42 protein-coding genes and 1 pseudogene (1 of these 43 cut by a window edge) are annotated in these 45,065 nt (G+C 67.3%); 21 read left to right on the plus strand and 22 right to left on the minus strand.

Annotated features, from left to right (window positions below):
* On the plus strand, positions 1-195 hold the end of the coding sequence (gene ltrA, locus ACFQ4H_RS09825; protein ID WP_377569423.1) for a group II intron reverse transcriptase/maturase. Its footprint begins 1,068 nt before the window's first position; the window shows 195 of its 1,263 coding nt (coding positions 1,069-1,263); the start codon falls outside the window, past its left edge; its stop codon occupies positions 193-195.
* A 33-nt stretch (positions 196-228) separates the two neighbouring features.
* Here the strand turns inward: ltrA (ACFQ4H_RS09825) and ACFQ4H_RS09830 are convergent.
* The 6 genes and pseudogenes from ACFQ4H_RS09830 to ACFQ4H_RS09855 form a co-directional block, all read right to left on the minus strand.
* Positions 229-940: pseudogene (locus tag ACFQ4H_RS09830) on the minus strand (transposase); the annotation flags it as partial.
* A gap of 140 nt (positions 941-1,080) precedes the next feature.
* Positions 1,081-2,253: an IS701 family transposase gene (locus tag ACFQ4H_RS09835; protein ID WP_377569487.1), complete on the minus strand. Its 1,173-nt coding sequence runs from the start codon at positions 2,251-2,253 to the stop codon at positions 1,081-1,083.
* Between the two features lie 286 nt (positions 2,254-2,539).
* On the minus strand, positions 2,540-3,319 hold the full coding sequence (locus ACFQ4H_RS09840) for a hypothetical protein (protein ID WP_377569424.1): 780 nt from the start codon (positions 3,317-3,319) through the stop codon (positions 2,540-2,542).
* Between the two features lie 319 nt (positions 3,320-3,638).
* A complete protein-coding gene (locus tag ACFQ4H_RS09845; protein WP_377569425.1) occupies positions 3,639-3,899 on the minus strand; it encodes a cadmium resistance transporter in 261 nt (86 codons plus the stop codon).
* 717 nt (positions 3,900-4,616) lie between these two features.
* The gene (locus ACFQ4H_RS09850; RefSeq protein WP_377569427.1) at positions 4,617-4,895 is read right to left on the minus strand and encodes a hypothetical protein; all 279 of its coding nucleotides are present in this window, start codon (positions 4,893-4,895) and stop codon (positions 4,617-4,619) included.
* A gap of 160 nt (positions 4,896-5,055) precedes the next feature.
* Positions 5,056-5,631 carry a hypothetical protein gene (locus ACFQ4H_RS09855; protein WP_377569428.1) on the minus strand — a complete coding sequence of 192 codons (576 nt, stop codon included), beginning with the start codon at positions 5,629-5,631 and terminating at the stop codon, positions 5,056-5,058.
* Between the two features lie 328 nt (positions 5,632-5,959).
* On the opposite strand from ACFQ4H_RS09855, the gene ACFQ4H_RS09860 reads away from it, so the two are divergent.
* Positions 5,960-6,484, plus strand: coding sequence for a barstar family protein (locus ACFQ4H_RS09860; protein ID WP_377569430.1), 525 nt, complete (start codon positions 5,960-5,962; stop codon positions 6,482-6,484).
* A 113-nt stretch (positions 6,485-6,597) separates the two neighbouring features.
* On the opposite strand, the gene ACFQ4H_RS09865 is transcribed toward ACFQ4H_RS09860, so the two are convergent.
* On the minus strand, positions 6,598-7,254 hold the full coding sequence (locus ACFQ4H_RS09865; RefSeq protein WP_377569431.1) for a hypothetical protein: 657 nt from the start codon (positions 7,252-7,254) through the stop codon (positions 6,598-6,600).
* Positions 7,255-7,680: 426 nt separating this feature from the next.
* Between ACFQ4H_RS09865 and ACFQ4H_RS09870 the strand changes: the two genes are divergently transcribed.
* Together ACFQ4H_RS09870 and ltrA (ACFQ4H_RS09875) are read left to right on the plus strand one after the other, a co-directional pair.
* A complete protein-coding gene (locus ACFQ4H_RS09870; RefSeq protein ID WP_377569433.1) occupies positions 7,681-8,049 on the plus strand; it encodes a hypothetical protein in 369 nt (122 codons plus the stop codon).
* Between the two features lie 878 nt (positions 8,050-8,927).
* Positions 8,928-10,190, plus strand: a complete 1,263-nt coding sequence (gene ltrA, locus ACFQ4H_RS09875; RefSeq protein WP_377569423.1) for a group II intron reverse transcriptase/maturase — start codon at positions 8,928-8,930, stop codon at positions 10,188-10,190.
* A 33-nt stretch (positions 10,191-10,223) separates the two neighbouring features.
* Here the strand turns inward: ltrA (ACFQ4H_RS09875) and ACFQ4H_RS09880 are convergent, their stop codons facing one another.
* The 3 genes from ACFQ4H_RS09880 to ACFQ4H_RS09890 form a co-directional block, all read right to left on the minus strand.
* On the minus strand, positions 10,224-11,810 hold the full coding sequence (locus ACFQ4H_RS09880) for an ISL3 family transposase (protein WP_377569434.1): 1,587 nt from the start codon (positions 11,808-11,810) through the stop codon (positions 10,224-10,226).
* Between the two features lie 49 nt (positions 11,811-11,859).
* On the minus strand, positions 11,860-12,069 hold the full coding sequence (locus ACFQ4H_RS09885) for a DUF7669 domain-containing protein (protein ID WP_377569435.1): 210 nt from the start codon (positions 12,067-12,069) through the stop codon (positions 11,860-11,862).
* A 402-nt stretch (positions 12,070-12,471) separates the two neighbouring features.
* Positions 12,472-12,696, minus strand: a complete 225-nt coding sequence (locus ACFQ4H_RS09890) for a recombinase (protein WP_377569437.1) — start codon at positions 12,694-12,696, stop codon at positions 12,472-12,474.
* 242 nt (positions 12,697-12,938) lie between these two features.
* Here ACFQ4H_RS09890 and ACFQ4H_RS09895 point away from each other — a divergent pair, with 242 nt between their 5' ends.
* Entirely contained in the window at positions 12,939-14,132 is a 1,194-nt protein-coding gene (locus ACFQ4H_RS09895; RefSeq protein WP_377569439.1) for a tyrosine-type recombinase/integrase, read from the plus strand.
* Positions 14,129-16,531 carry a tyrosine-type recombinase/integrase gene (locus ACFQ4H_RS09900; protein ID WP_377569441.1) on the plus strand — a complete coding sequence of 801 codons (2,403 nt, stop codon included), beginning with the start codon at positions 14,129-14,131 and terminating at the stop codon, positions 16,529-16,531. The genes ACFQ4H_RS09895 and ACFQ4H_RS09900 overlap by 4 nt, the downstream gene beginning before the upstream one ends.
* On the opposite strand, the gene ACFQ4H_RS09905 is transcribed toward ACFQ4H_RS09900, so the two are convergent.
* The 3 genes from ACFQ4H_RS09905 to ACFQ4H_RS09915 all read right to left on the minus strand — a co-directional run bounded on the left by ACFQ4H_RS09905 (position 16,508) and on the right by ACFQ4H_RS09915 (position 19,180).
* Positions 16,508-17,368, minus strand: a complete 861-nt coding sequence (locus ACFQ4H_RS09905) for an abortive infection family protein (RefSeq protein ID WP_377569443.1) — start codon at positions 17,366-17,368, stop codon at positions 16,508-16,510. The genes ACFQ4H_RS09900 and ACFQ4H_RS09905 overlap by 24 nt on opposite strands.
* A gap of 359 nt (positions 17,369-17,727) precedes the next feature.
* Complete coding sequence (locus ACFQ4H_RS09910; RefSeq protein WP_377569445.1) at positions 17,728-18,717, minus strand: tyrosine-type recombinase/integrase; 990 nt, start codon at positions 18,715-18,717, stop codon at positions 17,728-17,730.
* A gap of 193 nt (positions 18,718-18,910) precedes the next feature.
* Positions 18,911-19,180: a DNA cytosine methyltransferase gene (locus tag ACFQ4H_RS09915; protein WP_377569447.1), complete on the minus strand. Its 270-nt coding sequence runs from the start codon at positions 19,178-19,180 to the stop codon at positions 18,911-18,913.
* Between the two features lie 437 nt (positions 19,181-19,617).
* On the opposite strand from ACFQ4H_RS09915, the gene ACFQ4H_RS09920 reads away from it, so the two are divergent.
* Together ACFQ4H_RS09920 and ACFQ4H_RS09925 are read left to right on the plus strand one after the other, a co-directional pair.
* Positions 19,618-20,280, plus strand: a complete 663-nt coding sequence (locus tag ACFQ4H_RS09920) for an isochorismatase family protein (RefSeq protein WP_377569449.1) — start codon at positions 19,618-19,620, stop codon at positions 20,278-20,280.
* Positions 20,281-20,856: 576 nt separating this feature from the next.
* Positions 20,857-21,261, plus strand: a complete 405-nt coding sequence (locus ACFQ4H_RS09925) for an NUDIX domain-containing protein (RefSeq protein ID WP_377569450.1) — start codon at positions 20,857-20,859, stop codon at positions 21,259-21,261.
* A gap of 91 nt (positions 21,262-21,352) precedes the next feature.
* Here the strand turns inward: ACFQ4H_RS09925 and ACFQ4H_RS09930 are convergent, their stop codons facing one another.
* From ACFQ4H_RS09930 to ACFQ4H_RS09945, 4 genes are all read right to left on the minus strand, one after another.
* A complete protein-coding gene (locus ACFQ4H_RS09930; RefSeq protein ID WP_377569452.1) occupies positions 21,353-21,769 on the minus strand; it encodes a hypothetical protein in 417 nt (138 codons plus the stop codon).
* Between the two features lie 156 nt (positions 21,770-21,925).
* Entirely contained in the window at positions 21,926-22,345 is a 420-nt protein-coding gene (locus tag ACFQ4H_RS09935) for a hypothetical protein (RefSeq protein ID WP_377569454.1), read from the minus strand.
* Positions 22,342-24,492: a hypothetical protein gene (locus ACFQ4H_RS09940; protein WP_377569456.1), complete on the minus strand. Its 2,151-nt coding sequence runs from the start codon at positions 24,490-24,492 to the stop codon at positions 22,342-22,344. Before ACFQ4H_RS09940 ends, ACFQ4H_RS09935 begins: the two co-directional genes overlap by 4 nt.
* Complete coding sequence (locus ACFQ4H_RS09945) at positions 24,489-25,436, minus strand: hypothetical protein (RefSeq protein WP_377569457.1); 948 nt, start codon at positions 25,434-25,436, stop codon at positions 24,489-24,491. The genes ACFQ4H_RS09940 and ACFQ4H_RS09945 overlap by 4 nt, the downstream gene beginning before the upstream one ends.
* A 76-nt stretch (positions 25,437-25,512) precedes the next feature.
* Between ACFQ4H_RS09945 and ACFQ4H_RS09950 the strand changes: the two genes are divergently transcribed.
* A complete protein-coding gene (locus ACFQ4H_RS09950; RefSeq protein WP_377569459.1) occupies positions 25,513-26,745 on the plus strand; it encodes an IS4 family transposase in 1,233 nt (410 codons plus the stop codon).
* A 185-nt stretch (positions 26,746-26,930) separates the two neighbouring features.
* Here ACFQ4H_RS09950 and ACFQ4H_RS09955 read toward each other — a convergent pair whose 3' ends face one another.
* From ACFQ4H_RS09955 to ACFQ4H_RS09965, 3 genes are all read right to left on the minus strand, one after another.
* Positions 26,931-27,848, minus strand: coding sequence for a hypothetical protein (locus ACFQ4H_RS09955; protein WP_377569461.1), 918 nt, complete (start codon positions 27,846-27,848; stop codon positions 26,931-26,933).
* Positions 27,845-29,263, minus strand: coding sequence for a hypothetical protein (locus tag ACFQ4H_RS09960; protein WP_377569462.1), 1,419 nt, complete (start codon positions 29,261-29,263; stop codon positions 27,845-27,847). The genes ACFQ4H_RS09955 and ACFQ4H_RS09960 overlap by 4 nt, the downstream gene beginning before the upstream one ends.
* Before the next feature lie 199 nt (positions 29,264-29,462).
* A complete protein-coding gene (locus ACFQ4H_RS09965) occupies positions 29,463-30,413 on the minus strand; it encodes a TRM11 family SAM-dependent methyltransferase (protein WP_377569463.1) in 951 nt (316 codons plus the stop codon).
* Between the two features lie 151 nt (positions 30,414-30,564).
* Here ACFQ4H_RS09965 and ACFQ4H_RS09970 point away from each other — a divergent pair, with 151 nt between their 5' ends.
* The 8 genes from ACFQ4H_RS09970 (at position 30,565) to ACFQ4H_RS10005 (ending at position 38,699) form a co-directional block, all read left to right on the plus strand.
* Entirely contained in the window at positions 30,565-31,614 is a 1,050-nt protein-coding gene (locus ACFQ4H_RS09970; RefSeq protein ID WP_377569464.1) for a tyrosine-type recombinase/integrase, read from the plus strand.
* Positions 31,615-31,745: 131 nt separating this feature from the next.
* The gene (locus ACFQ4H_RS09975) at positions 31,746-32,861 is read left to right on the plus strand and encodes a tyrosine-type recombinase/integrase (protein WP_449289018.1); all 1,116 of its coding nucleotides are present in this window, start codon (positions 31,746-31,748) and stop codon (positions 32,859-32,861) included.
* Positions 32,862-33,194 carry a helix-turn-helix domain-containing protein gene (locus ACFQ4H_RS09980; RefSeq protein WP_377569465.1) on the plus strand — a complete coding sequence of 111 codons (333 nt, stop codon included), beginning with the start codon at positions 32,862-32,864 and terminating at the stop codon, positions 33,192-33,194. It begins immediately after the preceding gene.
* 5 nt (positions 33,195-33,199) lie between these two features.
* Entirely contained in the window at positions 33,200-35,662 is a 2,463-nt protein-coding gene (locus ACFQ4H_RS09985) for a hypothetical protein (protein WP_377569466.1), read from the plus strand.
* Between the two features lie 66 nt (positions 35,663-35,728).
* Positions 35,729-36,526 carry an aminotransferase class IV gene (locus tag ACFQ4H_RS09990; RefSeq protein WP_377569467.1) on the plus strand — a complete coding sequence of 266 codons (798 nt, stop codon included), beginning with the start codon at positions 35,729-35,731 and terminating at the stop codon, positions 36,524-36,526.
* 193 nt (positions 36,527-36,719) lie between these two features.
* Positions 36,720-37,046 (plus strand): helix-turn-helix domain-containing protein, encoded by a 327-nt coding sequence (locus ACFQ4H_RS09995; protein ID WP_377569468.1) that lies wholly within the window; start codon positions 36,720-36,722, stop codon positions 37,044-37,046.
* Between the two features lie 9 nt (positions 37,047-37,055).
* Positions 37,056-37,481, plus strand: a complete 426-nt coding sequence (locus tag ACFQ4H_RS10000; protein WP_377569469.1) for a hypothetical protein — start codon at positions 37,056-37,058, stop codon at positions 37,479-37,481.
* Positions 37,482-37,622: 141 nt separating this feature from the next.
* Positions 37,623-38,699: a hypothetical protein gene (locus ACFQ4H_RS10005; RefSeq protein WP_377569470.1), complete on the plus strand. Its 1,077-nt coding sequence runs from the start codon at positions 37,623-37,625 to the stop codon at positions 38,697-38,699.
* On the opposite strand, the gene ACFQ4H_RS10010 is transcribed toward ACFQ4H_RS10005, so the two are convergent.
* Positions 38,672-39,619, minus strand: a complete 948-nt coding sequence (locus ACFQ4H_RS10010) for a hypothetical protein (RefSeq protein WP_377569471.1) — start codon at positions 39,617-39,619, stop codon at positions 38,672-38,674. The genes ACFQ4H_RS10005 and ACFQ4H_RS10010 overlap by 28 nt on opposite strands.
* A gap of 923 nt (positions 39,620-40,542) precedes the next feature.
* On the opposite strand from ACFQ4H_RS10010, the gene ACFQ4H_RS10015 reads away from it, so the two are divergent.
* On the plus strand, positions 40,543-41,430 hold the full coding sequence (locus ACFQ4H_RS10015) for a hypothetical protein (RefSeq protein WP_377569472.1): 888 nt from the start codon (positions 40,543-40,545) through the stop codon (positions 41,428-41,430).
* Between the two features lie 458 nt (positions 41,431-41,888).
* Here ACFQ4H_RS10015 and ACFQ4H_RS10020 read toward each other — a convergent pair whose 3' ends face one another.
* The gene (locus tag ACFQ4H_RS10020; protein ID WP_377569473.1) at positions 41,889-42,371 is read right to left on the minus strand and encodes a hypothetical protein; all 483 of its coding nucleotides are present in this window, start codon (positions 42,369-42,371) and stop codon (positions 41,889-41,891) included.
* 474 nt (positions 42,372-42,845) lie between these two features.
* Here ACFQ4H_RS10020 and ACFQ4H_RS10025 point away from each other — a divergent pair, with 474 nt between their 5' ends.
* The 3 genes from ACFQ4H_RS10025 to ACFQ4H_RS10035 all read left to right on the plus strand — a co-directional run.
* Complete coding sequence (locus ACFQ4H_RS10025; protein WP_377569474.1) at positions 42,846-43,226, plus strand: pilin; 381 nt, start codon at positions 42,846-42,848, stop codon at positions 43,224-43,226.
* A gap of 5 nt (positions 43,227-43,231) precedes the next feature.
* Positions 43,232-44,161 carry a hypothetical protein gene (locus tag ACFQ4H_RS10030; RefSeq protein ID WP_377569475.1) on the plus strand — a complete coding sequence of 310 codons (930 nt, stop codon included), beginning with the start codon at positions 43,232-43,234 and terminating at the stop codon, positions 44,159-44,161.
* Positions 44,158-45,065, plus strand: a 908-nt coding sequence (locus ACFQ4H_RS10035; RefSeq protein WP_377569476.1) for a PrgI family protein, incomplete at its 3' end; no start/stop codon positions are given. The genes ACFQ4H_RS10030 and ACFQ4H_RS10035, both read left to right, overlap by 4 nt.

Below are 45,065 nucleotides of genomic sequence, written 5' to 3' on the forward strand. Positions count from 1 at the left end.
GGTGCCTTCTACCGCTCAGCGTTGTATCCCCTCCTGACGCGTATCAACGCCTATCTGATGCGCTGGCTCCGCAAGAAGCACAAACGGTTGCGAGGACGCAAGCGAGCGCAGGAAGCCTGGACCCGAGCCGTCACCACGAGGCCCCGGTTCTTCGCCCACTGGGCCTGGGTCAACACCGTTCCCGCAGTCTGGTGACCAGGGCAACAAGAGCCGTATAACGAGAGATCGTTACGTACGGTTCTGTGAGAGCCGGGGGCTGAGACGCCCCCGGCTACTCGACATCAGTTTGGTTTTGGTGTTGACTCCTTCCGTGCCGCCGTTGTGGTAGGTGTGGGTCACGGCGGCGTTGACGGCGTCGCGGTCCAGGCCGAGGCCGCAGGTGAACGTGTGCAGGTGGGGCAGGTCAGCGGCCTTTACGTCATCGATCCAGGCGGTCAGGAGTTCAGCGTTGCCGTCGGCGGGGGTGAGCAGGGGGCGAAGGAACGCACGAAGCCGGCCAGGGCGGTCATTTCCGGGCAGGCGGCGGTGAGGGCGTCGAGGAGTTCCCGCTGGTGGTCTTTGAGCTGGTCAGGCCTGGTCAGGAGGTAGCGGGCGAGGCGGCTGGCTGGTCGGCTTCGACACGGCCCTGGGTGATGTAGCGGTAGAGCAGGTTCATGCTGCCGGTGTAGCCCAGTTGTTTGATCTCGGCGAGCAGACGGGACACGGGGACCGCTGGGTCCTGCTCACGGCGTCGGCGGAGGTGGTCGCGGTAGGAATCGACGAGGGTGGGGCGGTACTGCGGTGCGCGGACCAGACGCTCGGGTTCACGGATACGCGCGTAGCGTTTGACGGTGTTCAGCCCGAGGTTGAGGCGGCGTGTGCACTCCAGCAGTCCGACACCCTTGTCGAGCAGGTCATGGACCTGCTGCCAACGCTCTTTTGTGGTGGCGGCTCTCTTACCGGCTTAATACTGCAACGGCACTTATGGGTGTTGTCGTCGCCGGTAATGGGATTGTTGGGCTTGCCATTGCCGGCGGCTTAGCCGTGACCAGGCGATGATGTGGTCGTTGCTTGGGTGGCGGGCCTGAAGCAGTTTGATGATCAGCTTGCGGGCTTCGGGAACGGTGATGGGGATGAGCTGCTCACCACCGGAGGATTTGCCCCCTTTTGCTCAAGCGCGCGGATGGCCACCAGCCAGGCCAGGGCCAGCATCGACAAGGTGATGTGGGCGTACCAGCCTCGCCAGTTGCGCACCTGGTAGTCATCCAGCCCGGTCTCCTGCTTGGCCTGTTTGAAACACTCCTCGACCGGCCACCGGCGACCGGCGACCCAGACCAGGGTGGCCAGAGTGGTCCGCCTGGGCGCGTAGCAGATGTAGTAGGCGATCTCGGTCGGGTCGCTGAGGCTGCGTCGGGCGAGGAGCCAGTGTCCACGTCCGGGTGCCCACCACGGTCGGATCGGGACCCTCGCCCAGTCGTAGACGCGGGGGCCGTGTGCGCCGTCACCGCAGGACAGGCGTCGCCAGGCCCTGGCCAGCAGGCGGGCGATGATGGCGTCGACCCGGCCGTGGCCGATCCCTCGGGCTGACACGTCGTCGTTGCAGCGGGTGGCCACCACATGGAACACATCCCGCTCTTCCAGCCACACCCGTAGGTACTTGGCCTGCCCGAACGCCTCGTCGGCGGTGAACCAGGCGAACGGCACTCCCGCGTCGATCGCGCGTTGCAGCATGTCGATCGCGACACGTGGTTTGGTTTGCAACTCGACCTCGTCGGGCACACCGGCGGCACGGCACCGGTCCCGGTCGGTGGTCCACGACTCCGGCAGGTACAGGTGCCGGTCGATCAGAGCGTGCCCGGTCGGAGCCACATAGGCCAGGAACGTACCGACCTGGCAGTTGTCCTTCTTGCCGCTGGTACCGGTGTACTGCCGCTGCACCCCGGCGGACCTGTCGCCCTTCTTGATGAACCCGGTGTCGTCGGCGACCAGCACCGCACCGGTATGCCCCAACCGCTCGACCACGTAGTCGCGGATGTCGTCACGCACACCGTCGACGTCCCAGTCCGCACGGCGCAACAGGCGTTGCATCCCATCCGGGCTGATCTCCCCGGCATGTTCGGCCAGGGTCCAACCATTCTTGCGTTCCAGGCCGACGACAAGCCCATCAACGTACCGGCGAGCCCGTTGACGCGGCTCTGACCTGCCGAAACGTGGACCCACCTGATTCAACAGCTCATCAAGCTCAACCTGCCACGACACGACATCAACGTAGATCACACCCATCCAACGCCCGAACAACCAGAACGTCACCCTCGAAGTGCCGTTGCAGTACTAGACCGGGGATGCACACGGCACCCCGGATGAGGTGAGCGTTGCAACTTCAGCCCTGATGCCAGGGCTCTTTCTGAGACCCGAAGACGTAGGACCCACGAAGCGCCAACTTCTGGAGGAACCGGTGGCGGGCCTCAATGCCCTTATCCATAAGGTGTGGAGCCCGGAGTTTCGCCCCTTGGCCGACGAAGCATTGCGGTGCTACATCGCTGGCGTGGCGAAGACGATGTCAGCGGCCCAGCGACGGTAGCCGAAGGCTGTCGTAAAGATCGAGAACGTGTTCTGCCATGGTCAGCGTTAGGGACAGCATGCTGGCCAGCATGGCAGGCGGTGGCGCAATCTTCAACCGCACGATCCCGGCGGTGGAGCCAGGTAGTTCCTCAAAGTCCATCAAGGTGTATGCCCATTCGTCGCCGTGCGCGCACGCGCTGCAACTCTTCCATAGGTTTTCGGCCATGTCCGCGGTCTTGTCGTCGAAGCCGAGCGACCGCACGATCTGGTTCCACGGGTCCTTCTTCTTCACTTTGACCATCGACAAGTTGTTTCGGCCGGCAACCGCCCGCACCTGGTCCAAGCGCCCGCCAATACCGTCACTGCGTGTGAGTTCGGGGAAGTGCGGCTCCAGCAAGGCGTCGGCCTTCTGGAAATCCATCGCGTCCCTATACTGCGTCTGCAACGCCCTCAATACACGCTCGGTCGCGTCCTTGCCGGATATGAGCCACATGGCGGAGCCGAGGTTCTCCACCGCCGCACGCAGCAGGGTGAACGCCGCGTACGTCGGCAGCATGTCTGCCTTGACGATCAGCGCCCGGATCGCCGTCAGATGGTCGATGGCGAAGTCGAGATGCCGGGCAGCATAATGGCTGACCGTGAAGGGTGCGGCCGCAGCATCGGCGACTGCCAGAATCGACCCTGCGTGCACCGCGAGGGAACCGGCATCGGGATGCCGGAGCCGTTCTAGCTCGTCGATACGGTCGAACAGGCGACTCGGGAATCCGGCTTCGTTCACCCGCGCACCCTAAGCGGCAGCGGCCGCGTCCAGCCACCGGGTTAACCGGGCGATTCGCTCGGCGCGCAGGGCGCCGCTCGGCCTGGTGGCGTTCGAGGACGGCTGCCCGAGCCCGGGCGCGCGAGGTCTCGGACGGGTGGCAGGGCCTGACGCTCCTCGACGGCGCACGCGGCTGGCCGATCGACATGCTCGTGCTTACCCGTCTGCGCCCGCAAACCGCCGCTCGCCCCGACCGACCCGCAACAGCGGACCGAGGTGGCGGCGGCCATCTTAATTCTGAAAGCGGGAAATCGAGTCCATTCCGGCGTCGCCGTGCCGGTTAGAGGCTGAAGGCGCCGCCCTCGATGAGGATGAGCAGGCCGATCCCGATCAGGACGACGGGGAGCAGGATGTGTCTCCAACGGCTGAGTGCCTTCGCGATCAGGGGGCGGGTGGCGAAGAAGCGGCCGGCCGCGATCCAGACGGCGAGGAGGATGAGGAAGACGATGACGTAGATGCTCATGCCGTCAACGCCTGCGGCGGCGAAGACGAGGACGTAGACGCCCACCGCAAGCTGGTGCTGCCGGGCATCGCGTAACAACGCGTGACCGCCGGGACCGCTGGCGCAACACGTGGAACTGCGCGCTCATGCCTAGGAGAGTGCGTTGCCCCTGCGGCGGAGGTCGCCTTCCACGTGGGCAGGCCGCCCCGCGCAGCCAGCCATACCCGCCCGAGCACGGTGCGCCCCGATCTACCTGTCAGGTCGGGCAGCCCGGAACAATCCGGTAGCGCCATGGCCGGCGTTTGCGCGATGCTCTGCTCGATGGGAGCCCTGGACGCGCACGCCGCACGAGTTGCTGAAGGACGCGTGGTCGAGTTCCGCCCGAGCGGTTCCTCCATGGTCCCGCTGATCCGGAGCCGTCAACTGGTAACCGTTGCTCCGGTCGACCCGACCAAGGTCGAAGTCGGAGACATCGTCCTGGTACGGGTCGCGGGAACGACCTACCTACACCTAGTTTCCTCCGTCAGCACCGATACCGGCCGGGTGCAGATCAGCAACAACCAGGGCCGCGTCAACGGCTGGACGAGCTACGCCCGGGTCTACGGGATCTGTACCTCAGTCGATGGGGTGCCGCGACCTCGATCCGCAGACAAGGTGCGACGACCACAAGCGACTCCAGGAGCCGCTGAGCGCACCATGGCTGAATCTCAAGCAACCATCCGGTTTGCCGCACGATGTGACGTAGCGTCAGATTGACGGCCCGGCCGGTGTCCACTGCTGGGTCCTTGCCGGATGTCGCGCACTCCGGCAGCCCGATCAGCTGAGCTGCTCCTCTGACTCGTTGTATCCATAAGCTGAGAGCACAGCCCGGAGCTGTTCATCCCAGACGGCCTCGTTAGCGTCGCTCCATCGATGCTGCTGAGGACACTGCCAGTGCGGTGTCGAATCGGGAAGAAAGCAACCGCCGAGCGCCAGACTTCCATTCATGGCGGCGTCGACCGCTTCCGGAACAGGCAGACCGAACAGCAGGGGCACACCTGCTCCACCGCATTCAGGGCAGTCCGGGATCACCCGCGCACTGTACTCGGCGCGCATCCTCTTCTGCCGCAAAGCGCTCGTCACCCAACGTGACACCAACGCCGGTCGCCGCCGTCCGGACGTGCCAATGAGCGGATCCGCCTCGACACCAGCTTGTGCCGGTCCGCGGGGTGGTCGGCCTTGGTCGGGATCGTCGCTTCGTCCGCGGACGTCCTCGTCACCCGTGTCGGGCCGTGCAGGCCCGGCACACCTCGGTCTTTCCCAACCGCGCCAGCGCCCACAGGTCATGCGACGGCAACACCTGTTCCGCACCGCCTGGCAGGCACTCCGGCACTGCCCCTCCGGCCCTGACCGCGTGCGCCACCATCCGATGTCCGTCCGGCACGATGATCGCGACGTTGCTGTAGTCATCCGCTGCCGGCCCGCCGTCCACCGTGGTGGAGCGAATGGGATTGATGACCTCGTACCAGATCTCGAGGTCAGGCTGGTCAATCGCCCGCGCGGCCATTCCAGGGTCGACCTTGGAGGCGTTCAGCAATAGCAGAGGGTCACGGGCGCGCTCGACATCAACCTCGGGCCGGTATAGCTCAACCACCAACCAGGCGAACCCGCGTGCCGCCTCCCACGCGGCGTCGGCCTCCGCTCCGTGTGGGCAACGCAGCACCGGCACCTGCCCTGACTCCGGCGCTACGCGATCGACCAGTACGTACCGCGGATCAAGCTCCCGCAACGCCTCCGCGACGGCGTCAACCCCGTACCCGTAGAGCACCACACCCCGTTGCTCCTCACTCACCCCACCATTCTCAACCCCAGCCTGCCCGAAGCGGCGGCACATGCGATACCAACCCGTACTCGGCGGCATGATCGAATGACGGATCCGGTTGCCATGACAGCCAAATCCACCATTCGAACTCCCGCACGCCCGCTCCGCCATAAACACCCACCGAAACGACGGGCTAGATCAGATGCGCGGTCATGCCGCGAGTCGCGCGTCATGCGCCATGCGTGGTCCTCACGCCTCGTGCGTCCGCGCGCCTGAGAGGATCACGGCGATAAGCGCTCTCACCCTTACCGAGCACCAGTCGCCATGGGTTGTCGTCACACGCGCGGACGACCCGTGGGTGAGCGCTGAAGTGGTCAAGCTGCAGAAGCAGGGTGGAAGCGTGGTACGGCTGGATGGCCGGCAGCTACGAGAGCCGGCATCGCTGTTCGCCACCTTCGCTCGTGAGCTGTCGTTCCCCGGCTACTTCGGCCACAACTGGGACGCACTCGTGGATTGCTTACGCGACTGGCACGGCCACGGTGCCGACACGAGGAACCTAGCAGTGCTGATTGATAGGGCCGACGAGCTGGCTGGGGCGGATTTCCTGGGTCTCTTCATCTCAGTGCTTTGCCAAGCGGCGTGGCACGCAAACCTTCAACTCGACGCTGACGGCTGCCCTCACGAGCCTTGGTCGCCGTTCGTTCTACACTTCGTCTTTCTCCTCGCGGAAACGACACCCGTTGCCTTCGCTGAGCCGGCAGCAACTGGTATGGATGTCGGCGTAGCTCTTACCGACGGGCGCTTAACCGCGACTCTCACCGGCACCGACTGGCCGGGCGCTGACTTGGTCCCGCCATTCCGCGCGACATCGCCCCAGCCGTGATCACCTGCACGCAACTGCCGCCGACGGGGCGCACGCTAGCTCCACGAGGCGTGGTTTTCCCGAACACTCGGTCGCGCAGACAAGGGTGCGCGATGACAGGTAGGCGACCTGTGTCAACGAGCGGTTCGCCAACCAGACGTGCGACGGCTGCTAACCGCGGGTGCTGGTGGGAACAGTTGACGCAGCGTCGGGCCGATGGCCCTGGCCAGTGTGTCATCGTCGCCAAAGTGCATGGCCAGGTTGACCACTCCCATTGCCACGTGTCCGGTGCGGGTGTCGGCGGTCGCGGTCGCGACATCGGGCAGCGCGAGTTCGGCCAGTAGCTGCCGTACCAGGACACCTTCGCCCCAGAGGGCCTCGGCGGGGATGGGGAGCCGGCCAAGCCAAGAGAGCAGGATCGCCGCTCTGTCGATGGGTGAGGGTGTGACGGCGGTGAGCCGTCGACGGACGTCGTCGACTTGCTCATCGGACAGCTCGCCGGATTGCTGACCGGTGACGGCGACCAACACAGGATGCAGCACATCGGGAACGCCACGCTCGGTCAAGTACCGCTTGCCCGCTTCCCCGGCGGGCCGGAACTGCGGGCGTCCCTCGTGCAGGTTCAGCAGGTCGGCCAACGGTGCCAGGAATGAGGTCAGCTGATTCGGTACACCGTGCCCGGCCAGGAACAGGTGGAGCGCCGCAGGATCCGCCACGACGAGGTCGTTACGGAACCGCGACCGCTCCCAACTGACCGAGCCGTGGCCGTGAAGACCAGCGCTGGCGAGCACCTCGCCAGCTGTACTGCGGAGTACAATCGTCGGCCCACCGGGACAACGACAAATGTCACCGGTGAAGCGACCTGTTGTGGTCAACACACGTGCCGCGTCGACCGACGCAGCGCCCGGCAGCTCAGCGAGAACCGCACGGCTGGGAAGAGGACCGCCGTCCTCACCACCTTCGACGATCTGCACGGCGCGTGTCCGGGACCAGACATCGTCAAGCCACTCGATCATCCGTACCCTCCCCGCCGGACCAACGATTACTGTAGGCGTGCTCACGCCGCTCGCCGACACCTGGGAGCCAGCGCACTCTTCTGCCGCTGACAAGGCGCACGGCAACTGCTACGACATCACTGTAGGTAGCCGTCGGTTGCGCCACGAAGTACAAGGACGTCCGGACGTGCCGAGGTGTGTGCGCCGTCGTATGGTCGCCGCGTGGACAGCACACCGCTCCGCGTCGACCGGGTCGACGTGCGGCAGACCGACGACGAACTCACGCTGATCCTTGGCGCCGCAGGCGTCCACGTCATGCTAATCCGGCTGCGCTACGACAGCTGGGCGGACGAGGTGATCAACAGCGCCGGATCGGTCGCGAACGGACCAGGCGCTTGGGCCCTCATCAACCACGACCTGTCCCTCGAACTGGGCGCACAGACCGCCGCAGCCCTCGGCTTCCCGCGCGACTGCCGCCTGCACCTCGACGTGGACGACACCGCGATCCGGCGGGTCCGTGCCGCACTCCTGGAGATCCTGCAATCCGCATGCTTCGTGGTTGACACCCCAGAGGGCCGCATCGCCGGCTAAAGTCCTCAGCCAGGACGAGGACCTGATTCTGTTCTCGCCTGCGCAAATCCGCGAACATGATCAGGCGCCCAGATCTACCGAAAGTAAGGCGTGCGACAGGGCACCTACCGAAGCCGGTATCGACCCCCTGGAAGTCGTTCCAGGTCGTCGTAGGTACGAGCGTGATGCATCGGCGCGTTTGTCGGCTCCGCCTGAAAACTGGATCTGGCCCAAATTTCGTGATGGGGGTGGACCCTGTCAGGCCAGCAGGACGCGTTTGCGGAGTAGGTCGAGGTTGGCTCTGCCGTACATCTGTCGTTTGGTGTGTCCTGAACGTGGAGGAGGTCGGTAGGTCGAGTTTCCGAAGCGATGCTGCACGGAAGATGAAGGATGTTGGCCCTTCGGAGTCGCCCGGCGGTGGGAGGCTCCAAACCGCCTCATGCTGCGTTGGCTGAAGACCGTCGTGGTGAGCGATGAGGAAAAGGCGCCGTGAGGTGTCAGGTAGGGACCAGGAAGACGAACGCGAGTGAATCGTTGCTGACGTGTCGAAACAGATACAGACGACATCGAAACCGGGGTGTCAAACGGATCCCGGGACAAGCCTGGCGGGTGTTCCGCTTTCTGGCCAGGTGGTGTCCGGCATGTAGACGACGTGAGCCTGGTCTGCGGCTTCCGTGTGGAACAGGAGAAGGCGTGCCCGGATACGCCCTGCTCGTGCGAGCAGGGGAGAGGGAGTGTCCCAAGCGGCGACACCGTGAGGGATTGAGTACCGTCGCCGGGCACGCTGGCGGACCGGTTCGTAGTAGCAATGAAGGTCCTGTAACGGGGCTGGAGCGAAGGGGCCGGGTTGTCCGTGGCTGGTCTGTCCGATCAACCGGATGTTGTCCGGGAGGAGTCGCGTGGGCGAGCTGAAAGCAGCAGACAAGCCGTTTCAGATTTCGAAGCGGGCAGTCTGGGAGGCGTGGGAGAAAGTCAAGGCGAACAAGGGTGCGCCCGGAGTGGACGGGCAGACGATCGCGCAGTTCGAAACGGATCTGAAGAATAACCTGTACAAGATCTGGAATCGGATGTCCTCGGGGTCGTACTTCCCGCCGCCGGTGCGTGCGGTGGAGATCGAGAAGGCTCATGGTGGCGGTACGAGGATCCTTGGTGTGCCGGCCGTGGCCGATCGGATCGCGCAGACGGTCGTGGCCATGGAACTGGAACGGAAGGTCGAACCGGTCTTCCATCCGGATTCCTATGGCTACCGGCCGGGGCGCTCCGCGCTCGACGCAGTAGCTGCCTGCCGCTCACGGTGCTGGAAGACGGACTGGGTGATCGATCTGGACATCCGGAAGTTCTTCGACAGCGTGCCGTGGGACCTGGTGGTCAAAGCGGTCGAGGCGAACACCGACCTGCCGTGGGTGGTTCTGTATGTCCGGCGGTGGCTGCAAGCGCCGCTGATGCTGCCCGACGGTTCGTTGCAGGCCAGGGACCGGGGAACCCCGCAGGGCTCTGCGGTCTCGCCCGTGCTCGCGAATCTGTTCCTGCACTACGCGTTCGACCAGTGGATGGCGCGGGAGTTCCCCGATGTCGCCTTCGAACGGTATGTGGATGACGCGGTAGTGCACTGCGTCAGCCAGGCTCAGGCACACCAGGTGCTGGCGGCACTGCAGGAGCGGATGGGTGAGGTCGGCCTGGAGCTGCATCCGGATAAGACCAGGATCGTGTACTGCAAGGACAGCAACCGGCGTGGCAGCTACGAGCACACCGGGTTCACGTTCCTGGGGTACACGTTCCGGGGCCGGGAAGTACGCCCCAGGACCGGCAAACGGTTCACCGGGTTCAACCCGGCGATCAGCAGCGACGCCTTGAAGAAGATCAGCCGTCAGGTGCGGTCATGGCGGCTGCATCGGCACACTCAGATCTCTGAAGCGGACCTTGCAGCCTGGGTCAATCCCCGGGTGCGAGGCTGGATGCAGTACTACGGTGCCTTCTACCGCTCAGCGTTGTATCCCCTCCTGACGCGTATCAACGCCTATCTGATGCGCTGGCTCCGCAAGAAGCACAAACGGTTGCGAGGACGCAAGCGAGCGCAGGAAGCCTGGACCCGAGCCGTCACCACGAGGCCCCGGTTCTTCGCCCACTGGGCCTGGGTCAACACCGTTCCCGCAGTCTGGTGACCAGGGCAACAAGAGCCGTATAACGAGAGATCGTTACGTACGGTTCTGTGAGAGCCGGGGGCTGAGACGCCCCCGGCTACTCGACATCATCTTGATGCGGTTGACGTGTCCTTCGACGGGTCCGGAGCTGTGGGGCAGGGTCAGTCCGTTGACGACGGCGTGGTGGTCTCGGCGGAGTCCGGTGGTGAAAGAGTGCAGGTCTGGTTGGTCGTCGGCTTCCACGGCGGTAATCCAGGCGTCGAGTCGGTGGCCGTGTCTGCCGGTGAGGATCTCCGCGAACGCGGTGACGTGGCCGGCCAGGGCGTCCAGGTGCGGGCAGGCCGCGCGTGCCTGGGCCAGGTGTTCCCGTTCGTCGGCGGCGAGGTTGTCAGGGTGGCGCAGCAGCCAGGTGGTGATGGCGCGGACCTTGGGTGGCCGCCATGGGGTGGGGGCTGTGGCGGTTGCCGCTCGAAGGGGTTGGAGGTAGGTGCGTAGGGTGGCGATGGTGCCGCGGTAGCCGCGGGTGCGGATCTCGGCGAACAGCAGCGCGGCGTTGGTCGTTCCGTCGTTCCAGCGTTGCTGCAAATAGGCGGCGTGCTCGTCGAGGATGCTGGGACGTCCGGCGTGGGCCTTGGCCAGTAGCTCTTCGACACTGTTGGCGCGGGCGAACCGGCGCACGGTGTTACGGCCCATACCGAGCTGGCGGCTGATCGCCTTGATCGTGAGGCCTTGCCCGCGTAGGGCCTGGACCTGCGCGTGGTGGCGTCGTAGACGCGGGACGAGCAGTCCTTGCTCGGCCCGGTCGACCTGGGCTTGGGTCGTGACCTGGCTTAGGTCCGGTCCTGATGGTGACGGTGGTGGACGTAGCGTCTCGGTGAGGCAGCGGTGGTGCCGGGCCACTGTCTTCTCGACGTGTTCGGCCAGGTTGTGCCACAGATGCCAGCGGTCGGCGACCTGGATGGCCTGGGGTGCTCCGGTGCGGGCGCCGTCGGCGTAGGCGTTGGCCCGGTCCCGGCAGACGACCTGGATCTGCGGGTGGTTGGCCAGCCAGCCGGCGAGGGTGGCCGCTTCCCGGTCGGGTAGCAGGTCGATCGGGCGGCGGGTGGTGAGGTCGATCAGCACGGTGGCGTAGTGGCGGCCCCGCCGGAGGGCGAAGTCGTCCACGCCGAGCACGGTGGGGGCCGGTGTCTCCGGCTCGGGCAGGGCGCGTAGCCCCCGCAGGATGCTGCTGCGGCTGACGGTCCAGCCCAACCGGCTGGCCAACCGGGCACCGGCCCGGCCGGCCAGCGCCAGCCCGATCCTTTCCAGCGACCGCTGCGAGGGCGGGCTGTGCCTGGCATATCTGCGGGTCAGGCCGGGGATCTGCTCAACGAACGTGCGCGCGGGGCATATCGGGGTGTCGCAGAAGAACCGTCGCACCCGCAGCCGGATCTCCACTGGCTCGCCGGCCAGCGCGGCGTCGGTCAACCGGCGCTCGTAGCGGCTGTGGATCCGGCTGCCGTTGCGGCCACACCTTCCACAGACCGCCCGACGGGCCCGTGATCGGGCCCATAACCGCAGACCACCAGCGCGACGCTCGATCCGGTCAACGCCCACGCCAGCCAGGTGCGGCAACAGCACCGCGAGGTCAGCCAATCGCACGGCCGCCGACCCTACACAGTGGACCCACCATCGCGGGGGTCAGGCCTGATCACGAAATTTGGGCCAGATCCACGATTGAGGCGGCGTTGACAGCGTTGGCGCACATCCGGCTGACGATGTAGGTCCGTATCGTCGATTCCGCGTAGGTGCTTCCCCGTCGGCGAAGCTCGTCGATCACTTCCTGGGGCCGGAACGTACCGTCCGGGCTCCGCGCAACGAGGTCTCGAAGCGCAGCCAGGATCTCGTCTCTCGCAGTCATGGCTGCATGATGAAGCGTGCGGCGTGCGGTGGGCGTTCGCCGAACGTCCTCTCCTGCCGCAGACAACGCGCGGTTACCGCCAATCGCGGCATGACAGGCGTGGGCTGAGGCTACGTTCGGTAACCGGCCGGTAGTAGTGACCAGCCTGTGGTGGGGCCGGTTATGACCGTCTTGGTGGAGCCGACGAACTCCGCCACAACCAGGCGGGCATGCTGCCGGGAGTGATGAGGTAGATCGCTAGACTGATGGAGGTCAGCGCGTCCACGCCTCACCATCGTCGTGTCACCGCGCCTCCTATCAGCAGCACCACGTCGCCGTCCGGGCGAAGCAACAGCAACCCATGACCTTGTGGTGCCTAACCGGAGGCGATCAAACCTCCGGCCAGCTCGTCGGTGATTTCGGCTATCGCGTGGGCACCCGAATGCCGGGCATGCCAAGCCCGGCGGCGCCGGTGATCTTGCTCAGCCGCATGGCTTGTTGCCATTTGTCAGCGAGGAACCGCAAGGTCAGGTCGAGGCCTTCGATTTCGCCGAGCCAGCCTTCGGCCTCGGCACGTGCACGTCGGGCGTGGAGGTCTTCTTCGAGCTCGGCGAGCCGGTCCAGCATCTTCGGGTTGACGTTGAGCATCGGGCAGCGGATGTCCCGTTGACCGAAACAGTTTGGTCGGCTCTTGGGCATTCCGGAGATCTACGGATAGTGATGGTGGACCTGTCCGAGTCACGGGTTGGGCCTTGTGGATGACTGCGTGTGGCCGCGTTGATCTGCTGTCATCTCGGTCGTCAATGTGACGGCCAGCGGAGGTATGGATGGCAGAGCACGGTACGGCGCTCAGGGATGTCACTGCGTTGAAGGTCGGCAGGGTCGGCCGAGTGGAGGAGACCGGCGATTCGTTGCTGCCGTTCCGTGTTCTCGATGAACACGGCGTCGAGGTGGAAGCGGTCGGGGAGTTCCTGCACCACATGCTCGCCGACGACGCCAGCGCAGCATCGCTGCGGTCGTATGCGTACGAGTTGCTGGCATGGTTTCGCTTTCTGCGTGCGGTCGAGGTTCCCTGGCATGTCGCCGGTCGGGCCGAGGCCCGGGATTTCGCCCTGTGGCTGAAGATCTGCAAGAAGCCGCCGCGCCAGCGTCGGGCTGACGCGCCTGCGGCCGGCTCGGTGAACCCGGTGACGGGCAAGGCGACGTCCGGGGAGAACTACGCAGCCCGGACTCGGCGGCATGCCCGTGCGGTGATCCGGTCCTTCTACGAGTACCACCGGGAGATGCACGGTCGGCCGCTGGTCAACCCGTTCCCCAAGGGTAGGGGCGATGAGGATGAACATCTCAACGCTCACCACAATCCGATGCAACCGTTTCGACGGCTGTCTCGGCGAGCGGTGTATCAGCCCAAGGAGCCCAAGCCGGCGCCGCGGAGCATCCCCGATCGCGCGTTCAACGACCTGTTCGCGGCCTTGTCGTGCAACCGGGATCGGGCGTTGATCGCGTTCTACATCTCGACCGGCGCCCGTGCCTCGGAGCTGCTCGGTGTCCGTCAGGGGCGGGTGGTTCCGGAAGAGCAGCTGATCGGCGTGGTCCGCAAGGGCAGCCGGGCGCTGCAGCAGCTGCCGGCGTCAACGGACGCGTTCGTGTGGTTGCGGCTCTACCAGCAGGAGATCCGAGACCTGGTCCCGAAGGGGCCAGACGAGGCGTTGTGGTGGACGCTGCGCCGCCCGTTCCGACCGCTGACCTACGACGCGGCTCGGATGGTGTTCAACAAGGCCAATGCGGTGCTCGGCGCGAACTGGACGCTGCATGACCTGCGGCATTCCGCTGCCAAGAGGATGGTCCGCGACCCGGACCTGACCTTGGCCGATGTGCAATGGGTCCTCGGACATGCCCATATCACCACCACGGAGGTTTACACCGCGCCCACCCCGGACGAGGTCATCGCCCACGTCCTGGCCCACCACGAGCGGCTGCGAGCCGGACGGGCCAAGCCGCCCGCGCCGCCCGCGCCTGGTTACCGTCCCGAGGTGCTGGCGGCCCTGTTCGGCGCCGGCACCGCAGGCGAAGGAGCGCGGTGACAGCCGCGGCGCCGGACATCGCGCCCGGCACCATCGGGCTCACCGAGGCCGACACGACAGCACGGCCAGGCGATTGGGTGCCGCGGCCCGACGAGGAGAGCTGGTGGCAGACCCGCCAGGACCGGCAGGCACTGGTCGAGCGGCTGCTGCAGGCGTTCACCGATCCGGGCGCGGGCCGCACCCGGGACAAGACGCGACGGCGGGGTCTGGGAAAGCTGCTGGATTGGATCCAGCGCCAGCCCGGCGAGACCTGGCAAGACAGGTGGCTGGCCAGCGGAGCCGACGCCGCAGGCTTCGACTGGACCGATCTGCCGCTGCGCGACCGGGTCCCGGTCCGGCGTCATCACCGAGACGAGCTGTCCAGCGGACTGGCGCTGCTGGTGGCCGGGCAGGTCATCCGGCCGGGATACCGGTGGCTACTGCGGCAACGCAACGCCTTGATGCTCGCCGAGACCCGCGCGGCCATCGACCCTGAGGGCTTCGGCAACCTCGACGTCCATATGCAGCACGCGGCCGGATGGGCGCGGTCCGACGCGATGAACAAGCTCACCTGGATCGTGATCCGCAAGGGCGGCTTCGTCGCCGACATCGTGGTCGGCGATTGCGTCGAGTTGACCACAGCGTTGCAGGAGCACCACTTCCGCGGCAGCGCCGGCCGGCCGCTGTTCTACGCGGCGCTGAAGAAGGCCGGCGTGCTCCCGGCTGCGGCCCCCGAGCGGTTGCGGGTGCTGCGCCTGGATGGGCGCCGCAGCATCGAGCAGATCGTCGACGGTTACGGCATCGCGTGCCGGCCGGTCCGCGACCTGCTGGTCGAGTACCTCAGCGAGCGGGCTCCGGACCTCGATCACACCTCGCTGCGCTCGGTCGCCGGCACCCTTTGCCGTCTGTTCTGGCGCGACTTGGAGGTCCATCATCCCGGCATTGGCTCGCTGCGGCTGGAACCCGCGGTCGCGCAAGCGTGGAAGGAGCGGCTGGCCCACATCCGCGACGCCGACGGCAAGCCGCTGCGTCCTCGCGTGAACTATCGCAGTGAATTGGTGTTTGTGCGGGCCTTCTACGAGGACATCGCGCGGTGGGCCGCTGATGATCCGGCGCGGTGGGCGCCGTGGGTTGCGCTGTGCCCGATCAAGGCGTCCGAGGTGACCCGCAAGAAGGCCCAGGCGCGGGTCAAAGCCCGAATGGACCAGCGGACCAGAACCCAACTTCCGCTGCTGCCTGTGTTGCTGCGGGCCGTCGAGCAACAGCGCAAGGACGCCGAGGAGCGTGTCAACGCAGCCAGACAAGCACCTGCTGAGGGCCGGTTCATGGCAGTCGGCCAGGGGTTCCAGCGTTGTCGGGTAGGCCAATCCGGCCGGGTCTTCGCCACCGACCTGGCCACCGGCAAACGGCGGGACCTCACCCACGAGGAGCAGGCCGCGTTCTGGTCGTGGGCGACGGTGGAAGTGTTGCGACACACCGGAATCCGAATCGAGGAAATGCTGGAGCTCACCCATCACAGCTTCGTCGCCTACACGCTGCCCACGACCGGCGAGGTCGTGCCGATGCTGCAGGTTGCCCCGTCGAAGACGGATGCGGAGCGGCTTCTGTTGGTCTCGCCCGAACTCGCGGAGGTGTTGACGGCGATCATCTTCCGGGTCCGTGCCGGCGATGCGGCTCTGCCGTTGGTGTCCGCCTACGACGTGTTCGAGCAGACCTGGTCTCCGCCGATGCCGTTTCTGTTCCAACGACGCTTCGGCACCGAAGATCGGCCGCTGACCCGCAGCTACATCCGGGAATGCCTCGTCGCCATGTCACAGGCCGCCCAGATCACCGCCGGCGGCCAGCCCCTTGAGTGGCGGCCCCACGACTTTCGGAGGATCTTCGTCACCGACGCCATCCGCTCCGGGCTGCCACCGCACATCGCCGCCAAGGTCTGCGGCCATTCCGCAGTGGACACAACTATGGGATACGCCGCGATCTACCCCGAGGACGTGATCGCGCACCACCGGGCCTTCATCGCCAGACGTCGCGCCGAGCGACCCAGCGAGGAATACCGCGACGTGACCACCACCGAGTGGGACGAGTTCCTCGCCCACTTCGAACTACGGAAGGTCGCCCTCGGAACCTGCGGTCGAGACCACGGAACCCCTTGCCAGCACGAAAATGCCTGCGTCAGATGCCCACTCCTTCGGGTCGACCCAGCCCAACGGCCGCGACTTGAAGAGATCCACGCCAACCTCGCCGACCGGCTCCAGGAGGCCAAGGATCAAGGCTGGCTCGGCGAAGTCGCTGCTATCGAGACCACCATGGCCGCAGCGCAGCAGAAGCTAACCGCCATGCGCGAACTGGAGGACCGCAGGTCCGTCACCCATCTCGGTATGCCGGACGTTCGCCTTTCAACCGGGCGAACCGGCCTCTGAGCTGTCTGGCGAGGCCATCGGGGCGTCCGCGCTTTCGAGCATGAAACCGCACCAGGCGAGGGCTGACCACACCGCGAGGCGACCATGACGCGGTTCCACGGCGACAACCGAGGCGGCTCCATGTCCGTCGCCTGCCTGATTGCGCAGCTCGGCAAGATCTTGCACCGCCGCGCTAAGCCTGCCGAGCATCCGCCGTGATGGTTCATTGGCGGCGTCTCGGGGGTGCGCACCGAGGACGTCCATCGCCTGGATCGCCAATGCGTGAACGCTTGCCCTGTTGTCGACGGGCATACCGTGCCGACTGAGGATTGCCTTGGCCGTCGCCTCAACTAGATTCTTCGCCCGTCCGACGGCCACGCTTGGGTCAGCCGGCAGGGCCGACTGCAGCCTTCTCACTTCGGCTCGGATGACGGCCGTCTCGACAACTGCGGTCGTGGCCAACGCCGTCAACTCATCGATGACCTCTATCGGGTCACCACAGATGGTCCGATAGAGGCCATCGCCCGCCAATGCCCGTTGGAGGCGCAGAAGCTTCGCTTCGGCGCGTTCACCGGCAGATACGAGGCACAACTCGGCCAGCCGTCGCGCGAAGTGAAGAACCCGTACCACGACCAGAGGGTCATCACGGTCACAGGCATCCAACGTCGCATAGGTGACATGCCAGGCCTCAATCCACGGGTGCTCCCATTGGGCTGGCGGGTCGCCCTTGTCCTCAGGTCCATGTACATCCCAAGGGTCCAGGGGTACATACGTCAAACCGAAGTCTGCGCATGCCTGTTGCACGTCTCGGGCGCTGCTTGCAAGAGCCGCGATCTCACTGATCGATGCGCCGGTCATCAGCGGCGTTGACCTTAACGTCACATCGCTGGTCTACCAGAAGTAATCGGACACTCCAACTCGAATACAGTTGGGGGTAAGGCCGCCCGAGTCCTGCCTCCGACCGAATGTGGTCTACAGGATGGCGCTACACCTGAAACCGAGCTGAAGGTCCGGGGGCCGACACGCCCGGGAAACACTTCCCGGAGTTCGCGTCGGTCACTCTCCGTGAGAGCAGATGAGGGCGAGGCTGGAGCCAGCTCTGCAAGATCATTTCGGTTAAGCAGGCGTGTTCGTGCTGACACGGCGTGCCATAGGGGCGGGCGCAGGAGCCCAGCTCGACGCGGCGTTTGTCGAAGTGCTCCTGGAACTCGCTCCATTCAGTGCCACTGGCGTCGCGGTACTCGGCGGCCGGTCGGTGGTCGCGCCGTTGCTGAAGGCATTGCTGGTAGTGGCGCACCACGTCGTCGTCGAAGACGGCGACTGAGGCAGTGCAGGTCCAGCTCCGGCGGCAAGCCGGCAAGGTCGCGCACCTCGGCGAAGGCGAAGTTCAGGCGGAGCAACGACATCCGGCCGCCTCGCTCGGTCACCCACAGCGCTGGATGAGCCTCGCCGACGATCCGCGGCCGGACCTCGCTGAGATACTGGTCCAGCACCGGCACGATCCAGTCCATCTCCGGGACGGTGAGCACGGTGCGCCGCTTGGGTGGACTGCCTCTCGATGACTTGCCCCACCGCACGAACACCGCACCGAACTGCCCCATCCTCTTGGCCTTCGGGTTGTGGCGGAAGTCCGACTCGTCCAGCCCGCACGCCTCAGCCCGGCGCAGCCCGAAGGCGTACACCGTCTTGAGCATCGCCGTGTCGCGCAACGCTGCCAGCACACCCTTACGCTGATGCGTACGGATCTGTTCGACACGGCCGTCGGCTGCATCGAACAGCATCTGCACCTCGTCGTAGGTGAGCGGCCGCCGACCCGGCTGACCGTCGAACTCTGTCACGTGCACGATCGAGTTCCACTCGTGCAGGATCTGCGCCGGCGCCTGACCGAAGCGCTGCAAGCATTCGCCCGCCCAGCCGTAGCGGGCGTCGGTGACGAAGTCGCAGAACATCCGCAGCGTGGTCTGGTAGCTCCTGGCCGTCGACACGGTGATGGGCCGCGGCCCGGCCGATCGCAGGTGATCGAAGAACGCCTCGACCTCGGCCGGCTCCCACTCCCACGGATACTGGTTCGTGTACTGGTGAAACCGGCGCACCATCAACACCCGGCCCGCGATCGTCGATGCCCTCAGGAACCGCGTGCGCTGCTGACGCTGCCAGCCCTCCAACATCGCATCGAAGACCGCAGTCGCCGGATCGAGATACGCCACCCCCGGACGCCAACGTCAGGTGCGCCGCTCCAGCCAGATCCACCGCCCGCTCCACGTTGCACTCAACGCAACACCGATGCGCCGGTTACGCAGCCCGCGCGGCAGACCCGAACGAGCATGCAACCCTGCCAGAATGTCCACGCTGCCGCGCTGAGACCGGAAGGTCGAATGGTTGCATCAGATGCAACTCGGCCTATCTTTCCCCGGCGTTGGAGATATCCTGGCAGGGGAAGCCTGCGGTGATGATGTCGACCGGTTCGACCTGTGTCCAGTCGGTGGTGCGGATGTCGCCGAGGTTCGGGACCCGGGGCCAGTGATTAGCGAGGACACGGCTGGCGTGCCGGTCGGTTTCGGCGTACCAGGTGACCTGGCCGCCGAGCACCAACTCGACGGCCAGGTCGAGCCCGCCGTACCCGCTGCAGAGGGAACCGATGCGTGGGGCGGTGGTGTGCTCAATGCTCACGCCACCTCCCGTGCGGCGGCGTCCGCTGTCACTGGCTGGTCATGGGGGCAGGTCCACGGCCCGCAGCCAGGCGCATCCGCTGGCTGTGGGCGTGGACGCAGTACCACCTCATCGAGCGGTACCCGCTGCCGGTGCAGGAAGAACTCCCCGCGCAGCGGATGCCCGCCCGCGTTGGCTCGCGCGGAGCCGTTACGAATCGCGCGATCGAAGCCGACCGCGTCCGCCGACTCCTGCGGACTGTGCTCGCGCAGGGCGAGCCAGGAGCCGTCGTCGTGGAACGGGCGCGTTATTGCGGATTTCTCGTCACAATGTGCCTGTGCTGCCGGATGGCTACCAGCACGTTCTGCCAGGGTGTTCCCCGCTTGCCGGCTTGAGGTGCCTCGGTGCGGAGGCTCGCCGGGGTTCTCCGTGCTATTCGCATTCGATAAGTTCGATCCATGGAGCGCAGAGTGCATGCATGGCGGATCGAAGATCGGGAGTACGAGCGGCAAGAGGCTCGCCGGGGTCGACGGCATGCCTTCACCAAGCTCGTCCCTGAACGGACAGCGCTGGTTGTGGTGGACATGGTGCCGTTCTTCGTTGAGGAGAACGAGTACACGTTCGGTATCGTGCCAAATATCACGCGGATCGCTTCGATACTGCGTTCGGCTGGCGGCGCGATCGTGTGGGTGCTGCCCGGGGCGGGTGAGCCGTCGCCGGTTGGCGACGAGTTCTTCGGACCAAAGATCGCCGAGATGTTCCGGCGCAGCGGCGGCGAGGGGCCCCTGCGGTCGAGGCTGTGGCACGAATTCGAGGTGAGCGACGAGGACCTGCTGGTGGAGAAGACCGCGAGCAGCGCCTTCTTCCCAGGGTCCTCCCTGCTGCCTGATCTGCTGAAAGCACGGGGCGTCAACACGGTGGTAATCACCGGGACCGTGACCAATGTGTGTTGTGAGTCGTCGGCGCGCGATGCGCGCACGCTTGGCTACCGGGTGATCATGGTTGCCGACGCGAACTCGGCCCGGCGGGACGAGGATCACAACGCGACCCTGTACACGATCTATCGGACCTTCGGTGATGTGCGGACCACGGACGAGGTGATCGATCTGATCAGGGCGTAGCCCTGGTTGGGTTCCGGTTCGCCGTGGCGCGTTGGCGCTGACGCGCACGACCGCAATACCTGCTCGCTTTGCGATGTCGGCCAGGCGGTCCAGATGCTCGTAGTCCGTGTTCGGCTCCCACGAGGCGTCGGCGAAGATCACCGTGTCGAACCTGAGGATCTCGCTCTGGGCTGCCAGCAGCAGTAGCGTGGAACTCTGCACGCTGGCACTTCTCTCAGGTGTTCGTGACTGTTGTACTTGGTGTGCTGAGGGGTTCGCAGTTGGCTGAAGCAAAGTAGTGATTCCTCTGGTTGAAATTGGACATGAAGAAGGCCCCGGCATTCGCCGGGGCCTTCTTGGTTCGGTGTGACCCTGTTCGGTTGTCGTGGGCTGCTGTCGGCGTGCGGGTTCCCGTGCAGTTGGTACGCCATATGTGTAGAGGCCCGGAACGCGAAGCGCTCGGCACGTTGCAACGGCGGCGCTGCAGCCGACCTACGTCCGCCGCTTACGATGAGTAATCGGTGGACGTGACATGGTGCTCGGGATCGCGGCCAGTTGCGGACGTTCTTGTCGGAGGGTCGTACCACAATCCCGCCCATGCCCGAGATCGTCACCGCAGCGCTGGTTCACGAAGGTCAAGTCCTGCTCGTCCACCGAAGTCCGAATCGACATGTCTACCCGGACGTGTGGGATCTGCCCGGCGGACACATCGACGCAGGCGAGACAGAACTGGCTGCGCTCGCCAGGGAGATGCACGAGGAACTCGGCGTGTGGATAACAACAGGAACGGCACTCCAACTGTCTCGGCTGGAGGTAGGTCGCGGAGAGCAGTCCGTGCGCTTCAGCGCCTGGCTTGTCGACGACTGGGAGGGGACACCGACCAACGTCGCTCCCGATGAACATGACGAGATCCGTTGGTTCCGGCCTGAAGAGTTGCCGCCGCTCATTCACGAACCCATACGCACGGCGTTGGTGGAAGCGATGCGGAGCGCCCGCGCCTGAACCTCAACGCACTGTCATCGGATCCGGATACCTCCTTCCGCAGGCGGTGGACTCCGCGTTGTCGACGGACGGATGCGGTAGCAGCGAGGGCTCACCAGTCGTCGGAGCCGAATGTCTCCGGGTCGTGGGCGCTGTTCCAGATCGCGTTGTCGATCGCGGCTTGTTCTCGGTCGTGCTGGACGGTGCCGTCGAGCCAGGCTCGTTCGCTCGCCAGCGCGGCCAGCTTGCCTCGGACGCGCTTCTCCGCGGTGGTGACCTTCGGCAGCGCTCGTTTGCCGCGTTGTGCGGTGGTGCCGGTTCGGTTGCGGTCCAGCTGACTTTGTTCGGCCCGTAGCGTGGTCTCTTCCTGCCTCACTTGGGCCAGCAGAGTTGTTCGCTCGGCGGCGAGTTCCTTCAACTCGCGGCGGACCTCGCGCAGCTCGGGTGACTGTGGAGTGCCTCGCGCCGCCTGCCGTTGCAGGTCGGCTTGCCGGGTGCGTAGTGCCTTTTCCCGTTCCACGATCTCCATCGCTCGGCGCTTTCGTGGCGTGGATGCGGCGTCTGGTCGGGCGTCGTTCATGGTTCGGCGACCCTTCTTCTCCGCAGGGGGCAAGAGGTATACCTCGATACTCGATCCGGGAGGTGATCCAGAGGAAGGGGTGGTTTCGCCATTCCTCCAAGCGGTTCATGTCGGTGGGGTGCCGGGTCGTGGGTGCAAGGCCCGGACGTTGTCCGGCAACGCCACCTGTGCTCGTAGGGTGTCGATTTCGATGCTCAGCGCGCGGATGACCTGGGCGTAGGTGTTGATCCGTTCGGTCAGTTCGGTGTTGTTTTCCCGGAGTCGTTTGTTGGCGGCTTCGAGATCTGCGAGCTTGCCGTGCAGGTGCTGGAACGCCGGTGGGATGCCGTTGGTAGCCCGTCGCTGTTGCTCAAAGGCCTGACGCAGGTCGGGATGCTTGTGGGTCAGTACCCACCGTTTCACGCCGGCTTCGACGGCCAATTGCAGGACGGTCAGCCCTCCGGTGGAACGGGTGGGGGTGCCCGCCAGGAGCCGGCGGGTGGCGGCTTGGATGGCGTCGCGTTCGGCTTGCCGGTCGGTGGTCATCGGGTTCGTCCTGTGTGGTGTCGGGCGATGAGGTGTTCGAGGCGGGCGAGTTCGTGTCGTTCGCGGGCGTGACGCACTGGTGGGGCTGCGGGGTCGTTAACCACGGCGCGCAGGTGCGCGGCCTGCCGGCGCAGGACGTGGATGTCGCGGTCGGTGCGGGCGATGTTGGCACAGTTCGGGCGGCAGTCGTCGATGTCGGGGGTGCGGCGGGTGCCGCGTTCGTCGGCGGCGACGCGGCAGGCGGCGCGGGCAGGGTCGAGCACGCAGGTCATGCCCTTGCCGGTGAAGATCTGCAGGTCGGGGTTGGCCAGCAGGGTGGCGGCTTCGCGGTTGGTGCGTAGCGTCCGGCCGGCGAAACGGGTGGCCGCCGATACACGGGTGCGGTAGGTGTTGGCGGCGGGCCCGGACACATACTCCCCTTCGGAGAGCCGGTGGTGGGCGTCGACCACGGTTTCCAGCCGGGCAAGCCATTCTTCGAAGGCCAGGTCGTCGGGGAAGCCGGAGGCGTAACTGCCGGAGTAGCCGAGCGTCATCTTGACGCTGACGTGTCCGTACTGAATCGCGGCGGCAACGAGGCCGCGGGGTCGGCGTGCGATGAACCAGGCCAGCGTCCGTCGTAGCCGGCTGGTGGTGATTGGCGTGTCGGCCGGGTCGGGCGGCACGTGGTCGTCGCGGCCGTTCTTTTGGCAGTAGTCGGCGATCCAGGTGATCAACGCGGCGATGTCTTTGGTGATCAACTGATCGCTGCGGCCCATGCCGACGCGGGTTTGCAGGCAGCCTTCGGCCCGGCCGTTGGTGAGCAGCGTGCTGGGGAAGAGCAGCGGCCCGGTGTGGAGGCGTTCGAGTACCGCGACGGCGGCGGCGACCGGAGCGACGACGACCCACGGGTCGACGCGCTGGGCGCCTTCGGCCCGGGTGGCGCCGGTGGAGTCACGCAATCCTTTCCAGTGCCGTCCGCGGAGGAAGATCAGGCTGGTCGCGGGGTCGTGTTCGACGCAGCCGCGGCGCAGGTTGAGGGCCTCACCGGGTCGTTGGCCGGACAGGTAGGCGATGATCACGAAGCATGCGGTGCTCAGGTGCCGTGCGAGCAGCGGTGCCTGGTCGAAGGTGATCGGCCGCGCCCGCCACGGCTGTCCGTCGATGAGTCCTCGTACCGGGGTGAACAGGTAGCAGTCGTCGTCGACGGGCAGCCCGGACGCGGCGATCACTGCGGCGTGTGAGCGGGCAACGGGCTGGCCGTCGACGAGTCGGCCCAGGTGGTAGTAGTTGACTGTCGTGGTGCCGTCGGGCAGTCGTTTTCCAGGAACGCCCATCCCGTGATCCCGGTAGCGTGCGAGCACCCGGACGAGGTCGTCGGTGAGGCTGTTGCGCGGCCGTCGGGGTCCGACCCGTGGCGGCCGGGTGTGCCGGCGACCCGGGGTGCGGTTGACCAAGGCTTTGTGCTCGTCGAACGCGGCGATGATGTCGTCAGCGAAGTCGTCGACGAAGCGCAGGCTCCACGACAGCAGCGCGGTCATGGTGTCCGGGTGGATGCGTGGTGTGCGGTTCTCGCCCCGCGAGCGCCCGCGCCCGAGGACGTCGCGGACTCGTTCACCGCCCCAGGGCGGTGCCTCGGGCAGTCGGTCGGCGTCGGGTAGCAGGTGCCGCATCGTCCACGCGCGGGTGACTGCGGCGAGCAGGTCTTCGCGCAGGTCGTGGGAGACGTCGCTGTCGCGGACGTCGGTGACGTAGGCGTCGAGGTGGGCGAGGGTGACCTCACTGAAGTAACGGATGTTGCGGTCGGTGAGCCACTCGGTGAACGCACGCAGAAAACGGAAGATCGACACGACGGTGCGGACAGCGGGGCGGGCGGCGCGAGCGTGGAACGCGACCGCACTACCGCCGTCGTCGTTGATCATGAGCCAGGCGATCAGCTTGAGCGGCTGCCGGAACTGGTCCGGCACGGTGGAGTGTTCCAGACAGGTGGCCTTGGCGTGGTCCTCGTGCAGGGCGTGAGTGAGGATCCACCGGTCGTCGGCGAACCGGGAGAGCACTGCGGGGTCGGTGCCGGGGCGCAGGGGGCGGTTGGCCAGCACGATGGTGTCGGGGCCGGGCAGTGCCGCGGCGTCGGCCCGGGAGGCTGCGGTGTTGGCCGTGGGGTTGCTCATTTGAGGTCCAGTCCGGTGCTCAGGAACCGGTCGACGAGGTCGTGGTCGGCGGCCGTGGCTGCCTTCCTGGCATCGTCGACGGCGGTGGGGCCGAAGGGTTCGAGGAGGTCGGTGAGCTGGGTGACGGCCTGCCCGAACCGGCGGGCCCAGCTCAGCGGGGTCATCTGCTGCTGGCGGGCCAGCAGCGCGTCGCGAACCAGCACCTGCACCGGCAGGTGCGCGGGGGTGGCGCGGGCGCAGGGACAGGACAGGCAGAGCAGGAACGAGGCGGTGCACGGCCGTCCAGGTTCGGTGTGCGGGCTGGCGATATTGTCGGTGCAGCCGGCCAATACGGTGTCGAGCCTTCCGGCGACCAGGTCTTGGAGCCGGGCCACGGTCAGGCCGTGCGCGGCGGCGACTGCCTGCGGATCGACGGCAGCCCGCGTGACGTCCTCGTCGGTGAGGACCGGGATCGGGCGGTGCGCGCGGGCCCCGTCGACCTGTTGTTGCAGCACGTCGGCGACGAGCTGTTGGTACTCGGCGATGTTGCCGCGGTTGCGGGCGAGGTACTCGTTCGCCAGGGTGTGCTCGGTCTGCGCGACCGGGCGTTGGTGGATCTCCAGCCACGTCAGTCGCAGCCGCCGGGCGTCGATCACCAATGGTCGTGGACCTGGTTGCTCGGCACCCTGCTCACCGTCGGTGACCGGGTCACGTTCCAGGCCGGTGGTGGCGCCCCACAACTGCAAGGACTGCTTGGGCACCCCGGTCTGGAAACCGCGTCCGGCTTTACCCTTGGCGGTGTAGAAGGCGAGCAGCCGGTCGGTGCCCAGCCAGCGCCGGGTGTCGCGGGCCAGATCGATCAGCAGGGTGTAGACGCCGAACGGCGTCACCAAGTCGTCGCGGCCCGGTCCCAGTTCCACAGCCCGCTCACCGTCCGCGGAGACGTCCTGCAGCGCGACGGTCATCGCGGCGTTGCGACTGCCGCGCCGGGGCTTGACCCAATACCGGTAACTTAGTGATGTTTCGGTCGTTGATGGTGTTGTGGCTCGTGCTGGTCAGGTCAAGTCGTCGGGTGAGCGTTTGTCGGATCGTGTTGCCCTCGGGGTGTTGACCCGGACGTTCCCGCCGTCGCTTGTTGATGATGTTCTGGCTCGGACAGGGCGGGTGCAGCAGCGCAGCCGGCTGTTGCCTGCCCGTGTGGTGGTGTACTTCGTGCTGGCCATGTGTCTGTTCTGCGGCGAGGCCTATGAAGAGGTTGCTCGGCTGCTGACCGAGGGTCTACGCGATCGACGCCGATGGCGCGGTGATTGGGTGGTGCCGTCAACGGCGGCGATCTGGAAGGCCCGGTCCCGGCTTGGCGTCGAGCCCCTGAAGGAACTGTTCGCGGTGGGATGTCGCCCGGTCGCCACGCCGGACACCAGGGGCGTCTTCTACCGCGACTGGCGGCTGACCGCGATCGACGGCACCACTTTCGACCTTCCGGACACCGAGGCCAATGTGGGCGCGTTTGGTCGCCCACCCCGATCCGGACGGGGTGAACAACAGGTGGGCTACCCGCAGATCCGTATGGTCGGCCTGGTGGAATGCGGCACCCACGTCGTGTTCGACGCCGCGATCGGCCCTCTGCGCACCGGCGAACACACCCTGGCCCGCGCGGTCTTCTCCTCGCTACGACCAGGGATGCTACTGCTGGCCGACCGCGGATTCTTCGGCGTGGACCTGTGGCGCGAAGCCGCTGCGACCGGGGCGGACCTACTGTGGCGAGTCCGCAAGGACATCGTCCTGACGGTGGTCGAGCAGCTGCCAGACGGCTCCTACCTGACCGAGATCTTCGACCAACGCGATATCCACCACACGCGTGGTGGGGTGCGGGTACGGGCAATCGAGTACACCCTCGCCGGTCGTGAGGGCGTCTACCGACTCATCACCACAATCCTCGACCCCACCAACACCCCGGCCACCGAGCTGGCCGCCCTCTACGCCCAGCGATGGGAGTTCGAGTCCACCCTCGACGAGATCAAGACCCACCTCGGCGGGCCGCACCTTGTACTACGGTCGAAACACCCCGACGGAGCCGAGCAGGAACTCTACGGCTTCCTCCTCGTCCATCACGCCATCCGGCACCTGATGCACCAAGCCGCCACCGAGGCCGATCACGACCCCGACCGGATCTCCTTCACCCGCTCACTACGAGTCGTACGCCGCCAGGTCACCGACCAGGCGGCGTTTTCCCCCCGGCAGACTCGCCCGCGCCGTCAAAACCACCCTCGCTGAACTCACCGAACGGCTCCTCCCACCACGACGCCACCGGACCAACCCCCGCGCCATCAAACGCAAAGTCGCCAACTGGCCACTCAAACGCGCCACGCACCGCGATGCAGGCCGCCCACCCGACCGGGCCATCACCATCGTCAACGCCACCAAACCCAAACGGGTCAAACGGACACCAAGGCTCTAAGTTACCGGTATTGGGGCTTGACCAGCTCAATCACCGCGGTCGCGGGACCGCCGGCATGCGCGTCCGGGCGGTGATGGTTCGTCGTTGCGGTATCGATCACCCGCAGGTTCTGTCCCGTCAGACACAGCAGTAGAACCGCTGCGGCGGCGACGTCGGCGTAGTCCAGGTGCAGGTTGCCGATCACCGTGTTCGGCCCGCCGTGCCGCATCACCAGCGCGGTTGGAACGTCCCGGCCGCGGCCGTCCACCTGCCGTGGCACGTCGCCGTGCCGGTCGAGGTAGTCCAGCAGCCATCCCTGCTCCCACCCGGCCCGATCGCCGCGCTCGATCTGCCCGCTACGCCACCACCGCAACACCTCCCGAGCTCGGCGGATGCGCCTGGCGGCGGCGCGCAGTTGCTCACGGGCCGTCTTGGTGATCCGGCGGAACTCCGCCTCGCTGTAGCTGCGTACCGCCCCGTCGGACTTCGGGACGGCAGCCTGGGCCAGCCGTGCCCAGAACTCCACGGGCGGATCCGGCGCGAACCGCAACATCGAGCGCAGACTGCCCAAGTCCCGGTGCACCCACTTGCCGCCGGCCAGGATGAAACCGTCAACATGCACCCGCCCCAGCTGATCCGGGCGGGTCGGGGGTCGCTGCAACGTGGCCAGGTAGCGGGTGAACCGTTTGAGGATGCTCAGGATGTCCAGCGCCGAGGCGACACTGCGGCGCGGCCCGCCCGGGCCGGTCGCGCCCAGCGCGGCGACCGCCAGCCACTCCCGCAGTTCCCGGCTCACCGGCAGCACCATCAAGTCGATGTCCGCTGGCGGCCCACCGTCCTCGGGAAACACCCGCACCCGGCATTCGCTCTCCCCCACGAACAACCGCTGCGGCAACACGTACCCAGCCGCCGGAAGGGCGGCAGGCCGTCCGGCGCTCACCGGCCGGCCTCAGCCGGAGCGGTGACAACCAGCGGATGACCAGCGAACATCTCCGCCATCAACGCCGCCATCCCCGCCCCGTGCGCATGCTCGATCAGCAGCGACACGTCCAACTCCCGGAACGGCTCCAGATACACGTCCATCGTGGTGGTCACGTCGGCGTGCCCCAACAGGGTCTTGACCAGATACCAGGTGTCACCGAACTGGGCCCGGAAGTCGCGCAGCTCTTGCGCGTCCAGGTGCGCGAACCGCTTCTCGTAGAGCAGACGGCCCACCGAGAACCACCGCAGAGCGAACGAATGACGCAGCATATGGGCGGTCGCCGAGACGGACTCCAGGCCGGCCCGCGCGACCCGCTGATTCGCGGTGTCGAACGTGTGCTGCCAGCCATGAGCCATCCGAGGCAGGCCGTCCTCGTTGAGCCACACCGCCGCGGGAGCCAGACCCCCGGTCGTCTCGGTGAAGATCCGGCAACGGACCTCCGGGGCCAATGCGTCCAGCGATACCGTCGTCCTGGCTCCCGCCCGGTCGGTGAGCTCAACTCGGCGCCGGCCGAGCACCCGGCTGAGAACCAGCGCCTCAACGACGTGATCGTAGCGCCCGGCCTGCTGCGCACGGCGCACTGCAGCAGCGCGCTCGCCTTCGCAGTAGACCAGCACATCGGCCGATACCGAGCGCGGCATCCAGAACTGCCGACCTCGGCCGCCCTTCGCGCACTCGGCCGCCAACCAGCAGGTCACGTACCCGCGCCGCGGATCGTCCGCCGGGAGCTCCACCAGCAGCACGCTGGCCCACTCCGATAGCCGTAGCCCCGTGCCGTAAAGGCCGTCGGCGAACGCGCAGTCACGCTGACCGTTACGGCCGCGCCACCGCTCGATCTCCCGGCCCTGCCGGTCCAGCCCACGCAACCCGATGTCACGCCAGCAGGCGTACCCGCCCGGGTCCAGCCACTTCACGTCGCGCCGGCGGACCACATGCGGCGACGCCGCAAACGCCTCCGCCCGGGTGTCGGCTCGCCGGCTCGTCAGATGCCGCCGAGCCACCGGATTGAGCACTCCGTACCGCGGCTGCGCCCACTCGTAGAAGGCGCTGATCGCGCTGAGGTTGTCCAGCACACTCGAACCCGCTACCCGCGACGGGTTCGCCGCGTCCGTCATCCTCCAGAACTTGAATCCATCGATGTCGGCTTCCACGGCGTCCGACCACGACTGGCCGACCGCGTCAAGATAGCCCAACCAGATGCACAACGCCCGGCCGTACTTATCCCGCGTACCGGACGACCGGCTCGTCATCCGCGGCGAGGCCAGAAACGCGTTCACCGCCGACACCACCCGGCCATCCGAGCAGATCAAGAACTCCTGGCCCCGCCGCGTCCCGTGCGTATCGGCGAACTCCGGCAGCGTCGGCAACCCCACCAAGACTGGATCCTCGCCGTACCACCACGGGGCCCGATCCGGCCGGCAAACATGCAGCCGCCACACCGCTGGACCTCTACGACCGCGCTGCTCGATGATCACGCGTCACCTAAACAGCGATGGCCATCAAACGCCAATACAACAACTCAATCTCGGTACAGACCGGCACCCAGGCGCAGGTGGCGGTGGGTGGGTGCGGTCACGCAACCACCTCGGTTCCGCCCTCTGGCGACTTTGGCTTGCCGAGCACCAGCACGTCCTCGTGTGCGATGAGGTGCATCGGCACCCCGGACGAGCGGGCCTTGCGGACCTGCTGGAGCTGGAAAAACGACGGGCGGGCGACGAGCTGCCCGCCGCGGACGGCGGCGAGAAGCGCGACGCACCGCTCGAGCGGGACGAAGCCGGCGGCGGTGCCAGCGGCCAGGACCGCCGAGGGCAGGTCGACCAGCTCGCCGCGCTTACGCCACGGCCGGGCGGTGACCACGACCACCCCGCCGGGGCGTAGCAGGCCGTGGCAGCCGCGCAGAATGTCGGTGAACCCGTCGACCAGCCCGGCAAGGGAGGAGCGGTAGGCGAGGTTGCCTTTGTCCTCGCCGTACTGGTTGTCGTACTTGGCGACCCCGTCGGCACCGGGGCGGATGAGGCCGTGCACGGTCGGCCCGTACGGGGGTGAGGTCACCACGAGGGAGACCTGCCCCTGCAAGGCTGCGGGCAGCAGCGCGGTCAGACGGGTGGCGTCGCCGCGGATCACGGAGCCTCGTCCGGTCGCGCCGTGCCGGTGGGCGTGGGCAATGTTGAGGTCGGCGATGTCGGACCAGCGGGACTCGTACTCCACCCCGATGGCGTCTCGGCCGAGATGGATGGCCTCGACGATGGTGGTGCCGATCCCGCACATCGGATCCACCACGAGGTCGCCTGGCTGGGTGTAGGAGCGCACGGCGTGGGCGGCGATCGCGGGCAGCATCCTGGCCGGGTGCTTGACCGACTGGGGCACGTACCGGCCGCGCCGCTGGACCGGGCCGGTCGACTGGGCGGTCGCCCATACCGACAGGGCCTCGGGCCACGCCGTGGTCGTCTTGTTTGCGCCCGCCGTGCCTGGGGTGTTGTTAATCGAGGGATCAGGCACGCCGGTCACCGCCCTGTGCGACATCCCGTGAGTTCCCCGCATGCAGGGACAGGGGCGATGGTGTTGCCCTTGTTGTTTGGCGGCTTCTGATGATTAGGGGCGTTCTGACGCAACTTCGGGGATTCTGAAGCGTTGCCATTGTGGTTGGCCTTTCGGTGGTGATGCTGAAGGTGGGGTGCGCGGGTTGGCGCTGGCGGTGGTGCGGGATCTGCGCGATGTCCGTGCGCCCGCGACGGATGGGGAGCTGGAGGAGTTCGAGACCGATGTGTTGGCCGGGTTCGTGCTGGCGCGGGCGTCGGCGGGGTTGGCGGACTCGACAATCCGTGGGGACGTCGGACAGCTCGAGCAGGTGCGGAGCTGGTTCGGTCGCCCGTTGTGGGAGATGCGGCCAGCAGACGCGGACGCCTACTTCGGGCAGGTGTTGAGGAAAGCCTCGAGCGGGACGCGTTTGGCGCGGGCTCAGGCGTTGACCACGTACTTCGCCTTCGCCGAGCTGCGGCACAAGGTCGAGCTCCACGCGATGACCGGGCTGGTGGTGGCTTGCCCGTTGGATGAGATGAACCGGCCGCGGGGACGTAAGGACGCCCGGTTGCGGATCCCGCCGTCGGAGGCCGAGGTGACGCAGTTGTTCGCCGGCTGGTCCAGGGAGTTGGCTGGGTGCCGCAAGTTCGCCCCGACAGCGCGTAACTACGCGGCGGCCCGGTTGATGGCCGAGGTGGGATTGCGGGTCAACGAGGTCCGCAGCCTGGATTTGGCCGACGTCAAGTGGGAGCTGGGCCGGTTCGGCAAGCTGCACGTGCGCTACCGCAAAGGGTCGCGGGGTTCCGGCCCGCGAGAGCGGATGGTGCCGCTGGTCAACCACGCGGGCCGGACGCTGCGTTGGTTCATCGAAGACGTGTGGGGTCACTTCGACGCGGACCACACCCGACCAGGCGCGCCGCTGTTCCCCTCCGAGCGCAAGAACGCTGACGGGTCGTGCCGGCGGGTCGGCGACGACGCGCTGCGTTCGGGACTGGTCGCCGCCGCAAGCGTGCACCTGCAGGGTTGGGCGGACACGTTGACCCCGCACGTGCTGCGGCACTTCTGCGCCTCGCAGCTGTATCTGTCCGGCGTGGACCTGATCTCGATTCAGGAGCTGCTCGGCCACTCGTGGGTGGCCACCACGATGCGGTACGTCAACTCTCGGCAATTGCATCAGACGGGCGAGTTTTCGCAGGTCGCCTGATCAGTGCTGCCCGGCAATGGGTTCGAGGCGGCGTTGTGGCACCGCCTGTGGGCTGCGCTGCTTGCGTGATGATCCCGTTTAATGCATGATCCTGCCGTCGAACGGTCGCCGTTTGTGGGCTTGGAGGACGGGTGGGGCGGGGTGATCTGGCGGGTGCAGCGCGCCTGCAACTCATCTCCGGGGTAGTGCAGTTGCGTCCCGAGGACGCGATGGTTGAGGCGATGTTCAAGGGCTGGCGGGCCCAGCAGGCGGCTCGTGGTTTGCTGGAGGACACGATCGCGCCGCGGGAACGGCTGGTACGCCGGTTCCTGGAGTTCACCAACGAGTACCCGTGGAACTGGGGCCCGGGCGATGTGGACGAGTGGACCCAGTCGCTGACCAGCGAGCGGCAGTTGGCGCCGTCGACGATCCGCGGCTACCAGACCGACCTGCGTTTGTTCAGCGAGTATCTGACCGACGGCCGGTACGGCTGGGCGGTGGAGTGCGAGAAGACCTTCGGCACGTTCCCGGTGCCGATCTGCCACGAGTGGAACACGCTCGCGCACCTCAACGACTACGAGGGCCGCCCGGAGGCCCGCCCGTTCACGCGGCCGGAACTGCAGCGGTTCCTGGACTACGCCGACGAGCAGGTCGACCGGGCAGTGCGGGCGAAACGCAAGGGCGCGTTGGCCGCCTACCGGGACGCGACCCTGTTCAAGGTCATCTACGCGTGGGGACTACGCCGCACGGAGACCTCGCAACTGGATGTGGCTGACTGGGGCCGTAATCCGGCGGCGCCGGAGTTCGGCCGGTACGGGATGCTGCACGTCCGCTACGGCAAAGCGGTGCGCGGGCAGCCGCCGAGACGGCGCAACGTGCCGTCGGTGATGGGCTGGGCGGTAGAGGCGGTCGCCGACTACGTGGATAACATCCGGCCGAGGTTCGGCTGCGCGGATCATCCGGCGTTGTGGGTGACCGAGCGCGGTGGACGGGTGAACCCGGCGGAGATCAACGCCCGGTTCGTCGCCTACCGCGACGCGCTCGGCCTGCCGAAGATTCTCAGCCCGCATAGTCTGCGGCACTCGTGGGTGACCCATCTGACCGAGGATGGTGTCGACCGCCGGTTCATCCAGGAGGCGGTCGGGCACCGCTGCGACACCTCGACGGCGATCTACACGCACGTGTCCGGGGATTTCATGAACACGGCCTTGCGCAAGGCCCTCACGCCGGCGTTCGACACGCCGGGCGGGCAAGAGAAGGAGCGGTAGATGGCGGCCAAGCTCGACTATCGATGGAATCTGCGGCAGGTGATGGCCAGCCGGGAGATGTTCCAGACGACCGATCTGCTCGAACCGCTGGCCCAACGCGATATCCGGCTGTCGTCCAGCCAGATCTACCGGCTGGTGGTCGATCGACCGGAACGGCTGAGTCTGAAGATCCTCATGGCCCTGTTGGACATCCTCGGCTGTTCGATGGAGGACCTGATCGAGCCTGTCGCCGCGGCCCAGTCCGTCCGCCGGCGCAAGGTGGTCGGCGGCAGCGACGGCGGAGTCGGTGAACTGCGTCCGAAACGGGCCCGCATCACCGGCGCGGACAGGTAACCGCGGTGCCGGTCACGACGCCGGCGGCGCAAGACGCGTCCGGGGTGCCGCCGGTCCTGGCCGATCCGATCGGCGTCACCGTGGCCCTGGTCACCGCGATCGAGCCGGGTCTGACCTCGGCGATGATCGCGGACATCGTGGCCGGCGTCGCCGGTGGTCGGGTCAAGCAACGCCGCCTCGCCCAGGCCCTGACGGACCGGCCCGACATGCTCCGGGATGGCCGCTCGCCCGCACCGCGGGTCGTGGCGGACCTGCTGATCGCGCTGCGCCGCGCCGGCGCGGCTGTGATTTCGGCTCCGGCCTGCGCTGGTTGCAATAAGCCGCTGCGCAGCCTGCAACGCCGCGGTCAGGACTGGTACTGCGCACCCTGCGACCGCCGTCCCGAACCGTGCTGCGTGTGTGGCCAGTCCCGGCCGGTGGCCTTCCGTGACCGCCACGGTCGTCCGCAGTGTGTTCAGTGCCCGGTCGACGAGCGGGATCCGGTCGACGCCGTCACCGCGATCGTGACCGGTATCGAGCCGGGCCTGACCGCAGAGGTGGTGGCCGACGTGGTGCACGCGGCGACGACCCGGCGAGGCCAGCGACATCAACTGGCTTGGGAGTTGCAGGGCAGGCCCGATCTACTCACCGGGGCCGGTGCCGACGCCACCGCCCCCTGCGTGTTGCGGCTGATCGACCTGCTCGTCGCTGCGGGCGCCCAGACGATCACCCCACCGGTCTGCCCGCACTGTCGACGCCGCATCCATCTGCATCGGCGGATCGACGGGCAGTGGCTTTGCCGCAACTGCGTGGCCAAGACCCGGGCCCGGCCCTGCGCCGAGTGCGGAGCGGTCCGGGAACCCGGCAGCCGCGACGAACATGGCCGACCGCTGTGTCCTACCTGCCTGCTGCGGCAACCCGCCAACCAGGAAACCTGCACCACCTGCCGACGGCGGCGCCCGGTCAGCGTCCGCACCCCGGACGGACCGCTCTGCCAGGCCTGCCGTCCCTGGCCAACCGGCACCTGCACGATTTGCGGCCAGACCGGTGCCTGCCTGATCTCCAAGACCACCGGGCAGCCGTGGTGCCGCGCCTGCAAACAACGATGGGCCCGCTGCGCCGGCTGCGGACAGGACCGGCCCATCCGCGGCGGCACCTTGGAGACGCCGCTCTGCGCCACCTGCACCCGCCCCGACCCCGACTTCTGGCAGGCCTGCCCCAGCTGCGGCGAACCCGGCCGCATCCACGCCGGCGGCAACGCCCGCTGCGCCCGCTGCACTATCCACCGACGACTGCGTCAGGTCCTCGGCGACGACACCGGCACCATCCGGCCCGAACTGCAATCTCTGCACGACGCACTCGCGGCGACGAACCGGACAGCCACCGTCGAGACCTGGCTCAACCGCAGCGCCGCCCCCAACATTCTGCGAGCCCTCGCCGGACAGCCACTCACCCACAACACGCTCGACGCCCTGCCGCCGAGCAAGCCCATCGAGCACCTGCGCAGCGTGCTGGTCGCGATCGGCACCCTGCCCACCCGCGACGAACAACTCACCCGGCTACAACGCTGGATCACCGACACCATCGCCGCACGCGCCAACCCCGACGAACAGCACCTGCTGCGCCGCTACGCCATCTGGCACGTGCTGCGCCGCCTCCGCGGCCGGCTCAACGGCACCGACACCACCCATCACCAGTTCATCGCGGCCAAACGCAACATCAACGCCGCCGTCGCCCTGCTCGACCGGCTCGCCGACCACGGAAGCACCCTCGCCACCGCCCGGCAGGCCGACCTCGACCAGTGGCTCGCCGACGACAACACCGGCCGGGAGGTCGGCAACTTCGTCCGCTGGGCCCGGCGGAACAAACTCACCCTGCTTGAGCTCCCCGCCACCCGCTGGGCTGGACCCGCCGCGCCGATCGACACCGAAACCCGCTGGGAACGCGCCCGCCTGTTGCTGCACGACGGCACCATCGACGCCGAACTCCGCGTCGCCGGCCTACTCGTCCTGCTCTACGCCCAGCAACCCGCCACGATCAGCCGGCTCACCCTCGACCACCTCCAAATCACCCCGGACAGCACCCGCCTACGCCTGGGCCGGGAACCGGTCATCCTGCCCGAACCACTCGCCGACCTCGTCCGCGACCTGGCCAGCACCCGCCGCGGACACGCCGTCATCGGCGCCTCGGACAGCAGCCCATGGCTGTTCCCCGGCGGCCAGCCCGGACGGCCCATCAGCGCCTTCCAACTCACCAAACGACTGCGCGACCTCGGCCTCAGCCCCGCGCAGTCCCGCTCCACCGCGCTGTTCCAGCTCACCACCGAACTACCCGCCGCGATCCTCGCCCGCATGCTCGGCATCCACATCAGCGTCGCCGCCGCCTGGCAACGCGCTTCGGCGGGAGACTGGACTACCTACGCAGCGGAAGTCAGCCGCCGAGGCCTGCTCTCGGAACCCCAGCAGGCCGGCCGTGAATACCGATCTTGAGGGCCGGGCCGCGCTCCTGCATACCGCAGCGGTCGCCGGTTCCGCGTCGACTGACACGATGACGCAGTGACACATGTGGAAATCAACGGCGCGCCGGCGACCGTCGAAGACGTGCATCGAGCAGCCATGTGGAACTACGGCCACTTCACCTCCATGCAGGTACGCAATAGAGCAGTGCCTGGCCTGTCTCTCCATCTCCGCCGCTTAAACGAGGCCTCGGCTGTGCTGTTTCCCGACGCCGTCCCGCCATCAAGCGACCAGGTCACGACGTTCATCGATCACGCACTGGCCGACACGAGCGACGCGTCCGTCCAGGTCACCGTCCTTCCCAACCCCGCCCGGCGGCCCAACACCGACATCATGGTGTCCGTCGAGGAACCGGTCGACGACGCTCCCCGTCCACCCATACGAGTCCAGACCGTTCAGTACGAGCGAGAGCTCCCGCAACTCAAGCACTTGGCCACGCTCGGCCTGTCCTTCCATCGCCTTCAAGCACGCCACGCAGGATTCGACGACGTCCTGTTCGCCGGACGAGACGGCTGCCTGCTCGAGGGCTCGGTATGGAACATCGCCTTCTGGGACGGAGCACAGATCGTCTGGCCCGAGGGACCCGCTCTGGCAGGCATCACCATGCAACTGCTCCGGCTCGGCCTGCGACGGCTCGGCGTTCCCGACACGACCCGGAAGATAACTCGCGAATCAGTCAACGAGATGACGGCCGCCGCCGCGACCAACTCGCACTGCCCGGCACAACCGATCGCCGCGATAGACCAAACCACCTTCCCCAACGACCAACCACTCACCACACTGCTACGGCGCGCCTGGCAAGAAGCCACCTGGGAACCGATCCGCACAGCTCGATAGCGACCCCTCAGTCTCGCGCTTCTGGCTCATGCCCCTGGCCGGCCTCGCGACGGGCTCGGCACGCCCCACCACGGAGGTATTCAGATACTTCCGATATCCGACGTCGCCAGAGCACGTACACCGCACCCGTATCGAGGACGCGTGGGTGGCCGGGCAGCAACGGGCCGCGAGGCGGCTGGAAGGACTGGTCTGAATGCGGTGGAACCTGCGCCTCGCAGCGGCGAACCGAGGCATCTGGAAGGCCTCGGAATTGCAGCGGATGCTGGCCGAACACGGCCTGGTCATCTCGGCGGGCAAGATGTCCGGGTTGTGGTCGGGCCGGCCGGCCTCGCTCAAGCTCGATGACCTGAACGTCATCTGCACCGTGTTGGGCTGCCCGGTCGGGGAGCTGCTGATCCCGGAGCCGGACAAGGTCATCCGGCCCGGACACACCGAACAGCCGACCGCCGCTGCGGGCGGCGGGTCGGTATTGGCGGTGGTCCCGCGACGCCGTGACGGCCGGTCGCTCCCGCCGGCCTGAGCGGCGCCGATGAGTCCCCGCGGCGTCCCGGGCCGCCGTCCGAGCAGCTGTGTCGGCTGCCTGGCGTGGGGTTGCGGGTTCAACAACCGGATGTGCCGTCCCTGCTACGACTTCGCCCACCGCTGGCCGGTCGCCGACTGCGATGCCTGCCACCGCCGGCAGCCGGTGCACAAAGGCCACTGCCGGTTGTGCTGGTGCCAGGCCCGCCTGGACCGCTCCGCCGCCCTGGGCGGCCGAACCGGCACTTACACCGCGCTGCTGCCCCACGCCCGCCGCGTCGGATCCCACCAGCTGTTCCTGGCCGACATGCCGGCACCCCGCGACCTGGTCGGCAAACCCGACCAGCGGCGCCACGGCGTCGGATCCGGCGCCCCTGGCCTCCGGCGCAAACCGCCGCCCCCGGCCGCCGGCCAGCCGCAGGTGCGCTGGCTGTAACCCCCGCTGTTCGACCCTGGGCCACGTGACTACCGCCGCCGGGTCGACCTGCGCAGCCACCCCACGCTCGACAACCCGTGGCTCGCCTGGGCGCTGTACCTCGCCGACACGTTCGCCGAGGCCCGCGGCTTCGACACCGTCGTGTTCGGCGCGCTGAACCGTGCACTGGTCATGCTGCTGGCCGAGCACACTGCTGGCGAGACCATCCGGTTCACCGACATCCACCGGGCGCTGCGCAGAAGCGGCAACAGCGCCGACCACGCCGCTCACGTGCTCGAGCAGATGTGCATCCTGCACGACAACCGGACCCGTGCGATCGACACCTGGATCACCCGCCAGCTCGACCAGATTCCACCGGCCACCGCCCGACACGTCGCTCAGTGGGCACAGCAACTGCTCGACGGCGGCCCGCGAACGAAACCCCGCCATCACAAGACCGTCCGTCGATACATCGCAGCGGTGCGCCCGGTCCTGCTCGACTGGTCCACCCGCCACGAGCACCTGCGAGAGATCACCCGCGACACTGTCCTGACCCAGCTCAGGCGCGTGCACGCCCGGGACCGCCACGACCTGCTGCAGGCGCTGCGGTCGCTGTTCCGATGGGCCAAGGCCAACGGCGTGGTGTTCCGCGATCCGACCAGCCGCATCCGCCTCGGCCCCGTCGAGGAACCCGTCCCGCAGCCACTGACTTCGAACCAGATCGCGGCGACCATCCGAGTCGCGACCGCACCACACGTGCGGCTCGCCGTCGCCCTGGCGGCGGTCCACGCCGCCCGACACGGCGACATCATGGCCATGCAGCTGACTGACGTGGACCTCGACCGCTGGCGGTTGACCATAGGTGGGCACGACAGGCCGCTGGACGACCTGACCCACACCGCGCTGATCGGTTGGCTGGACTACCGCCGCCGACGCTGGCCGAACACCGCGAACCCACACCTGCTGATCAGCAAGGAAAGCGCGCTGCGACTCGGCCCGGTCAGCCACGCCTGGCTCAGTCTCATCCTGCGCGGACTGCCGGCGACCCTGGAACGGCTGCGCGTCGACCGCCGTCTCGACGAAGCGATCGCCAGCGGTGCCGACCCCCTGCACCTCGCCGAGGTCTTCGGCATCAGCGAAAACACCGCCATCCGCTACGCCAACGCTGCCCGGCAACTCCTGGACACCGGCGTGGAACTCCGTCCCGCGGTTCACCGCGAACCCCCGGACTCGCGATAGCGTGAACGCGACGACGAACCCTTGAGTTCCTCCTGAGAATCCGTCGATTTCGCTGAACCCGCGGCGGAACGCTTGTGGGTGAAGACGAGGAGGTCGGCGTGGACCTTGACGTGGAGCACGAACTCCTGCGCGCCGGTGGCCCGGGCCAGCGACAGGAGTTCCTCGTCGGTGGCGTGGTAGGTGAACCGGTCGCCGTCGGCGTCGGCGGCGACCGCGACGATGTGCTGCAGGTAGCCGAGTCCGGCACCTGCGGCGGCGTCGACGACGGGGGTGAAGTCCTCCGGCGTCGCGACTGCACCGGCCGGGACCCCGACGACGAGGACCAGGCACCCGCCGGGGCGCAGCAGGCGGGTGCAGGCGGCAAGCAGCCAGGCCAGGCGGACCCGGTTGGCCGCGTCGCTGCTCCCGTCGAGCGGCCAGGTGGCCACGACGAGGCTGGTCCGGCCCTGCAGGTCGTCGCCGTCGCGGAGCACGGCGACCGGGTCGTCACCGGGGAGCGGGTCGGAGTCGCTGAGGTCGTCGCCGAACCATGCCCGCATCTCGTCCGGACCGTCGGAGTACGAGCCGTCGGAGTCCGGGCCGTCGTCGGGCTCGTCGAGGTGCTGCGGTGTCTGCGGCCCGACGACCAGCGCCGACGCGCCGGTGAACCAGGCCGGGTGGTGCCGGCGACCGCCCCGCAGGCAGGCGATTCCCAGGACGTGCTCGTCGGTGAGGTCGACGACCGCCTCGCCGGGCCGGCTGTATGCGGCGATGAGCCGGTACGCCAGCCGGTTGGAGATGGTCGTGCTCTGGTCGTCGCCGCCGCGGGCGGTGCGCCAGACGGTGATCGGTACCGGCGGGTTGCCGGCGACCAGATCCATCGAAGGGATGTGGGGGGTGCCGCCCTGGTGGGCGGGCTGCGGCGTGGAGTGCTCGCTCATGTGGTGTCGGCTCCGCGCCGCGCCGTGATGCGCTGACGTCTACCAATCGGCGTTTGTCAGCCGTGGCGAACACTTGGCGATCTGACAGCGACCTCATCCCGTCTGACAGTCCACTTTTGGCCTGATTTGTTCGACTCCCCCTGAGCGCGACCGAATACCGCACGCGCATTGACGGACATCATCCGCATCTGTCAGCGCTTCCGTTGTCAGATCGGGCGGGGCCGCGCTGCTGGCAGCAGCAAATCCGGATCGCTTGTCAGACACTCTCCGTATCTGTCATGACGCCGACGGGCGAGCCGCCGCCCTGAAAGCGGCCACCCTCCGCCAACCAGTCTCCGCTCTTACGACATCGGCGGGTCGCCACCCGAACACCTTGAGGGCGACATCGACGGCAGCCGTCGACATGGGCACGCACACAAGGACCATGACATCGCCGAAGGTCGTTGACATTGACATGTCCGGCGAGCGCGTGTCATCGGCGTGCGCCGTTGAGATCACGGGCAGCGACAGGTCGGTGGCGTTGACGTTCGCCGTTGACATCAGCGGCGTGGACGCCACGGGCGGGCAGGCGCGGAGTCTGCATTGAGGCTTGTCAGAGGCGTCAGGTCTGACAGTTGCGGACGGCGGAATCGGCTCGCGAGCGCCCGCTTGAAGTGACAGCGGTCGATGCTCCCGCGCGGAGTCCGTTGCCCGTAGCCGAACTGACAGCGCAGCTCAGGGCGACCTGTCAGAAGTTGACGGGGTGTCCGCCCGGCGCGACTCGGCGAGCTGTCAGATCACGGTGAGCGCGGGTGTGAGGAGTCGTCGCCGTGCTTGTCATGCCCGTGTCAGATGCCGGTGGCGTACTGCCCGTACGGGAATTCGCCGTTGTCCGTCGGCGATGTCTCCCACTCTGATGTCCCTCTGCCTTTTGGAGTTCTGATATGTCCGTGTCCGACACCCCGGACTGGCCAACCTCTCATCTGCTCGCCGCGGATGTGGCGTTCGTGGCGCTGGCATCCGAGCCGGCACCGTTGGCACTCGACTGTGACAGCCTGGCTCGTGACATCGGCAAGGATCCGGACCTGCCGTCCGGCGTTGTTCCGCTGCCGGTGCTGCGGGACTGGCTGCTCAAGCGTCCGGGCGACTACGGTAGCCGTGACGCTGTGTGGCGGGAGCTGGTTCTGCGTGCCCGGTTGCGGGGTGCGGAGTGGACGATCGCCGCGGTCGGGATGGCGATGCCCGCGCTCGTGCGTATCGCCGGGCAGTTGTCCGCCGGCTATCGGGGCGACCCGGCTGACATCGACAGCGAGGTGCTGACCGGTTTTCTGGAGGCGCTGCGCGATCACCTCGACCTGACGCGGCCGGCGTTGTACGCGTCGCTGACGATGGCCGCGTGGCGGGCTGGTCGGCGGCTACGGCTGGCCGACGACGGGACCGTGCCGGTCGAGGACATCGAGTACGTGGCGGCTGGGTCCCGGACGCCGAAGATGCCGTACGGACACCCGGACCTGCTGGTCCGGCGCGCCGGCACGCTGCGGATCATCGACGAGGCGGACGTGCAGCCGTGGATCGAGGTCCGGCTGGGCCGGCGGGCTCCAGAGCCGATCGCCGCCCGGCTCGGTATCACCGTGGACGCGCTGCGAATGCGGCTGGCACGCGCCGACGAACGGCTCGCACAGGCCATCGCCGAGGGCTGCCTCACCGAGGTCGCCTCAACAAGCGCGGTCGCGGCGACGATGGCGCAGGCGAAACGTCGGACCAGCATCCGCGCCGGCCGGGCCAGTACTCGCGGCCCGGCCGGTACTCGCGGGGTTGCGGTAGCCGCTTGACCGAAGACTCATGCTCCACCTGACGATTGTGGGCCCGGCGCCGACGCGCCAGGCCCACAGCCGTTCTGGTCGTTCAGGGCGGACTTCGCAAGCCGGACGAGGCCCCAGACTGCCCCAGCCGATGGCCTGCCTGCGTGTCCTTTCTCAGCGAACCTGCTCCGGGGCTGAGGCTCTGAGCTGGGCGGATCAGATTGATTGAGAATCAGGCCGGTCGGTCGTTCTCAGTTGATCTGCTCTGCTGGTGCGTCTGTGTCGAGGATTCTCAGTCTTTCTGCGCCGCGAAACGGTTTTGGTCGCGGCTCTTTCGCGGATGTAGTCGCGGACGGAGCCGCGGACGGAGCCGTAGGACCATTCGGCGCCGTGTTCGCCGATGAGACATTCCGAGATTTGCCACCGGTCTTACGCTGAGCTGCTGCGGGTCAGGCGGCGTTAGACGAGCGGAGTCGCCCGCGCCAGATTCAGCGAGATGTTGATGTCGGGCTGGCACTCCCTTGGCTCTCTCGCCAGTTGACGCGGTAGTCGACCCCCTCGATGTGGTAGCGAGTCGAGCCGCTAAGCCACTGCCATTCGGCCGTCAAACGGCGCGCGCCGTCCGGAATCATCCGGCACGGCGCGAGTAGCTCTGTCAGCTCGTCGTACCGGCTATCCACCCCTCCATGCCCAGGGTGGCTTTCGACTTCTGTCGTACCCGCCTCATAGCGAGCATTCCAGTCAACGAAGATCGCCCATTGCTCACGTTCCCAAGCCACGGCCACGTCGCTAGCTGGCCAGACGTAGTAGTCGTCGTCAGGCTCACTATCACCGACCGCGTAGTGGACCGTATGGAAGTAGTGGACCACCCCGTCAACGTCTGCCAAACCGGCCTGCGGCCCGTCGTACCAGTCCAGCTCTACATGGACGGGCTCAAATCTGGGCTTCTTCAGCTGGGCCTCCTCAGTCATCGGGGATAGGCTACCCGGACTGTCCTCCAGCGGCCTGCCGGGCAACTTGATTGAGAAACCCTGCCAGTTGGAGCAGGAAAATTGAGAACGGGGTAGAACAACGAAAAAACACTGCGGTGTCAGATGCCGAACCGTCGTGTCAGACCGCTGTCAGATCGGCAAGTGTTCGCCACGTCTGACAAACGCCGATTGGTAGGTGCGGGACAAGACGAGAGCAGCAAGACGTGCTGGTCCGGGTCCCGTCCGCCGTCGAGCAGCGGGGTGACGTCTGCCGTGTCGCCCCGGGTGCCGCGCCATCGCATGCGCTGACACCTCATCGATTACCGCAACCACCCAGAAAAGGGAGGACGAGCTCCTCCCGGGGTGGCGCGGCATGCCGACCTCGCGCTCGGCGGCGGTTCCTCGACCGTCTCTGGCAATCGCCCCGCCCGGCACCCCTGCGGTGACCGGCGGCGGGGCGGGAGGTGACCACCCATGCTCCGCATCCGTACCACCGAGCCTGTCCAACTTTCCCCGGTCCGCCGCGCCGCACGGGTGTGCGCGGCGGTGGGCGCCGGCGTGTTCGTCCTCGCCCTTCCGAGTGCCGCCCAGGCCGATCCGGGCGAGGCCGCCTACCTGGCGGCGAACAGCCTGCCGGTCGTCATCGCCAACCTGCAGAACCAGATCATGCTGTTGCTGGCCGGGATCGCCACCCTGTTCCTGGTTCTCGCGGGGGTCTACTGGGCCACCGCAGGCGGCGACCCTGGTCAGGTCGACAAGGCCAAGGGTGCCCTGCGCAACGCGTTGATCGGCTACAGCCTGGCTGTCCTCGCTCCGATCCTGCTGCAACTCGTGCAGGGCATCGTCGGGAGCTGAACATCATGAACTGGTTTCCGATACGTGTGCTACTCGACCAAATCATCCAGTGGCTGATCGGGGTAGTGCTGGATTGCCTCAACGCAGTTTTCAAACTGATAACTCATGTCCTTCTGGCGACCCCAAAGGTCACCGCGCTTCCACAGGTGCAGGCCCTGACCGGTCGGTCAATCTGGATTGTGGACACCGTGTTCGTCCTGGTGTTCGTTGCCGCCGGAACCATGGTCATGGTCTCCGGCGGCAACGAGCGTTCCCAATACACCGTCAAGGAACTCGCACCCCGGCTAGTTGTCAGCTTTGTCGCCGCACACTTCTCCCAGTTGCTCTGCGGCGAGCTCATCGACCTGGCCAACGCCGTCACCGGCGCGATCAGCGAGGGCAACTACGACGGGGACAGCGCCTTCGCCGTGATACAGACCCACATCAGGACCGGGCGCGATCCCACCGCCCCGGTGTTGTACCTCGTTCTCGTGGTGATCATCACCGTCCTGATCGCCGTGACGACGTTCCAGCTAATCGGCCGGTTTGTCGCCTTGCTCGTCATGACGACCGTCGCGCCCCTGGCCCTGGCCTGTCACGCCATACCAGCCTTGGAGGGCATCGCCCAGACCTGGTGGCGCGCCTACGGCGGGTGCCTGGTGATTCCGTCGGCGCAGGCGTTCACCCTGACCGCCGGTCAGTGGATGCTGCTCGACTCGTCACACATGCTGCCCGTCCTGGGCCTGCCGCTCGAGCCGGGGGGCGTAGCCAACCTGGTCATCGTGATCGTTCTGCTCTGGACGACCGTCAAGATCCCCGGGCTTGTCGGCCGTTGGGTCGGCCAGGGTGGACGCGGTGGCACGAACGTTCTCGGCTCGGTCGTACGCGTCGTCGTCGTCCAGCAGCTCGCCCGAGTGGTTCCCGGCCTTCAGACCATCCGAAAGGTCCTGAAATGATCAAGGACGATGCTGATGCTGTCGTCGACCGGGCACGGATGCCGGCTGACGTTGACGCACCGGACAAGGTCGCCTACGGGCTGACCTGGCGCCAGCTCGCCATCCTCGCCGTCGCCGGAATGCTGTTCTACGGTGCCTGGAACGGCCTACGCGACGTGGTCCCGCCGCAGGCCATCATCTTCGTCGGCGTGGTGCTCGGCGGTGTCGTGTTCGGGCTGGTGGTCGGGCGTCGTGACGGGCTGCCGATGGACGTCTGGCTGCTGCACGCGGTCCGCCACTGCCGCAGCCCGAAGGCGCTGTCCTCCGTAGGGGAATCCACGGGCCAGGTGCCCGAGTGGGTTCAGCAACCGAAGGGACGCGTTCCGCTGCCGGCTCCGCTGAGGCTGCCCGCCGACGCCATCGACGACAACGGCGAGATCGCCGTCGGCGGCGACCGGGCGGCGATCGTCGCGGCCACGAACATCAACCTGACGCTGCGTACCGCCAGCGAGCAGACAGCCCTGATCGACGGGTTCGGCCGCTGGCTCAACTCGCTGTCGGCGCCGACCCAGGTCGTCGTGTCCGCCCAGCCGGTCGATCTCGCCTCCCACGCCCGCGTCGTCGCCGACGCCGCCCGAGCCCAGCCGCATCCCGCGCTGGAGGCGGCGTGCGCCGACCACGCCGCGTTCCTGGCCGGCCTGGCGGCCCGCCGGGATCCGCTGCGCCGGCAGGTCCTCGTCGTCACCCGCACAGCCCCGGGTGAACAAGGCAACCACGTGGCGCGGCGGCGAGCCGACGACAGCGTCCGCGCGTTGTCCGGCCTCGGCGTGACCGCCCGTGCCCTCGACGGGACGACGGCCACCAGAACCGGCAGGGTGACCAGGAAGATCAGCGGGGCGTCACCGGTGTGTGCGACCGCCTCCGG

The sequence above is a fragment of the Micromonospora sonneratiae genome (genome assembly GCF_042679305.1).
Taxonomy (GTDB): Bacteria; Actinomycetota; Actinomycetes; order Mycobacteriales; family Micromonosporaceae; genus Micromonospora_H; species Micromonospora_H sonneratiae.

Coding starts and splice junctions, on each gene's coding strand:
- ACFQ4H_RS09850 (WP_377569427.1), bottom strand. CDS start 4,895: ATGCGCGCCGAGTACAGTGCGCGGGTGATCCCGGACTGCCCTGAATGC.
- ACFQ4H_RS09885 (WP_377569435.1), bottom strand. CDS start 12,069: ATGACTGCGAGAGACGAGATCCTGGCTGCGCTTCGAGACCTCGTTGCG.
- ACFQ4H_RS09890 (WP_377569437.1), bottom strand. CDS start 12,696: ATGCTCAACGTCAACCCGAAGATGCTGGACCGGCTCGCCGAGCTCGAA.
- ACFQ4H_RS09905 (WP_377569443.1), bottom strand. CDS start 17,368: ATGACCGGCGCATCGATCAGTGAGATCGCGGCTCTTGCAAGCAGCGCC.
- ACFQ4H_RS09920 (WP_377569449.1), top strand. CDS start 19,618: ATGGAGCGCAGAGTGCATGCATGGCGGATCGAAGATCGGGAGTACGAG.
- ACFQ4H_RS09925 (WP_377569450.1), top strand. CDS start 20,857: ATGCCCGAGATCGTCACCGCAGCGCTGGTTCACGAAGGTCAAGTCCTG.
- ACFQ4H_RS09930 (WP_377569452.1), bottom strand. CDS start 21,769: ATGGAGATCGTGGAACGGGAAAAGGCACTACGCACCCGGCAAGCCGAC.
- ACFQ4H_RS09935 (WP_377569454.1), bottom strand. CDS start 22,345: ATGACCACCGACCGGCAAGCCGAACGCGACGCCATCCAAGCCGCCACC.
- ACFQ4H_RS09940 (WP_377569456.1), bottom strand. CDS start 24,492: ATGAGCAACCCCACGGCCAACACCGCAGCCTCCCGGGCCGACGCCGCG.
- ACFQ4H_RS09945 (WP_377569457.1), bottom strand. CDS start 25,436: ATGACCGTCGCGCTGCAGGACGTCTCCGCGGACGGTGAGCGGGCTGTG.
- ACFQ4H_RS09965 (WP_377569463.1), bottom strand. CDS start 30,413: ATGTCGCACAGGGCGGTGACCGGCGTGCCTGATCCCTCGATTAACAAC.
- ACFQ4H_RS09980 (WP_377569465.1), top strand. CDS start 32,862: ATGGCGGCCAAGCTCGACTATCGATGGAATCTGCGGCAGGTGATGGCC.
- ACFQ4H_RS09995 (WP_377569468.1), top strand. CDS start 36,720: ATGCGGTGGAACCTGCGCCTCGCAGCGGCGAACCGAGGCATCTGGAAG.
- ACFQ4H_RS10000 (WP_377569469.1), top strand. CDS start 37,056: ATGAGTCCCCGCGGCGTCCCGGGCCGCCGTCCGAGCAGCTGTGTCGGC.
- ACFQ4H_RS10010 (WP_377569471.1), bottom strand. CDS start 39,619: ATGAGCGAGCACTCCACGCCGCAGCCCGCCCACCAGGGCGGCACCCCC.
- ACFQ4H_RS10015 (WP_377569472.1), top strand. CDS start 40,543: ATGTCCGTGTCCGACACCCCGGACTGGCCAACCTCTCATCTGCTCGCC.
- ACFQ4H_RS10020 (WP_377569473.1), bottom strand. CDS start 42,371: ATGACTGAGGAGGCCCAGCTGAAGAAGCCCAGATTTGAGCCCGTCCAT.
- ACFQ4H_RS10025 (WP_377569474.1), top strand. CDS start 42,846: ATGCTCCGCATCCGTACCACCGAGCCTGTCCAACTTTCCCCGGTCCGC.
- ACFQ4H_RS10030 (WP_377569475.1), top strand. CDS start 43,232: ATGAACTGGTTTCCGATACGTGTGCTACTCGACCAAATCATCCAGTGG.